This window comes from Ruegeria atlantica (assembly GCF_947495585.1).
Taxonomy (GTDB): Bacteria; Pseudomonadota; Alphaproteobacteria; order Rhodobacterales; family Rhodobacteraceae; genus Ruegeria; species Ruegeria atlantica_G.
The window spans coordinates 169,110-224,399 of the sequence record NZ_CANLZK010000002.1 but is presented as its reverse complement, the minus strand read 5'-3'; the positions used below and the strand labels follow the sequence as shown (position 1 = coordinate 224,399).

Sequence of the window (55,290 nt, the reverse complement as noted above, 5' to 3'; positions counted from 1 at the left end):
ACATTCCCGATTGATATGACCGTACAGGGCAACAGCGCCGCGCTTTATGCCGCGCTCACAGCCGGACAGCCCGTAGGTCACGGCGCCCTGATCCAGCAGGATGGGTTGCCCGATCTACTCAGCCGGTCTCCTGAGCTATTCTTTCGCACGAACGCGGACCGCGGGATCGAAACCCGCCCAATGAAGGGGACCCAACCCCGCAGCGAGGATATGGCTGAAGACGCCCGGCGTCGCGCGTTCCTGGCGATCGACGAAAAGAACCGGGCTGAAAACCTGATGATCGTCGATCTGTTGCGCAACGATATCAGCCGCGTCGCGATGCCCGGATCCGTTAAGGTGCCCGAACTGTTCAAGGTCGAAACCTATGCGACCGTGCATCAGATGATCTCGCTGGTGCAGGCGCAGCTGCATATGGGCGCCGAGCTGTCCGGTATCCTGACGGCTCTGTTTCCCTGCGGTTCCATCACCGGTGCCCCCAAAATTCGAGCCATGGAGATTCTGTCCGATCTCGAACCCTGGCCTCGCGATGTTTATTGCGGTGCGATCGGCTGGGCCGCGCCGGACGGGCGTTCAGAATTCAACGTGGCGATCCGGACGCTGATGGTCGAGGATGGCGCGGCCACCCTCAACGTCGGCGGTGGAGTGATCTGGGACAGCACGGCCCCATCGGAATATGAGGAAGCGCTATGGAAAGCTCGCTTTGCCCACCAGCTGACCCTGACTTCCGCCTGATCGAAACACTGGCCTTTCGACCCAGGCAAGGGTTCGTTCGCCGAGATCGGCATCTGGCCCGTATGGCTCGGTCAGCTGCGGCCATGGGCATTCCTTTCGAGGCGGGCGCCGCCATCCAGACACTGGACACTGTCGTAGGGCAATCACCTCTGCGTTGCCGGCTTACGCTGGCAGTTGATGGAACATACGATGTCACAACCGGGGTTCTGGCCGATAACCCACCATTATGGCGGGTCGCGGTCACCAAAATGCGGCTTTCCGCGTCGGATGTTTGGTTGCAGCACAAGACGACACAACGCTCTGTTTATGACACGGCCCGCGCATCGCTGCCGGACGGAATAGATGAATTTCTGTTCCTGAACGAACGTGACGAGCTGTGCGAAGGGACCATCACCAACCTGTTCCTGGACATGCCGGACAGCCGTCGTCTGACGCCAAAGCTGACCTGCGGATTGCTTCCGGGAATTCTGCGTGAAGAACTGATTGATAATAAACAGGTTACCGAAAGCGTCTTGTTATTGACCGATCTGAAAAACGCGGAAAAAGTTTTCGTAGGGAATTCCTTACGTGGCCTGATCCGGGCGGAGTTGGCGATTTTGTGAGCAAACAAAGCGATTGGGCCCATGACGGGGCGCTTCACCTACGTTTACGGCTGGAATTCGGTCTGTTCTTTGTCGCAGTACCAGTTCTGATCGCGGTCTTTTTCCCTCCGAATTGGATGTTTCCGTCGCTATTCACGTTCACGGCCATCGGTATCATCCTGCTCCATTGCACGCCCGGTTTTACGTGGGCCGAACTTCGGTACAACTGGCGCAATTGGACGTGGCGAGAAATCGCTCTTTTTGCTGTTGCCATGACGGCTTTTTGCTCGGCGGTCGTTATGGCGATGCGACCGGACCTTGCATTTCGCATGCTTCTCTACCGGCCCGAATTCCTGGTAGTGATCTGGCTGGCGTACCCGATCGCTTCGGCTCTGCCGCAAGAGCTTTTGTTCCGATCACTGTTTTTCCGCCGCTACCATGCGATCCTTCCAAACGGGAAGGCGGCTTACCTGCTGAACGCGTCCCTGTTTTCGCTGGCCCACCTGATGTACTGGAGCTGGATTGTCGCCATCATGACCTTTGGCGGAGGGCTGTTGTTCACTTGGGCCTACCGCCAACGCGGGTCGTTTTTCTACGCGGTCCTGCTGCACGCTATTGCGGGGAATGTTATCTTTGCGGCGGGTCTGGGCATCTATTTCTATTCCGGCAACGTGCAAAGGCCGTTTTGACGGCGCGACCTGCCTTGACTTTCCAAGCCTGACAGGGTGTACCGGCGCGACGAATTCTACGCCCGAAGGGATAAATCCATGCACGCCTACCGCAGCCACACCTGCGCCGCACTGACCGCCGCCAATGTCGGTGAAACCGTCCGCCTGTCCGGTTGGGTGCATCGGGTACGAGATCACGGCGGCGTGCTGTTCATCGATCTGCGCGATCATTTCGGTGTGACACAGGTTCTGTGTGATGGCGACAGTGCAGCTTTTGCCGAGCTTGAGAAAGTACGTTCGGAATGGTGTATCCGCATCGACGGCACCGTCAAAGCACGTGACCCGGAACTGGTGAACTCGAAACTGCCGACCGGTGAGATTGAAGTTTACGTCCGGGAGCTTGAGGTTCTGGGCGCGGCTGACGAACTGCCGCTGATGGTGTTCGGAGATCAGGAATACCCCGAAGAAACGCGTCTGCGCTACCGTTACCTGGACCTGCGCCGCGAGGCGATGCAGAACAACATGACCCTGCGCTCGGACGTTGTCGCCTCGATGCGCAAACGTATGTGGGATCAGGGTTTCCGCGAATATCAGACGCCGATTATCACCGCATCGTCGCCTGAAGGCGCGCGTGACTTCCTTGTGCCGTCGCGTTTGCACCCGGGCAAGTTCTACGCGCTGCCGCAGGCCCCACAGCAGTTCAAACAGCTGATCATGGTGTCGGGCTTCGACAAGTATTTTCAGATCGCGCCCTGCTTCCGTGACGAAGACCCACGTGCCGACCGCTCGCCCACTGATTTCTACCAGCTTGACCTTGAGATGTCATTTGTCGAACAGCAGGACGTGTTCGACACGATCGAGCCGGTTCTAACCGGTGTGTTCGAAGAGTTCGGCGGAGGGCGTAAGGTCGATCAGGAATGGCCGCAGATTTCCTACAAAGATGCGGCGCTGTGGTACGGCAGCGACAAGCCCGATCTGCGGAACCCTATCAAAATGCAAGTGGTCTCTGACCACTTCCGCGGGTCTGGCTTCGCGATTTTCGCGAAGCTGCTGGAGCAGGAAGGCACCGAAATCCGCGCCATCCCAGCGCCGACCGGCGGCAGCCGAAAATTCTGTGACCGCATGAACGCATTCGCTCAGAAAGAGGGTTTGCCCGGCATGGGTTACATCTTCTGGCGCGATCAGGGCGAAGGGATGGAGGCCGCAGGTCCGCTGGCCAAAAACATCGGCCCCGAACGCACCGAGGCCATCCGTCAGCAACTGGGGCTGGGCGTTGGTGATGCGGCGTTCTTCCTGGGTGGTAAGCCGAAAGCCTTTGAAAAAGTCGCTGGTAAAGCGCGTGATGTGATCGGTGAGGAACTGAACCTGACCGAGAAAGACCGCTTCGCCTTTGCCTGGATCGTGGATTTTCCGATCTACGAGCAGGACGAAGAATCCGGTGCCATCGACTTTGAACACAACCCGTTCTCGATGCCGCAGGGCGGAATGGAGGCTCTGGAAGGCAATCCTCTGGACGTGCGCGGCTATCAGTACGACCTCGCCTGTAACGGATATGAGCTGGTGTCGGGTGCGATCCGAAACCACAAGCCGGAAATCATGCTGAAAGCTTTTGAACTGGCTGGATACGGCGAAGAGGAAGTGAAAAGCCGTTTTGGGGCGCTGTTCAACGCCTTCCATTATGGTGCCCCGCCGCACGGTGGCTGCGCCGCTGGTATCGACCGTATCGTGATGCTGTTGGCCGATGAAGCCAACATCCGCGAGGTCATGATGTTCCCCATGAACCAACGTGCCGAGGACCTGATGATGGATGCGCCATCCGATCCGACATCGGATCAGATGATGGAGCTGGGCCTGCGGATCATCCCTCAGGACTGAGAATGACAAAACCCGCTGCTTACCCTGCAGCGGGTTTTCTCATGGCTTGCGCTTGTGCAAAGGTCATGGCAATGGACCGGTATTCATAGCTTGGTCACAGGTCTGCATAGCCCGTTTGTTGGCGACCTATTCCCATGGGTCCCTAAATGACTTCCGGCTGGAGCGAATATCACGGGCGGTGGCGCGGGTTTGCCAGTAGACCCAAAGGCACAGGATCGTTGCGGTTATAAAGTAAGCGGTCATCATCTCAAATCGCCTCACGTTGTTCCAAACGGGTCTGCACAATCCCGGCGACCTGAGCGGCCACGGCCGTTACTGGGGTCCCGTCTGCCCGGGACTCGGCTAGCCGCTGGGCCGCTTCTGATAGAACCGTATCGTCGGCATCGCGGGCGACCCCGCGCAGAAACTGTGCCGCGTAATCCAGCGTGCGCTGATCATTCGGACCGGCCAGAATGTCGGCGATATGGGCCATGTCATCCTGATAGGCCAACGGATCGGCGTTAATGATCTCATCCCGGACGGCATGCAGGCCGCTGGGGCGGCGATCTTCGGGCAAACGTTCCAAAACGGATGTCTGGAAATAGGCCAGCGATTTGAGGGGTTTTTCCAGAAACCCATCAGCACCGGCCCGCATTGCGGTGCGTTTCATGTGGTCATCCCCGGACATGCCAAGAATGGCCCCAATACGGGGCGCAGCCTCAGACAGATCGGCGATCAGATCCGCGCCGGACCCGTCCGGCAGACCCATGTCCACAATGATGACAGACGGGCGGTAGATCTGCAGGTGACGCCGTGCCGATTGCAGGCAATCCGCCCGCCTGATGCGCGCGCCGCTGTGCAGGCACATCAACCGGATGGCGTCGCAGGCATAGCGGCTGTCTTCCACAACCAGAATAGTTTGTCCCAGCAGGGGCCGCGTGGCCGTCGGCTGCGCGGGAGAGGCGAAGGGGCTCGAATCGTCCATGGCGGAACTCCTAATCAGCAGATACCTCACGCTAGGAACTTCTGGCTAACAGGGCGTTAACGGCAATTTGGCGCACTTGTTCTTTGTTCAATCTGCCCCCATAACCGCTGCAACGCAGAATAGAGGAGAGTTCCATGATTGGTCGACTGAACCACGTAGCCATTGCCGTACCCGATCTTGAGGCCGCCTCTGAGCAGTACCGCAACGCGCTGGGCGCGAAAGTCGGCGCGCCACAGGATGAGCCGGATCACGGCGTCACAGTTGTGTTCATCGAACTGCCCAATACCAAGATCGAACTGCTGTATCCGATGGGCGATGACAGCCCGATCAACGGGTTTCTGGAAAAGAACCCCGCTGGCGGCATCCACCATGTCTGCTATGAGGTCGAGGATATCATCGCTGCCCGCGATCACCTGAAGGAAACCGGCGCACGCGTGCTGGGTTCGGGTGAGCCCAAGATCGGTGCGCATGGTAAACCGGTGCTGTTCCTGCACCCCAAAGATTTTAACGGCTGCCTGGTCGAGCTGGAACAGGTGTAACCTAACCCCGGAGGGGATGAGATGTCGATTACTGGTGCGGCCGTTCTGTTCGCCGTGATCTGGTTCATGACCTTGCTGGTGGTGCTGCCAATCCGCATCAAGACGCAGGGCGATCTGGGTGATATCGTTCCGGGCACCCACGCGGGCGCACCGGAAGAGCATCACCTGAAGAAAAAGATGTGGATCACCACCGGTATCACGGTGGTGCTCTGGGCCATTGTAGCAGGCATCATCCTGTCCGGCGTGATTTCTGTGCGTGATTTCGACTGGTTGAACCAGCTGGAGCCGCGCGGCTGATCTTTAAGCCATAGGCCCTGATAGCTTGTGGTAGATATGGGTGAACGTTGCGACCCCAAGGATTGGGATCACAAGGTTCACCAGGGGCACGGATAGCGGGATCGCCATCAAAATGCCTGCCATCCATATGGTCGTTGCGTGTTTGGCGCGCAGCTTACGTGCACCTTCCCGACCCAACCTGCGCATGGCAGCCAACGTAAAGTATTCCCGTCCCAACAAGAAACCGTTCATGCCCCAGAAGATGAAGGGTGCGAGCGGAGTAAAGATCGCATAGAGGATCAGGGCCAGCAGATTGGCAACGACCAAAACGCCCATGAAGCTCAGCCCGTCGCGCAGGCTTTCGCTGAACGGAATGCCGGGAACAGTTGGCAAAGATGGGTAATGCTTGTCTTCGACAGCTTGCGCCACGTCTTCCAGAAACATCGACGTAATCGCCGAGGCCACTGGAACCATCAGAAATACGGGCAGGATCAGGACGACAAAGATGCCGGAATAGTTCAGCACGTCGTTCAGCCACGGCACGGCACCGATAAAGGGCAGAGAGATCTCGTTCCCCGACAGCCGGTTGATCAGCCAGATCGCCAATGCACAGGCGGCGATCAGCAAAACGATCGTCAGGCCAACGCCGCGCAACAGGACAGCCCGGAACTTTGGGTCGCCGATCTGTCCCAGCGCTGCAAAAAAGGCGTTGAGAATGGTCATTCCGAAACCCACTGCGTCAACCCATCCACGTCAGGGCGGGGTCTTTCGGGCGGTGCTTTGCCCTCGGTCGCGATATGGACCAGACCCGCGACGCGTTCGTTTTCTTGCAGCCCGAACGCCTTTTGGCAAAAGCCGCGGTCGTGGGTCTGCCAACCGGACAGCCAGTTTGCGCCCCAACCCGCAGCAAGCGCCGCGTTCAGCAAAGCCAGGCACACTGCGCCAGCGGAATAGGTCTGTTCGATTGCAGGGATTTTCGCGGAGGGTTTTTGAACCTCGATCACGGCGACCGCCAGATGGCCCATGTCGAACTGGTTGCGGGCCTTGGCTATGTCCTCAGCGGATTTACCCAGCGCCGAGCCACGTTCTTCGGTCAATTGCGCAAGGCGCGGCATGGCACTTTTCTCAAGCACGATAAAACGCCAGGGTTCCAGCTTGCCATGATCCGGGCTGCGTGCAGCGGCGGTCAGCAGGGGCAATAGCTGGTCCCGCGTGGGGGCGGGTTCAATCAGCGTTTTTGCAGGGCGCGACCGGCGCGATTGCAGAAACTCCAGAGCGGCCGGATTCTTCAAGGACATATGTTAACTTCCTTTACATAGGCGGTTGTGTATGTGGTTGAACATCTGGCGGGTTTCAAGGGCAAGTGGCTGGATGCAGGAGATCAATTTCACTCCCTGAGCGTTCGTGCAAGGGTGTTCAAGAAGAAGAGAGGGAAGATGGCTAAACTAAAGCTGCGAAATGTACCGGATCTGAGCGCGCGCGCCGTACCCGATGAAGGGATCGAGGTCCGGGTCACGCCGAAAGCTGCGAAGGATGGGATTTTGACCTATCAGGGAAACATTCGCATCTTCGTCACCGCGCCGCCCGAAAACGGCAAGGCAAACGAGGCGGTGCGTAACATATTGGCCGTGGCCATGGGGGTGGCACCGTCTACTCTGATCCTCAGGCGGGGGCAGGTGTCGCGTGACAAGGTATTTGTCTATTTACCCTGATCCGGTGTTTCCCGGATTTGGTACACGCCTTCCGGCAAGTCCAAAGCCGCCGCCAGATCGCGAACCTGTTCAGGAGACAACGTGATCCTCTGAATCTGATCCGTGCGCGGGTCCAATTGCTCAAGCGTCACACATTCGGCGAAGCTGTTGATGACGACATCCTCTTGCAAAGGCTTTGGGCCTTCGTCCACCAGAGTAATGACTGTCGAGTCGAATTCATGCTCAATCGAAAACATGAAAGCAGAGTGCAGGTCAGCCGAAGGCAATGCAACCCGTACCTTGCCAATCGGGCTGTGGTGATTGGCGCGGCTCCGCGCTATGGTCGTGAAAACGGGCCAACCGTTTCAAAGGATTATGAATGTATCGTCTGATCTGTTTGTTTCTCCCTCTTTTTCTGGCGGCCTGTAGTGCTGGCGAGATGCGGTTGCAGCCTGCGACCCAATGGTCGGGGACCTTGGGTGAGTATCAGGTAGAGGCGGCCGCGGTTCGTGATGTCAGCCGCTCCATTGGCAAGGAAGCCCGGGCAGAGTGTCTGAAGCGGGCCAAAGTCAAAAATTGCGAATTCACTGTTCTTGTTGATCTCAATCCACAAGCGGAAGCGAATGCGTTTCAGACATTGGATAACAAGGGACAGCCGGTGATCATAATGACCCGATCTATGATTCAGTCGGCGCAAAATCCAGATGAGCTGGCTTTTGTACTCGGGCACGAGACTGCTCATCATCTGCTGCGTCACATTCCGCGCCAGGCCGAAAACGCACAGGAAAGCGCAGTCATTTTCAACAATCTGGGCAAGCTCTTTGGAGAAGAGGGCGAAGACCTGGAGCGTACACAGAAAATTGGTGCGGAAGTGGGTGTGCAATTGAACGTTAAGGCCTTCGAGCTTGAGGCTGACCAGTTGGGCACAATCATTACCCACAATGCAGGATATAACCCGTTGATTGGTGCAAAGTATTTTGACCGCATCCCGGACCCGGAGGACAGTTTTCTGGCGTCACATCCGCCGAATGCGCAGCGTGTGCAGATGGTTCAGAACACGGCCCGAAAACTTGGGCTGACGCAATGACCCAAATAACAAGGCTGGGCGTAATCCTGACGGATCGTGGATCGAAATACGCGGTGTCGGGTGCTGCTGTGCAAACGCGCGAGGACGTGGATGCCGTGCTGCAAGACCTCAAGTCCGACAAAGCCTATGCCAAGGCGACGCACAATACCTGGGCGGCGATCTTGCCGACAGGGGCTCTCAAGGCTGACGACGGAGAAAGCGGTGCCGGAATGGTCATCCTGCGCATGCTCGAAAGGGCTGGACTGGGGGGCCACGTCATCATTGTCACTCGCTGGTACGGGGGCAAAAAATTAGGCGGTGACCGCTTTCGCAGGGTGCAGGACGCCACCCGCGCCTATCTGGACCATATCGGCTACCGGGTCTTGACCTGAGTCAAATGCCTGTTCGGGCCGGTGCGCTATCCTGTCAGAACTGTGCGACAGGGAGACAGGGCAATGCTTGGCAAAAATACTCTGAAACGACATGCGGAACTGGTCGACCAGATGGCAACCCACGTCGGGGTCGATCTGGAGGATGCGGCCATAGGCGGTGATGTCTCGATTGACCAGATCTCTGATGCGGTCCTGCGTTGCAGTGATTGTTCGAACCCGGATCATTGTGCGCAATTTCTGGCACAATCTGCCCAAGGCCAGAAAACCCCGGAATACTGCAGGAACACGTCCCTGTTTGACCGCCTCACTTCGCTATCGGAAAGCAAAATCGACGGCTAGGAATAATCATGCCCCGCCATCGCCGCGTTTGACGGCGCTTTGTGCAAACAAAAGGCAGATCTGCCAATGACCCGAGACAATCTGGGCGACGTGGAGAAACACTTTTGGCTAACCCGGTCGGTGGCCAGATGTATGGATGTTTCGTTGACCGAAGCGATGGCCGAGGGGCGGTTGACCACCAATGGTTATGCGGAGATCGTGACGCGCTGTCGTGCCTCTGGGTGCAGCGACCAATGCGAATTGTGGCTGTCGAAACAACAGGTCAAAGCCGATTCGGCCCCTGAATTCTGCGCGAATGCGGAAACGCTGAACGCTTTGAAGACTTAGTCAGAGCTTGGAATGCGAACCGTCGCACAGCGGCGGATTGGCCGTTTGTTTGCACCCGCAAAAGAACACCTTCTTGCTGGTCTCGGCAGTAAACTTCACCGGTTCAAACTGGGTTCCCTTGTGTGAACCATCGCAGAAGGGCTGACGCTCTGACTTGCCACAGGCACACCAGAAATAGGTTTTCCCTTCGGTCACTTCGACCGGGTAGGGGGCTTTTTGGGCAGGTTTCGGCTGATCTGACATGTGGCTGCTCCGCTTTTGGCTAATGTCGTGAAACAACTATAAGGCCTTCGCGCGGGGCGTGTAGAGCGCTTATGTTTCTTTATGTAAGCAGCATGGTTTTGCCGCTCTCACGAATCTGTGATTGATTTTGTTGCAATAATATCAACGAGGTCGTATTTTGAGACTGGCCCCAGATAATAGGGCAATATGAGAAAATTTTTAGAGGAATGACGGACATGAAACTTAAATTTGCTGCCGTTAGCGCAATTGCCCTGGTTCTAGCTGCATGCTCGCAGCAGGAAGAGCCGACGCCGGTTTACATCACGCCTGAATACGACAAGTTCGGCACACCGAGCTGCCCGGCTGGAACCGAGCTGGCCACGACCGAAGCGGGACAGACCATCTGTAACCCGGTCGCACAATAAGAATTCCGCGGGCGGTCTTGGTTGGGCCGCCCGCTTACTCAACACAGCCGACCGCCCTTGTTGGGCGGTTTTTTTATGTCCGCTTCATGCCGACGCGGGCTCGGATCTGAATGCACCGAAAATGGGCAATCATCGCCTCACCAGTCGTCAATATCCGTGTCCAAATGACTTGCGGTGATAGTGTTGACGCTTTGACCCGTACCGTGGGGCATAAAGGTAGCGATAGGATTTCTTTTTTAGCTTTTGCTGAACGTAGGGCGCGTTCTTAGGAACCGGTTTTGGGTGGTAGACTTTGGGTGTGTGGACTTTCGGAGAGTAATAGTGCCGGTGAATGCGGATATTATTGCGGCTATGAGCATTCTGCGAATTTGACCCAACAACAATTTGGCCGCTCGTTCCAACGGTGATGCTGCCTGCGGTAGCCGGGAAGGCAAAAAGTTGGGACGCAAGTATCGCGGCCATGCAATTGAAAGAGATTGCACGAAAGTATGCCATGAAAACCCTCCTTCTAGCGAGTTGAGGATTTCATTCATGGTCCGGGAAAATCCCGTCTCAAGCCAATAAACTTAAATCACGCTCTGCCTATCGAGGGTGAACGGCACATTAGGCTTAGGTGCGTGTGCCCCATAAATCGTATTCGCCGGCCTCATCGATCTCGACCGACACGATGTCACCAGGCTTCAGGTCATCAAAACCCTCATCGATGAACAGATTCCCGTCGATCTCGGGCGCGTCTGCCTTGGTGCGGCACGTGGCGGCTTCGTCATCAATCTCGTCCACGATTACATCGATGGTCTGGCCGACTTTGGCGGCCAGCTTAGCCTCGGAGATGGCCTGCGCTTTTTCCATAAAACGATCCCAGCGCTCTTGCTTGACCTCGGCAGGGACATGATCAGGTAGATCATTCGAACGTGCACCGTCGACGTTTTCGTATTGAAAACAGCCGACACGATCCAGCTGCGCCTCGTCCATCCAATCCAGAAGGGTCTGGAATTCAGCCTCAGTTTCACCCGGGTAACCGACGATAAAGGTCGACCGCAGGGTGATGTCTGGGCAGGTTGTGCGCCATGCGGCGATCTCGTCCAAAGTTTTGGCCGCCGCCGCCGGGCGCGCCATGCGTTTCAGAACGTCCGGATGGGCATGCTGGAACGGAATATCCAGATAGGGCAGGATGTTGCATCCGGCGTCGGCCATCAGGGGGATCAACTCGCGCACATGCGGGTAGGGGTAGACGTAATGGAGCCGAACCCAGGCATCCAACTGCCCCAGCTCACGCGCCAGATCAGTGATGTGGCTGCGCACCTCGCGGTCCTTCCACGGGTTCACGTCATACTTCCGGTCCAACCCATAGGCGGATGTATCCTGCGAGATCACCAGCAATTCACGCACGCCGTTGTCGACCAGTTTTTCTGCTTCGCGCAGTACAGCATGTGCCGGACGGCTGGCGAGTTTCCCACGCATGTCGGGGATGATGCAGAACTTGCATTTGTGGTTACAGCCCTCGGATATCTTGAGATAGCTGTAATGGCGGGGGGTCAACTGTACGCTTGCAGCGGGCAGCAGGTCCATAAACGGGTCAGGATCGGGCGGCACGGCCGCATGCACCGCATCCAGCACCTGCTCGTATTGGTGCGGGCCGGTGACGGCCATGATGCGCGGGTGATGTTCGCGAATATAATCCGGTTCCGCACCCAGACAGCCGGTCACAATGACTTTGCCATTCTCCACCAATGCCTCACCAATTGCGTCTAGCGACTCGGCCTTGGCACTGTCGAGAAACCCGCAGGTATTCACGATCACGGCATCCGCGCCTGAATAGTCGGGCGAGATGCCGTATCCTTCGGCACGCAGGCGCGTCAGAATGCGCTCACTATCGACCAGGGCCTTGGGGCAGCCCAAAGAGACCATACCGATGGTCGGCTGGTTCGAACGTGGCGTCTCGGGCATCCGGGCGGCAGGCGCCAGGTCGGGGCGGAGGTTTGGCGGGTTCGTTGTCATTGCGCGGCATATAGTGGGGAACGCTTCCCCTTGCAAATGCGGCGCAGGCTTTGGATGATCTTTTTAACGCATGAAAAAGGCGGAGAGCAGAATATGAAGTGGCTGTTGCGCATAGTTTTCCTGTTGGTGGCGGTTTTTGGCTTGGTCATCGGGGCCTTGCTGCTGATGCCCGGCGACAAGCTGGCCACCATATTGGCCGAGCAGGTCCGCACCCAGACCGGGCGTGACCTGAAGCTTACGGGTAATGTGAACCTGTCTTTCTGGCCCGTGCTGGGGCTGGAAACCGGTCCGGTGACTTTTGGAAATGCACAATGGGCCGGTCCTGAACCAATGCTGAGCGCCGAAAGCCTGGCCGTGGGGGTTGATGCTGCCGCGCTGATTTCTGGGGACCTGCGCATCAAACGGGTGATCGCCGATAATCCGGTTCTGCGGTTGGAACTTTCGGATGGGCGCGGGAATTGGGAGCTTTCGGCACCCGCAAACGCAGCCTCGGTAGGCGCCACAAGCGGCGCGGCACCGCAAGGACAGCAGGGCGAGGTGACGCTGGATCATCTGAAGCTGACGAACGCGCGCTTGGTCTACATCGAAAATGGCGCGACTAAGTTCGATTTTGCCAATGTCAATCTGACGGCCAGTTGGCCGAACGTTTCAGCGCCTCTGCAGGTTCAGGCTCAGATGGCGGTGCCCGGGGGGGCGGTCGATGTCGACCTCAAGATTCAAGATCTGCCAGCTTACGCGTCCGGCGCGGTAACGCCGCTGGATCTGACCATGACCGCGCCTGGGGGAGAGTTTGGGTTTGTCGGGCGGGTCAATCTGGCTGGTGAAATGGATGGCAGATTGCTGGCCAAAACGACGAACACGGAACGTATGCTGGCTGCTTTTGGTCAGGCCGGTGTTGGGGTGCCATTGGGACTGGGGCGCGAGGCCGATGTGGCCGGGCAAATGACCTATACCAGCGATGGTCGGATTTCGCTGCGCAACTTGGTGGCGTTGCTGGATAATAATCGCCTGACTGGTGAGGCAGATATCGTTATCTCGGACCCGCCGCAGATTACCGCACGGCTGGAAGGCGGTGACCTAGATCTTACTCAATTCAATGATACGCCTGGTGGCGCTGGCGGAGGGTCGGCGCCGTCGCCTGACCAAGGGTGGTCGACCACCCCGATTGATGCGTCTGCGCTGGCCTTGGCGAATGGCAAAATCCGCCTCAAAGCCAATTCCATTGCCGTACCGGGTCTGACGCTGGGACCCAGCGATCTGACGCTTAACCTTGATCGATCCAGAGCGGTTCTTCAGATGAACCCTGCCACATTGTTTTCAGGGCATCTGAACGGGCAAGTGGTTGCCAACAATCGGAACGGTTTGTCGGTCGGCGGCAATCTGACCGCGGATGGCATGGACGTACAGCAAGCTCTGTCCGCCCTTGGCGGGATCGAGCGGTTGTCCGGCACCGGATCAGGGTCGTTTGAGTTTCTGGGAGTTGGACAAACCGAGGATCAGATCATGCGCTCGCTCAGCGGCAAGGGCCGTGTGGACGTGGGCAAGGGCGTAATCTCGGGGTTTGACCTGGACCGCCTGATGGGCCGCAGCGGGGGCGAGCGCGGCACAACCGTGTTCAACAGCTTGTCTGCCAGCTTCACCATGGATCAAGGGGTGTTGTGGAACAACGACCTGTTGATGTCTCTGGATAACTTCCGGGCCGACGGTTCCGGTCGCGTCGGAATCGGCAACCGCGACATCGACTATCTTTTCACACCTGTTGCGCTGCGCGCGAATTCGGGTAACGGCATTGCAGTGCCAGTGAAAATCGTCGGGCCGTGGAGCAACCCGTCGATCAAGCCGGATCTAACCAAAGTCATCGAAGCTGTTGCTGAAGGAAAGGCCAAAGAGCTTGAAGATGAGGCCAAGCAAAAAGTTTTGGACAAGGTCGGGGACGAGCTGAATACGACGATTACGGACAGCGATCAGATCGAAGACGCGATCAAAAACAAACTGGAAGACGAAGTGAACAAGGGGCTGTTGAAGCTGTTTGGCGGCAACTAAAAAGCGCCAATACGCAAGGGCGCCGGGGCAGAAGGTGCCCCGAAACGCAGTAGCACTTAGATGGTCTGATCGTAGTCGCCCACACCGGGTTCCGTGCGAATGACCGCGTCGATATCGGCAAAGATTGCGCGCATTTCATCCTCGCTTTCGCTGCTTTCGCAGACCACGACAAGGTTCGGAGTGTTCGAGGATGCGCGCACCAGACCCCAGCTGCCATTGTCCAGAATGACACGGGCGCCGTTGACGGTGACGACCTCTTTAATCGCGCGACCGGCAAAACTGTCTCCGGTATCAGCTTTTGCAACCAGCTTGTCGACCAGCCGCTGAAGAATGTCATATTTCTCTGTATCGGCGGCATAGGGTGACATGGTCGGCGTAGACCAGGTTTTTGGCAGCGCCTTGCGCAAGTCCGACATTCTTTGATCCGGGTTGCGATCCATCAGCTTGCAGATCTCAACGGCGACGCGCATCCCGCAGTCGTAGCCGCGCCCGATAGGTTCAGCCAGAAAGTAATGACCAGACTTCTCAAAGCCGGCCAGCGCATTGATCTCTTTGACCCGACGCTTCATGTGGCTGTGCCCGGTCTTCCAATAATCCGCTTTGACACCAAGGGCCTGCAGTTCGGGGTCGCTGGCAAACAGACCAGTGGATTTCACATCTGCCACAAAGGTCGAGTTCGGATACAATTTGGCCAGATCACGGGCCATGATCACTCCGACCTTATCGGCGAAGATCTCTTCCCCCTCATCATCCACAACACCGCAGCGATCGCCGTCGCCGTCAAAGCCCAGAGCCAGATCGGCACCGCTGGCTTTCACAGAGGCGGACATGTCGTGCAACATCTCCATAGCCTCGGGGTTGGGGTTATAGTGGGGGAAAGTATAATCCAATTGGGTATGGCTGGGCACCATTTCGACGCCAATGCGCTCGAAAATCTCAGGCGCAAAGGCCGAAGCCGTTCCATTACCAGTTGCGCACACGACTTTCAGGGGGCGGGACATTTTGAAATCGCCGACCAGATCGTCGATGTAGGCTTCTTTTACACCATCAACGAATTCGTATGTTCCGCCTTCATGCGGGGTGCCTTCACCGTTCAGGACGATGTCGCGGAGCTCTGACATCTCGTCGGGGCCGTGTGTCAAAGGACGATCAAAGCCCATCTTGACGCCGGTCCAGCCGTTAGGGTTGTGGCTGGCTGTGACCATGGCCACGGCCGGCACATCCAGATGGAATTGCGCGAAATAGGCCATCGGGCTGAGCGCGGGGCCAATGTCCTTGACCTGAATGCCAGCCTGCATCAGACCCAGGATCAGCGCGTTTTTGATCGACAGCGAGTAGTCGCGGTAGTCGTTGCCCACCGCAATCACCGGTTCGATCCCACGTTTGCGCATCTGTGTGCCCAGACCCAAGCCAAGCGCGGTCATGCCGGGCAGGTTGATCTCTTCCGGGTATTTCCAGCGCGCGTCATATTCGCGAAAGCCGGTTGGCTTGATCATCGGATCGCGCAGAAAACTCCAGGTGTTCGGGGTCACCTCGGGGATGGGTTTGGTCATGCTATTGCTCTTACTCAAATCTGTATAGGATTGGCTTTGGCCAATGCATCAAAGCGCATCAAAGTGTCAATCAATTGAGGCATTTGGTCCAGATAGATCATGTTAGGCCCGTCTGACGGAGACTTGTCCGGGTCTTCGTGTGTTTCAATAAAAACAGCACCCACGCCGATGGCGGCAGCTGCGCGCGCCATCACCGGAGCAAATTCACGCTGACCGCCGGTCGAACCTCCAAGCCCTGCAGGCTGCTGAACCGAGTGGGTTGCGTCCATAACAACCGGATAGCCCGTCGCCGCCATCTGCGGGAGCGAGCGCATATCTGTCACCAAGGTGTTGTACCCAAACGAGGTGCCACGTTCTGTCAGCAGAATATTCGAGTTTCCAACACTCTCGATCTTGGCGACAATGTTCGCCATATCCCATGGTGCCAGAAATTGCCCTTTTTTGACATTGATCGCTGCGCCTGTTTGGGCTGCGGCCAACACCAAGTCGGTTTGACGGCACAAAAGTGCGGGAATCTGCAAAACATCACAAACACTGGCCGCGTCTGAGCATTGCTCTGGCGTATGTACGTCAGTCAGGACAGGCACCCCAATTTGTTTTTTTACACCTTCCAGAATGTCCAATCCTTTGGCAATTCCGGGTCCACGGACACCTGAAACTGAGGTGCGGTTTGCCTTGTCATACGAGGCCTTAAAAACATACTGCGCACCGGCGGCATCACAGGCTTCTTTCATTTTGCCTGCGATCATCTGCGCATGATCCGCGCTTTCAAGTTGGCAGGGGCCAGCAATGATCGTCAGAGGCAGATCATTGCCGACCGTGAGATCGGAGATTTTTACATGTTTCATGTGTCTTACGAGGATACCTGTTCACGAAGGACCGACGCGGTAAGCGAGATCAACAGGTAGATACCAGCAAACAACAGAAAAGCCAAAATCGTATTTTCGAACTTGCGCGGATAGGTGGGTTCCTGACTTGGCACCGGCCTCACGGACACTGTCAGATAACGCACTTTGCGGTTTGCTTCAGTCCGTGTGGTTTCCATTTGCTGCATAGCTGTCTGCAGTATCATATCCCTGGCAACAAGATCGGCCTGGGCCATCTGAATTCGTAAACTGAGCCGGGCAAGCGAGTTTTCGCCTGCAGACACATCCAGCATTTCCGCGTTAAGTTCTGCCAACACAGCCTCAAATCGCGCGATGTCCGCACGGGCACCATCCACCTTGGCCTGGTTCGGACGACGATTGTCCAGCAATGCGGCCAATTGTAGTTCTTTGTCCTGAATCTGCGTTTCCATGGCGTCGATGCGGCCACGCAAGCTGGCGATGACGTTCTGAGGGTCCAGCAGCGCTCCTTGAATCTGAAGTTCGATCAGATCTTCCTGCGCTTTTCTGCGTTCCTTCTGAGCCATTTCAAAACCATCCAGCGCATCGCGCATCTGGTCTTCACGCTTGAGTTCTGTAAGCCCGTTTATGGTTTCTTCGGCGTAGGACAGAAGACGGTCAGAGATGGCCACCGAAATCTGCGGATCAGGGGCCGCGACTTCCATCCGGATAATTCCGTCGCTCGGGTCGTATCCGATGGTGATCATGCGTCGGAAGAGCTTGTAGGCCTCTTCCAGCGTGGCATCCGGCGAAAGCCGTTGAATAGGATCGATCCACTCCTGCTTGAAAATTTCTTCAAAGCCCATGTCACGCTCAAGCCTCAGCAAGGCATCTTTGGACTCTAGAAATTCCTGTGTGGCGACAGAATCTTGCGCGGTGGCGTATTGTGTGCCCGCCAAAAACCCGCCAAACGATGCCCCGCCGCCATCCGCCTGAAGGATCGAGAAGGCCGAGTCGCTGGCGTACATGGGCGTCGCCACGCGGTAGAAATAGAACCCGACAATAAAGGTGGGCAGAAAGACGAAAACCGCCAGGCGGGCAAACAGGGCAAGCAGTTTGCGGCGGCGGCGGCGGGCGATGTCTTTCTGTATCTCGCCAATTTCAAACTCGCGCCGTTGCGTAGGGGACATCTCGGGCCCGGGCAGGGTCCTTCCACCTTCGCTGACCGTTTGCGGCAAATGAATTGTGACCTTGTCCTTGGTCTGATCCTCGGTCTGCGTCGTTTCACCCGCCATCCCCAGTAAATTGGCGCGATGAAACGGATCGATGCCATTTTGGCGCAGCAAACGCACCGCATCATAGTCCGAGGTCGCCTCCAGGCCGTTCTTTTGCGCCAGTCTGCGTGCCATCCGCAATTGGCGCCCGGTCAGCCCCTCACGTTTGATGGCGTCAATCTCGGTATTGGACTCTGAGTCATTGGCCGCAGCGGGTGGCCGCGTCGCGTTGCGAATGCGCGAAATGGCGTCAGCGCGGTCTTCTTGCGTTCCCGCATTGCTGCGTTTGCGGCGCCAGTTGTAGATGCTAGCCTTGGGTTTGGTAGTCATATAGCTGCTTTGCCTCTTCCAAGGTGTCGAACATATAAAGCTGGCCATCCATCAAAACGGCAGCCTCTTGTGCAAATTTCTCCAGCACGGCGGGACTGTGTGACACGATCACCAATGTTGTCGTGCGTAGTTTTTCCCGAAGGATGTCGCCGGCCTTCCTGTTAAATTCAACATCAGTCGACGCCGGCATCCCTTCGTCAATCAGGTACATGTCGAAATCCAGAGCTAACATCAAAGCAAACGTAAAGCGCCCCTTCATACCGCTGGAGTAAGTGGCCAGGGGTTGGTCGAAATACTCCCCCAATCCGCATAGCCATTTGCAGTAGGCTTCGACATAATCGGGGTCCATCCCGTAGATGTTGGCGACGTAGCGCGCATTTTCCAGGGCGGACAGTTTGTTTGCGACCCCTCCGGTGAAACCCATAGGAAAAGACACCCGGCAGGACTTTCGAATCACGCCTTCATCGGGCTTTTCCAGACCTGCCATCATATTGATCAAGGTGGTCTTGCCGGTTCCGTTAGGTGCAAGAATGCCAATCGAACGGCCCAGTTGGACCCGAAACGAGACACTGTCCAGGATCACCTTGCGGCGTGTCCCGGTCCAGAAGGACTTACTGACATTTTCAAACTCAAGCATTGAGGGCCTGCCGCTTGCACCATTCTAAAAGTACCGGATGTGCCGGTAATCGGGTTGTTATCCTACGTTTTATGTGGGCCATATTATGTCGAGTTTTAGTGGCAATGATCAATGCACCGGCACGTGTGCTGTTGGTAATGTGACTTTTCCATCGGTTGGACCCACGCATTGCGTTGACTATCTTTCAGGGTGACCGTCAACCAATTTGATGCAGGAAACCTTGCCATCTGATGAATTCGCTACAGAAAGAAATCTCGGCCTGCCGTATTTGCGCGGATAGATTTGCCGCGACAGAGACCGCGCATCAGCCGCGCCCAGTGGTCTGGTTTCAGCCGGGAACGCCGATTTTGGTTGCCGGTCAGGCCCCTGGCGCACGGGTGCATGAGTCGGGCCGACCGTTCACCGATCCGTCCGGAGATCGCTTACGGGACTGGCTTGGGGTGGATGAAGCCGTGTTCTACGATCGGTCACAGGTTTCGATCGTGCCGATGGCTTTTTGTTTTCCGGGGTATGATACGCGCAAGGCGGATTTGCCGCCGCCCCCCGTCTGCGGGCAAACCTGGCACAACAAAGTCATGCAAACCCTGGGGGAAATACCCCTGACTATTTTGGTGGGTGGGCACGCTCATAAATACCACCTGCATGTGCGCAGCTCGGTGACGGAAACGGTTCGCAACTGGCGGGACCATGCGCCGCGGGTCTTTGCCTTGCCTCATCCCTCGTGGCGGAATACGGCATGGATGAAGAAAAACCCGTGGTTCCAGACCGACCTTCTGCCGGTTCTGCGTGCACGGGTGCAAGAGGTTCTGAATGACTGAAACCACGGCTATGGACACTGCCTACGCCGCAATGACTGCCGCCCCACAAGATGATGCAGCGCGATTGCGGTTCTTCGAACGGCTTGCCGACAGCGAGCTGTTTCTGATGCTGACAGAAGAGGCGAAGGGCGAAAACATCTCACCCGAGTTGTTCGACGTCGCCGATGGGCGCTTTGTGCTGGCCTTTGACCGAGAGGACCGGTTGGCGCAGTTTGCCGAACGTCCTGTCCCTTATGTGGCGCTTTCGGGCCGGGTGTTGTCCTCCATGCTCGCGGGGCAAGGGATTGGGCTGGGCCTCAACCTCGAAGTTGCGCCGTCCTCTATGCTGATCCCGTCCGAGGCGCTGGGCTGGCTGGCGGAAACTCTGCAACATGAGCCAGAGGAGGTTCAGCAACGGTTGGCAGAGTTCTTGCCCCCTGCGGGCCTGCCCGACGATCTGTTGACCGCGCTAGACGCAAAACTTGCCACCGCAGTTGGGCTGGCGGAAGCTGCATATTTGGTGGGAACGAAGTCCGAAGGCGGCGGTTCCGGTCACCTGCTTGGGTTCATTGGTGCGGTAGAAGGGGCAGAGCCCGCACTGGCCAAGGCCGCGTCCGAGGCGCTGACGTTTTCCGGGATTGAGGCCGGGGCAATGGATGTCGGGTTCTTCGGTGCACACGATCAGGCTGCTGCCTCATTGGCGCGGATCGGTTTGCGGTTCGATCTGCCACAGCCAGAGGCGCGTGTTGTCGCGCAGACGACACCCGGCAGCAACCCGGATAAACCGCCTATTCTGAGGTAGGAAAAAAGCCCCGCGCACAACTGATCTGCGGGGCTTTTTGTGATTATTCCGCAGCTGCTTCCAGTTTGTCCTGGGTGCGGGTTTCGAAATCGCTGGCCTCGTGACGTTCGTGCAGCTGGGTATGTGGCTCACCGAACGGGCGGTTGACCATGCGGCCCCGCTGAACGGCAGGGCGTGCGTCGATGGCCTTGGCCCAACGCATGACGTTCTTGTAGGATTCCACGTCCAGGAATTCTGCGGCGCTGTAAAGGCGGCCCAGAACCAGCTGGCCATACCATGGCCAGATCGCCATATCCGCGATGGTGTAATCCTCGCCTGCGATATACGTCTTGTCTGCCAGTTCGCGATCCAGAACGTCCAGCTGGCGCTTGGTCTCCATCGTAAAGCGGTCAATTGGGTATTCGAACTTTTCCGGCGCATAGGCGTAGAAATGGCCAAACCCACCGCCCAGATAGGGTGCACTGCCCATCTGCCAGAAGACCCAATTCATGACTTCCGTACGTTCCGGTCCGGACGCGGGCAAAAACGCGCCAAACTTTTCGGCCAGATGAAACAGGATCGAAGCGCTTTCGAACACGCGTGTCGGCTTGTCGCCCGAGCGATCCCAAAGAGCGGGGATCTTAGAATTTGGGTTGGCCCCGACAAAGCCTGAGCTGAACTGATCGCCTTCGCCGATATTGACCAGCCAGGCGTTGTATTCGGCACCTTCGTGACCCAGCGCCAGCAGTTCCTCCAGCATCACGGTCACTTTCACGCCGTTCGGCGTGGCCAGTGAATAGAGCTGCAGGGGGTGCCGTCCAATCGGCAGATCCTTGTCGTGGGTGGCGCCAGCGATTGGGCGATTGATGTTGGCAAATTGGCCGCCATTCTGGCTGTCCCATGTCCAGACCTTTGGGGGCGTATAGGTCGGTTGCTCGCTCATTTCTTGCCTTTCTTCGCAAAGTGCAGGTGAATTGTCCGTCCATCACAACAGCTAATGTTGCAAAGCACCAAGTCCAACCCCCCAGAGCGCAGCGTTTTTGTAACAATCCTCACCCGACATCTCACGAATTCTCATTCAACGTCACAGCGACGCGAGGGGGACTTCGCAAGCGGTCTGAATCACCTATTGTATGTTCAGACCCGCAAGTTCGGGCAAATCAACAACCCCGAGGACAAAAGGACTTACCACCATGAAACGTTTTGCCCTGACTGTAGCTGCGGCTCTGACCCTTGCCGCTCCCGCCTTTGCTGGTGACCAGTATATTGACGGCACCGGGTTCGCCGTGTCTGGCTACGATGTCGTCGCATACCGTGGTCTAGATCAGGTTGCGGTTGGTCAATCTCAGCCCGCGCCTGTACGCGGCCGTGCAGACATCACCGCGGAATACAATGGTGCCACCTGGGCATTTTCGTCTGAAGAGAACCGCGACAAATTTCAGGAGAACCCAGCCTTCTACGCACCGCAATATGACGGACATTGCGCATACGGTGTTTCGAAGGGCGGCAAAGTCCCTGCGAACCCGAACCTTTGGCGCATCGTCGATGACAAGCTTTATTTGAACATCACCGATGTCGTTGTCGGTTTCTGGGAAGAAGACGTGCCCGGCAATATCAACCTCGCCGAAGGCAACTGGCCGGGGATCGAACCCGATGGCGCTTCCTCCAGCGTGATCCCGAAATTCACCTCGGAAGGCCCGATTTCAAACTAAATGGCCACTCACCAAGCCAAAGCCCGGCTCATTTCAGCCGGGCTTTTTTGTTAATGTGCAAACGAGAATTCGTCCCGCATCTGCTGATCGGCATCGAACCGAATGCGAACGCTTTTGGCGCCGGGGAACGTACGCGCAGTAATCGCTTCGGGCACAACGACCTCGCCACCGCCAGAGTCGTTGGACTGGAAATTCAGCACCTCGGTTTCCGTCTGGCGTGAGCTCGCCAAAACCGACGTGGGCAACGCCACGCGGTTTGCACCTTCATAGACCGGCGTTGAGACAAAGAATGTCAAATGGCGGCCAAAGAACCCGACCGCATCGGGCACATGGTCCGACTTGCACATCAGCTCGGAATCCGGTGTTTTAACCTCGTCTGATCGATCCGGCAACGCGTTGTTTAGCAGGGCGCGGCATGCGTTGATATCGGCGGTTTCCAGTGTCAGAATACGACGGCGCAGTTTCGGGCGCCGGGGTTTTCCCGATCCAACACCCTTGCCCGCCAGCCCTTCTTTACGCAAAAAATCATATGCATCCTTGGCGCGGGTAAATCCGGAACTATCGCCCTCGACTTGGTCGGGATGACCATGGAACGCAATGTCCCGCCAGGCGCTTCTGATGTCGTCCGAACTGGCGTTTTGATCCAACCCCAGAGCATGCAGTGCTTCTGTGCGGGCTTTGATCTTTTCAACAGTTTCCATAACCCAATTTACTCATTACAAAACAAAAAAACGTCACTGCCTTAGTTTGAGTAAGGCGGTGAACTTGTCAAATTTCACGCAAAATTGAAGTGCTTACAGGAACAATTGCAGCGCGTCGCGGCAATTGTTCTTAGTTTCTTTCCCGGCAGTTGGGGTGCTGTTTATCAGGCGGGCCCAATTCAGGCCACGTTTTGCAGATCAGCCTTCGGCGTTATGCCAAGGGCAAAACACACATCACGCGTCAATTCCGGCCGGTTCAGCGTGTAGAAATGCAGCTTGTCCACGCCCCCGTCGATCAGGTCCGAGCACAGCTCGGTACACAATGCTGTAGCCAGCAAGTCCTCACGATCGTCCCGCACGGCCTTTTCAAATGCCTGCTCGACCCATTGGGGAATGCGCGTGCCGCATCGTTTGGCGAAATTGCGTGCACCCTTCCAGTTCTCGATCGGCAGGATGCCAGGCACGATAGGCTTGTCGATGCCTGCTTTTTCGCAGGCATCACGGAACCGGAAAAACGTCTCGGCCTCAAAAAAGAACTGGGTCAGGGCCTCATCTGCGCCTGCATCCAGTTTGGCCTTGAGCCAATCAATATCGGTGCGGGCGTTTTGTGCCTCGGGGTGAATGTCGGGGTAGGCGCCAACCCGAATGTTGAACATCTCGGTTTCTGCCAGAGCCGAGATCAGTTCGACCGAGTTGGCAAACCCGTCGGGGTGCGGTTGAAATCGGTCCTGACCAGCAGGTGGATCGCCGCGCAGCGCCACGATGTCCTGAACACCAGCCCGCGCGAAGGTATCCGCAATTTCCAGCGTTTCCTGGCGCGAGGCATCCACGCATGTCAAATGCGCCGCTACCGGCAGACCTGAGGATTTGTGCAGGGTCGACACCGCGTCGCGTGTCAGTTCCCGAGTAGTGCCACCCGCACCATAGGTGACCGAGACAAAGCGAGGCTCTAACGGGGCCAGAGTCTGGACCGTGTCCCAAAGACGAAACGAGGCTTCGAGCGTCTTGGGCGGAAAGAACTCGAATGAAATTTCTGGCTTGGTCATCTCGGCCTCATTTGATTGGTACACGGACCTTGTGCCAGTTAGGGCAATGTGAGACAAACTCATATTATTCAAGAACAACATGAGTATCACTGCAATGCACATCGAATTCCGCCACCTGCGTACGATCAAGGCGATCCATGAATGTGGTGGTTTGGCCCGTGCGGCGGATCAATTGAACATCACCCAATCGGCGCTGAGCCACCAAATCAAAGGGTTAGAGGATCAGGCGGGGGTTGAACTGTTCCTGCGCCGGTCCAAGCCGATGAAACTGTCTGCGGCCGGGCTGCGCCTGTTGCGTTTAGCCGAACAGATATTGCCGCAAGTTCAGGCCACACAACAGGAATTCTCGTCGCTTCGGGATGGGCGCGCTGGGCGGATGCATATCGCGATCGAATGTCACGCGTGTTTCGAATGGTTATTCCCGGTGCTTGAATCTTTCCGGAAATCCTGGGGTGATGTGGACGTTGATATCCGCCCAGGTTTGGCATTTGACGCCTTGCCTGCGCTGCAAAAAGAAGAGGTGGATCTGGTCGTTTCGTCCGACCCCGAGGACCTGCCAGGCATCGAATTCATCGAACTGTTTGACTATGACGCTGTTTTTGTCGCTGCATCATCCCATCCATTGGCGCAGAAGGATTTCATCGAGGCCGAGGATTTTCGTGGTCAAACCCTGATTACCTATCCGGTGGAGCGCACCCGGCTGGATGTGTTTAGCCAGTTGCTGATACCCGCGCGGGTCGAACCGGCCGCGATCCGCCAGGTTGAATTGACTGCAGTGATCCTTTTGCTGGTCGCGTCGAACCGCGGTATTTCGGTGCTGCCTGACTGGGTTGTGCGCGAAGTGAAGTACAATTCCGACTACGTCACTCGCCCCCTGACCAAGGGCGGCATCACCCGCAGGCTTTACGCGGCAGTGCGCAGCGAGGACCTAGAAAAACCTTTCGTACAAGAGCTGATCAAGCTGGCCGAAACCGAGGCGCGCAAGCTGCAAGAGCAATAGGCAAAAAACGCGGGTCTGCTATGCGCATCATTCCTCTTGGCAAGGGCGCTTTGCATCAGTATACGCGCGGTTTGACCGGACAGGAGCCTTTGGACAATGGTTGGCAGTGCAAACCTCAACATCATGATCAAAGCCGCGCGTAAGGCGGGGCGTTCTTTGGTCAAGGATTTCCGTGAAGTCGAGAATCTTCAGGTTTCGATGAAAGGCGCAGGCGACTTTGTGTCCAAAGCTGACATTGCTGCCGAGGCGATCCTGAAAGAGGAACTGCTGGGCGCACGCCCGACCTACGGCTGGCTGGCCGAAGAGGGTGGCGTGATTGAGGGCGAAGACCCGACCCGCCGCTGGATCGTTGATCCGCTGGATGGTACTACGAACTTCCTGCACGGTCTGCCGCACTGGGCAATCTCGATCGCGTTGGAACACAAGGGCAAGATCGTGGCTGGCGTAATCTATGACGCCGCCAAGGATGAGATGTTCTTTGCCGAAAAAGGCGAGGGCGCTTGGATGAACGACATGCGTATCCGCGTGTCAGGCCGTCATCGGATGATCGAGTCGATTTTCTCGACCGGCCTGCCTTTTGGTGGCCGTTCGGACCTGCCTGCGACCCTGCAGGATCTGGCGCGTCTGATGCCCGCTTGTGCTGGCGTGCGCCGTTGGGGTGCCGCTGCGCTGGACATGGCCTATGTCGCAGCGGGACGTTACGAAGGCTTTTGGGAGCGTCGCCTGAATGCATGGGATGTGGCCGCCGGGATCATCATCGTCCAAGAAGCGGGCGGATTTGTTCAGGCGCTAAACCCTGAAGGCAACGTTTTGGAAGACGGTGAAGTGATCTGTTCGAACGAGCCGATTTTCGATCAGTTTTCCAAGGTGATCCGAGGCTAACCAGCCTTTTAGAAATTCCGTAAGCGCGCCCCGATTGAGGCGCGCTTTTTTTGTTTTCAGAGGGTCGCGCGTTGTGCCAGACCTGCTTCGTCCGCCAACTGTGCGGCGACGGATGCAACAGCGAGGTCCTGCAGACCCACGCCAGTTCCGTCGAACAGGGTGATTTCGTCAGCACTGCTCCGCCCGGGATGATCGCCGTTGATGACCGCACCAATTGGGGTGATCTGTGTTTCGGTCAAAGTGCCGCTTCCCATGGCGTGCTGTGCCTCGCCAATCGTCGCGGATTGAGCGACCTCGTCGGTGAAAACGGTGGCCGAGGCGACCAGCGCCGGGTCGACCTCCATCTTGCCCTTCGTGTCTGTGCCCATACAGGCCAGATGCGTGCCGGGTTTGATCCAGTCTTTCATCAATAGCGGCTCGAACGCCGAGGTGATGGTGATGATGACATCCGATTGGGCACCCAGCTCTTGTTGACTGACGGCTTCGAATTCCAGTCCGATTTCCTCGGCGACAGCCGCCAAACGGGGCAGCATGTCGGGGTGCGGATTCCAGGCGACAACCTTTTCAAAGTCCCGCTGTTCAGCGGCGGCGCGTAGCTGGAAGGCCGACTGATGTCCGGCGCCAACCATGCCCAGCACTTTGGCGTCTTTTCGGGCAAGATGTGCGATGGAAACCGCTGATGAAGCTGCTGTTCGCACGGCCGTTAGGTAGTTGCCACCCACCAATGCCGAAAGCCGCCCCGTGTCGGGATCGAACAGAAACACCGTGGATTGGTGATTGGTCAATCCTTGTTCGGCATTGCCCGGCCAATAGCCGCCGGACTTAACGCCCAAAACCTGTCCATCCCGATAAAAACCGGATTTGAACCCATACAGTGCATCGGCATAACCCAGTGCCTCGCGAACGACAGGAAAGTTCCGTGCCCCGCCGTTGGCCATCGCACCAAACACGGATTGGACCGCGTCAAAGGCCTGTTGGCGGCCCACCAGATGTTCGCACAGGTCTTCGCCCACAATCAGCAGGCCATCTTGCGTGGTCATAGCATCCCTCATCAATAAGCCTTTCCGCGGGCCGACACGGGCCACAGAGCCTCGACCTTGCCGTCGCGCACGCCGACATACCAATCGTGGACGTTGCAGGTGGGATCACAATGTCCGGGCACAAGCCGAAGCTTGTCGTTCACCTTCAAAACGCCGTCGGGGTCGCCGATGACACCGTGCTCGTCCGAGCATTTGAGGTATTCCACATCGTCGCGCCCAAAGATGAAGGGCAGGCCGCTATCGACCGATTGCGCCTTGAGGCCGGCGTCGCAGATGGCCTTGTCAGTCTTGGCATGGCTCATCACGCTGGTCAGAATGAACAGCGCGTTTTCCCATTCGCCCTGATCGATCCGCTTGCCGTTCTCGTCCAGAATGCGCCCATAATCCGCATCCATGAAGGCGTAGGATCCGCACTGCAACTCGTTGTAAACGCCTGAATTGCTCTCGAAGTAGTACGACCCTGTGCCACCACCCGAAACCAACTCGCAGTCGATGCCTTCGGTTTTCAAACCGTCAACCGCGTCTTTGACCATGGCGATGGCTGTATCCAGCTTCTCTTTGCGCGCATCATAGGTGTCGAGGTGCTGCATCGCGCCTTGATAGGCCTGAATGCCGGTAAATTTCAGGTTGGGCGCTTCGTTGACTGCCTTTGCTATATCGACAACAGCTTGGGTCGTGGTCACACCGCACCGACCTGCGCCACAGTCAATTTCCACAAAGACTTCAAGTTCCGTGCCGTGATCGACAGCAGCTTTGGACAAGTCGGCGACATTGTCGATGTCGTCTACGCACACAATAGTGCGCGCGCCCAATTTGGGCAGTTGCGCCAATCGGTCGATCTTTGCCGGGTCGCGGACCTGGTTCGACACGAGGACATCCTTGATGCCGCCCCGCGCGAATACCTCAGCCTCAGATACCTTTTGACAGCAGACGCCAACCGCACCGCCGAGTTGTTCTTGTAGCTTGGCGACGTCGACGGATTTGTGCATCTTGCCGTGTACGCGGTGGCGCATCCCGTGAGCCTTGGCATAATCGCCCATTTTCTTGATGTTCCGCTCCAGCGCATCGAGATCCAGGATCAGGCAAGGGGTCTGGATTTCGCTTTCATCCATGCCGATGGCAGCGGGGATGTCGAACCCGACTTCCAGTTCTTTGATGTTCACAGGTTTGTTCATGTCGTTCCTCCTTACCCTTTCAGCCAGGGCAGTTTGTCCAGATCCACGTTGCCGCCGGTCACGATCACACCAACGCGCCTGCCGCGGAATACGTCCGGGTTCTTGAGTATGGTTGCCAGAGGCACGGCCGATGACGGCTCCATCACGACGCGCAGGTATTTCCAAGTCAGTTTCATCGCTTCGATGATTTCGGCATCAGAGGCGGTGAAAATGTCGGTCACGTTTCGAGACACGAAGTGCCACGTGTTCTCTTTCAACGGCACCAGCAGCCCGTCGGCGATCGTTTTTGGCGCATCGTCGGCGATGATGTGACCTGCTTTGAAGGACCGGTATGCGTCGTCCGCCTGTTCTGGCTCGGCGGCATAGATCGCGGTGTCGGGGGCCAGGTTCGAAACAGTCAGGCACGTGCCCGAGACCATGCCCCCGCCTCCGATCGGGGCGATGACCGCATCCACTCCGTCTGTCTGCTCCAACATTTCGGCCGAGCAAGTGGCCTGACCCGCAATGACGCGCGGGTCGTTATAAGGGTGCACGAACTCTCCGCCCGTTCTGGCCTGCACTTCGGCAAAGGTCGCCTCGCGGGATGAGGTTGACGGCTCGCACTCCGTGATTGTCCCGCCATAGCGACGCACGGCGTCCTTCTTGGCTTGCGGCGCAGTGCGCGGCATCACCACGTTGCAGGGAATACCCCGCCGTCCGGCGGCATAAGACAGGGACAAAGCGTGGTTGCCACTGGAGTGTGTGCAAACGCCCTTGGTCGCCATATCATCACTCAGGCCGAAAACCGCGTTGCTCGCACCGCGTACTTTGAACGCACCAGCCTCTTGGAAGTTCTCGCATTTAAAGAACAGCCGCGCTCCGGTCAGGTCGTTCAAATAATCCGACTCCATGATCGGCGTGCGCCGGATGAAGGGTTTGATCCGTTCATGCGCGGCGCGCATTTCGTCGATCGTCAGATCCGCTGCGGGGATGTGATCCAGCATTTCCATCCTCCTCAGGCTGCGGCCTGGGCGCGGTCAGATGGGCCGGTGCGATAGAAATCCTGCGCCGCCGCGACCCCGCTGCCCAAAGTGATCGGATAGTTCAGATCGGCCATCGCCATCTCGATTGTGCTGAGGCCGGACAGAACCATCACATCCGTCAGACTGCCCAGATGGCCGATGCGGAACGCCTTACCATTCAGTTGACCCAGTCCAATACCAAAGGACACGCCATAAGCGTTGAACGCGTGGTCAGTAAGTGTGTTGCTATCATACCCGTCTGGCACGTAGATCGCGCTGACAGTGTCAGAATACAGATCGGGCGATTGCGCGACCAGTTTCAGCCCCCATGCGTCAACGGCGCGGCGCACACCTTCGGCCAGTCGGAAATGCCGGGCATAAACGTTCTCAAGCCCTTCTTCGAACAGCATCTTGAGGCTTTCGCGCATGCCGTAGATCAATTGCAGCGGCGGCGTATAGGGAAACCCGCCCGATGCATTGGCTGCCATCATATCGTCGAAGTCAAAGAAAGTGCGCGGCAGCTTCGCGCTTTTCATCGCGTCCTTTGCCTTTGGGCTAACGCACAGAATTGCCATGCCGGTCGCCAGCATGAACCCCTTTTGCGACCCGGATACGGCGATATCTACACCCCAAGCGTCAAATTCGAACGGCATCGAGGCCAAAGAGCTGACGCAATCGACAAACAGCATCGCGGGATGGTTTTCCGAATCCATCGCTTGGCGAACCGCGGCGATGTCCGAACGTACACCAGTCGCCGTTTCGTTGTGGGTCACCAGAACGGCGCGGATTTCATGCGCGGTGTCATCGGCCAAAGCGGCCTGGAACTGATCAGCGGGTGCGCCGGTGCCCCAAGGGCACTCGACAATCTGAACGTCCAGCCCATGCCGCTCGCACAGGTCGATCCAGCGATGGCTGAACACGCCATAGCGTGCAACCAGAACCTTGTCGCCGGGGCTGAGTGTGTTGGTTACGGCTGCTTCCCACCCACCTGTGCCACTGGATGGAAAGGTCACGATCTGACCAGTCGTGGTACCGAACACCTTTTTCGTGTCCTCAAGGACAGGTGCAAAGGTTTCGACAAAATCCGGCGCGCGGTGATCCTGCGTTTGGACCTGCATGGCAAGACGCAACCGGTCTGGAATGTTGGTTGGGCCGGGTATGAAAACCGGGTTTTGGTTGGACATCTGTTATTCCTCCGCTTTGGATGTAAGTGTCCGGGAAAACCTCACGGCGTGCAATTTTCTTGAAAAATATTTTCATTTTTGCGATTAAATATTTAACTCACTGTAATTATGCAGTTTATCGTTTTTCAATTTTTGACCTCAAAAATGAACGGTTCAGAAATATTCTGGCGTTGTGCAAGGGAGTAGGGTGATGGACAATCAGAAAAGACCGCGCGGCAGGCCCAAATCCCTGTTCAAGGAAAGCTCGGCCGGGACCATGCAATCGCTGGATCGGGCGCTGGGCGTTTTGACAACGGTGGCCCGGTTGGAACGCGCAGCGCTCAGCGATCTGGCACGCGAGATCGATGTGCCGACGGCCACGACGCACCGCATTCTGGTGACCTTGCAGAAACACGGCTTTGTGGCCTTTGACGACGAACGTCAGGAATGGATGATCGGGATCGAGGCATACCGGACCGGCGCTTCGTTCCTGCGCCGTAACAGTGTGCTTGAAATCGGGCGGCCAATCCTCAGACGTCTTATGCAGGACAGCGGTGAGACCGCCAACCTGGCGGTGCCGGATGGGTCCGAGGTGGTCTTCGTCGGGCAGGTCGAAACTCCGAACCCCATTCGCGCCTTTTTCCCGCCCGGGGCACGAACGCCGATGTATGCCTCTGGCACTGGCAAGGCGATCCTTGCCGCGATGACCGAAACGGCGTTGGCGAAAACGCTGGGGGCGATTGATCCGGTGGAATTCACCGCGAACACGCAGATACCGGGCGACGGATTACAACAAGATCTTGCCAAGACCCGTGCACGCGGCTGGTCGCATGACCGGGAAGAAAGATATCAGGGCATGTCCTGTATCGGCTCGGCGATTTTCAATGACCGGGGGGAGCCATGCGCAGGGATCTCGGTATCGGGTCCGACCGCTCGGTTTGGCGCGGATCGTGCGCATGCGTTGGGTGAATTGGTTCTGGCCGCAGCGCGGGAAATCACCCACCTAAGCGGCGGCCAGGTACCGAAACCCTGAAGCCCTGCTACTTGCGTGGTACGCGGGGAATACGGGACTGAGTTAGCCTGTACTTGTGTTCAGGATGCGGCGGATGGCCGTGGGTGCGGCCCCAAAAATCAGTACCGCCACGCCGCAGCCAAATTGGGATGCACAAGATCAGGCCCACAAAAAAACCACCCGTATGCGCCCAATAGGCCACCCCGCCTTCATCCGGGTTGCTGGCCAGACTGCCAAAGAACTGCATAGCCAGCCAGACCCCCAGCATGACAAAGGCAGGTATTGTGAATATGCGAAAATACACGATGAGAATAAGCAGGATATCCACGCGGGCCTTTGGGAATAGCAGCAGGTAACCACCCATGACACCCGCAATCGCACCGGATGCGCCAATGGTCGGCACGACCGAGCCCGGCGCTGTGAAAACATGGATCAGACCCGCCCCGATTCCGGCTGCAGTATAGAACAGCAGAAAGGGCAGGTGGCCCATTTCATCTTCGAGGTTGTCGCCGAAAATCCACAGGAACAGCATGTTTCCGGCCAGATGCATCCAACCTCCGTGCAGAAACATCGAGGTCACCAGCGTCTCAAACGCAAAGCCGTCCGTGATCCGCGCCGGGATAATCGCATAGTCGTAGTATAGCTGATTGATCAGCCGAGCATCGTTCATGATACCCACATAGCTGAGGAATATCAGGATATTGGCCGCCATCAGCAGATAGACGACATAGGGTGTTCGCCCCGAAGGGTTATGGTCGCGGATTGGAAACATGAGGGGACGCTGGGCTTTTCCCGGCCCAGCGTCAAGGCATGCTTACGCCGCACCCCCAAGCAATGCGGCGTTGCCGCCCGCGGCTGTTGTATCAACGCACAGGTGGCGCTCGGCCAGAACGCGTGCGCGGTCCGGAAGGCCGGGGATCAGCGGCAGGATCGGACCGTCCCGGCGGGCGAGGTGACGTTCGATCTCACGCGCTGTATCGTCATCGCCCCACCAAAGAACGCCCGATATCCCGGTCACGTTCTCCAACCGATGCAAGTCTAGCGAACCGGTCGCCTGAATGACCGTTCCCCCCAGCGCCTGAACAGCGTCGGCTTGCGCGCGCGCGGCCTCGGCTCCGGGGCCCATGCACAGCAACGGCGCGCGTGCGAATTCGCTCAACCGATTGGATTCGCCTGTCGGGCCGGGCAGGGATTGGGTCTGCACCGGTGCGGGCGTACCTTGAACATCCGGAAGCTCGCTCATCGGGCTATCCCATTGCTTGTCGGATTGCTGCTGGTCCGGGGCGCAGAACCGCGTCATGTAATTTGGCCCACCCGCCTTGGGGCCTGTGCCCGAAAGCCCCTCACCGCCAAATGGCTGAGATCCTACGATGGCACCAATCTGATTTCGGTTGACGTAGATGTTTCCGGCGTGCACTGCCTCGGTGATGTGCTGTACGCGGTCGTCGATCCGAGTATGCAGGCCAAAGGTCAGCCCGTACCCGGTTGCGTTAATGTCGGCGATCACCTGATCAATCTCAGATGCCTTGAAGCGAACGACATGCAGGACAGGGCCAAAAATCTCACGCTTCAGCGCGGAAATGCCGGGTATCTCGATAAGCGTCGGGGCGATGAACGTCCCTTCGGGCGGTATGGGCGTGTCCTTTAAAACGCAGCCTGCGGCGCGGGCATTGGCAACGTGATCTGCAATGCCCTGGCGCGCGGTCTCGTCAATAACCGGTCCGCAATCGGTTGAGATCAACCAAGGATCTCCGACCTGGAGAGCCTGCATTGCACCGGTTAGCATTGTCAGCAAATCGTCGGCGATATCTTCCTGGACATAGAGACACCGCAAGGCGGAACATCGCTGTCCGGCAGATTGAAACGCGCTTTCGATGATAGACTGAACGGCCTGTTCAGGAAGGGCGGTACTGTCCACGATCATCGCGTTCAACCCGCCGGTCTCGGCGATCAGAGGCGTGCCGGGGCGCAGGTTGTCAGCCATGGCTGCGCGTATTTTCAACGCGGTCGCCGTCGATCCGGTAAACGCCACGCCGGATACGCGCGGGTCAGAAGTCAACGCCGCGCCAACGGACGGGCCGCCGGGCAATAATTGCAGCACATCGCGGGGAACGCCGGCCTCGTGCAGCATTTGAACGGCCCGATGTGAGATCAGTGGCGTTTGCGGTGCGGGCTTGGCCAGAACTGCGTTGCCTGTGGCCAAGGCCGCTGAAATCTGGCCTGTGAAGATAGCGAGCGGGAAGTTCCAAGGGCTAATGCAGGTGAAAACGCCTGCCGGTTCCGCATCGGGAATGTTCGCAGCGTAGTAGCGCAGGAAATCGACCGCCTCACGTAGTTCGGCAACGGCATCGGGCAGGGACTTACCTGCCTCGCGCGCGAGCAAGGCGAAAAGCTCGCCAAAATGAGCCTCATATAGATCGGCAGCAGTATTCAAGATACGCGACCGTTCTGCTGGTGGTGCCTGCCACGGTGCCGCGGAATTCAGGGCAAGCTCGACATCCTCGGCGCTGGCAGGGGCGATTGCTCCGGGGCGATCCTGTGGTTGGGCCGGATTGGTGACCGGTTGGTCCTGTTCCGGGCTTGCATCGCCGGACAGCAGCGGCTGGGCATACCAATGGTGCGCTCGGAAAGCATCCCGCGCGGCGTCGATCTTGTCCAATGTCGGGGTGTGGTGAAGGTCGAAACCCTTCGAATTGACGCGTTCCGGTTGGAACAGGTCCGGCCCGGTTGGCAGCGGTCGTACCTGATCCACAATGGTCAGGAACGGATCAGCGGCGACCTCTTCCGGTGGAACGTTCTCGTCTACAATTTGGTTTACGAATGATGAGTTTGCACCGTTCTCCAGCAGACGCCGCACCAGATAGGCCAGCAGGTCCCGATGCGCCCCGACCGGCGCATAGATCCGGCAACGTGTGTTGTTTTGGTCTTTGACAAGCTGGTGCAGGGTTTCGCCCATTCCATGCAGGCGCTGGAACTCGAATGGCTGGTCATCGGCCATGTGAAGGATCGCACTGACCGTATGGGCGTTGTGGGTGGCAAATTGCGGGTAAATTCGATCGGTCATACCCAGCAGCTTGCGCGCATTCGAGATGTAAGAAATGTCCGTGGCCGCCTTGCGGGTGAACACGGGAAAGCCATCGATGCCTTCAACCTGAGCTCGTTTGACCTCGGTATCCCAGTAGGCCCCTTTGACCAAACGAACCATCAGCTTTCGATCGTGACGCCCAGCCATGTCATACAGTGTGTCCAGCACGATCCCGGCACGCGGGCCATAAGCCTGAACGACGATACCCAGGCCGTCCCAACCATCCAGGGCCGGTTCGGCCATCACCGCCTCGATCACCTGCAAAGACAAGGACAGGCGATCTGCTTCTTCAGCGTCCACATTTAAGCCCATACCTGCCGCCTTGGCCAAAAGGGCCAACGCCCGCAACCGGGGCACCAGTTCTTCCATGACTTCTGCTTCTTGCGCCAACTCATAGCGTGGATGGAGCGCCGACAGCTTGACGGAAATCCCCGGATTGGCCCGGATATCGTCGTGAATGCAGGCTTCGGCGATTGCAGCAATCGCCCGTGAGTAGGACAGGTGATAGCGGGCGGCATCGGCTTCGGTTCGCGCGGCTTCGCCCAGCATGTCATAGGAATAGGTGTAGCCCTTAGCCTCCATCCCGCTGGCGCGGTCCAAGGCGGATTGGATGGTCTCGCCTAAGACAAACTGGCGACCCATTTCCTTCATCGCGCGCCCTACGGCCGTTCGGATCACGGGTTCGCCCAGCCGTTTGATCGCGCCGCGCAAGACACCGACCGGAGAGGTCTTGTCTTCATCCAGCACCTTGCCTGTCAGCATCAGGGCCCATGTGGACGCATTGACCAGAGATGATGAGGATTGACCCAGATGCTTGCCCCAATCCGACGGGGCGATCTTGTCCTCGATCAGCGCGTCGATGGTGTCGGCATCGGGTACGCGCAGCAGCGCCTCGGCCAGACACATCAACGCGATGCCTTCGTCGGTGGACAGGCCGTATTCGGCCAGGAACACTTCCATCATACCGGGTGAGGTGCTGGACCTGATATCAAGCACCAATTGCGCCGCAGCCGCGCAGATCGCGGCGCGGTCGGCTTCGCTCAGATCAGCATTTGCGATCAACGCGTCAAGAATTCTCGACGGATCGGCATAGGTTTTGGCATCAATGCGGGCGCGCAGGCTGTGTGACATGTGTCCTCCGGTCTTTTGAGTAATATAGTGTCGATTTTTCGGGACGATTGCCTTAGTTTTGTCTTTCGTCAGGCGATCAGCCTGTTTTTTGAGGTTTGGGCGATGCAAAAAGACTTTCCGGGGCTGGATCGGTTTGACACATCAATTTTGGCGATTCTGGCCGAGGACGGCCGGATCCCCATCGCCGATCTCGCGCGGCGTATCGGGCTTTCGAAATCCCCAACTCAAGCACGTGTGAAGAGACTTGAGGCTGATGGCATCATTACCGGATATCGTGCCTTGCTGGACCCCATTCGCCTTGGTTTGGACCACGTAGCCTTTGTCGAAGTCCGATTGACTGACACGCGCGAGAGAGCTTTAGCCGATTTCAACGCGGCCGTTCGTAAAGTGCCTGAGATCGAACAAGCCCATATGATTGCGTCGAATTTTGACTATCTTCTGAAAATTCGCACCGGGTCTATGTCGGAATACCGCGCGGTTCTGGCCGAAAAGATCTCATCATTGCCGCATGTCGCCAGCACTTCAACCTTTGTCGCGATGGAGGCTGTGAAAGAGACCGGGATGTCTGGGGCCTTGGATGCGATGGGTTGACGAACACGTTGCACGCGTCACCATTGGCGCATGAAACGCTTTGCTTACGCCTCAATTTTCTATGCTGCGACCGTTTTTGCGGCCAATGCGCAAGACTGCCCTGTCGCGCCAGACCATTCCGCAGATGTATCGGCGGTTCTGGAACAGATACAAAGCGCTGAAACCGAACAGTCCGCTCGTGCACTGTCCGGTCAGTTATGGGAGTTCTGGACCGATGCCCCGGACGAAAGCGCGCAGGCTGTTCTGGATCGAGGCATGACACGCCGAAATGCGTGGGACCTGCTGGGCGCGATTGAAGACTTTGACAAGCTGGTCGCGTACTGCCCGTCCTACGCGGAAGGGTACAACCAACGCGCATTCGCCCACTACCTGCGCCAGGATTTTCAATCCGCGCTGCCTGACTTGGACAAGGCAATCGAGCTGTCTCCCAACCACGTCGCCGCGATCAGTGGCCGTGCGCTGACCCTGATGGGACTACAGCGCATGGACGAGGCGCGAGAAGCGTTGTCTCAGGCGTTGGAGCTGAACCCGTGGCTTTCAGAGCGCCATCTCATGGCACCGGGTGGGCCACTTGCCATACCGGGTGAGGACATTTGAAACAAAACGCCCCCGAAACCGCAAGGTCGGGGGCGTATAGGTTTTGTGGGGATTAGCCGACCAGACCGTTATCGGTACGTTTGATTGCTATAACCGACGACCGTGGCGTGCCGCCGTCCGGCCAATTGCTGCCGGGGTGCTGAATGCCGACAAACATGGTGCGCAGATCGCTGGACCAGGCGAGACCGGTAACCTCACAGCCGTTCGGGCCGGTCATGAAACGCGCGATCTCGCCGGTGATCGGGTCACCAACCAGCATCTGGTTGTTGCCGTTGCCTGCGAAGTCTCCTTCATTGTCGTCATTGCCGTCCGTCTGGATCCAGATCAACCCGGTCGAGTCTATCACCATGCCATCGGGCGAGTTGAACAGGTTCCCTTCATTCACGTTTGCCGAGCCGGCGCGATCGTCCGAGTGAACCGTCGGATTGCCCGCCATCACGTACAGGTCCCAATCGAACCCTTCGGCGGCGTGGTCGTCATTTGCGGGGCGCCAGCGCACGATCTGACCGTACTTGTTGGCCTCGCGCGGGTTGGGGGCGTTGACCGAGGTGTCATCTCCACCGGCGTTAGCCTTCACGCCGCGGTTCTTGTTGTTGGTCAAACAGCAATACGCTTCTACCGCAACAGGGCTGGATGCGACCCATTCAGGGCGGTCCATGGTCGTGCCGCCGGCCTTGGACGCGGCCATACGGGTAAAGACTGCGATATCGGCTTCGTCCATCCCGGTGGTTTCCGGTGTCAGAGCCAGCCATTCGCCCTTCATGTCGTCGTTGAACTTGGCGACGTAGAGCGTGCCGTCGTTCAGCAGGCCCTCGGTTTCACCTCCCGGTTGGTAGGTGCCGTTCGAAACAAACTTGTACAGGTACTCGCCCCGCTCATCGTCGCCCATGTAGACAACAACACGACCATCTGCGGCCAGAGTGACCTCGGCATTCTCGTGCTTGAAACGGCCCAGACCGGTGTGCTTGACCGGCGTGCTGTCGGGCTTGGTCGGGTCGATTTCGACGATCCAGCCCGCGCGGTGCGGCTCGTTCGGGTTTTTCGACGTATCGAAACGAGCATCGAACAGTTCATAGCCGTTCCAGCTTTCGGCCTTCACACCATAGCGCTTGAAGCCATCTGCAACCTTTTGGTCGTAAGTGGCGTTTTCATCGCTAGACCCGAAGTAGCCGTTAAAGTTCTCTTCGCAGGTCAGGTAGGTACCCCACGGAGTTTTACCCGCACCACAGTTGTTCATCGTACCTAGCGACGTGGTTCCGGTCGGATCAGCTTCAGTTTTCAGCAGGTCGTGACCTACGGCCGGGCCAACGATCTTCATCGGCGTATTGTGGTGGATACGACGGTTGAAAGGGCTGTCCTTGACGACCGACCAGCCATCGGGGCCTTCGGTGATTTCCATCACGGTCACGCCCTGAATGTTCTGCAGTTTCAAAACGTCCTCGGCGCTGGCCGGAACACCTTCCTGAGCGGCGGGCATGTTGATCTTGCGGTTCGGATATTCGTGGTTGATCGCGATCAGCTCGTGACCCTGGAACGAGAAGGTCTCCATCCCGTCGGTGTTTTCGCCGAAGATGCGATCCGATTTCTCAATCGGGCCACCATCGGTGATGTCATAGCCGTCGGCATCGGAAAACAGCGGGTCGCCCCAGCGCGTCATAACCTTCCACTCATAGCCTTCAGGTACGTGAACAGTGCCGTCAGTCTGTGCGGCAATCGGAGTAAAGGCAAAGCGCGAGGCCGTAACAGCGTGTGCTGCAGTTGAGCCCAGCAGGCCCGTGCCCATTGCGCCGGCACCCGAGCCAAAGGCCACTACGCCAGCCAGAAACCCACGGCGCGAGATGGCGTTTTCGACGACGCGATCAAAATCGTTTTCTTCGGGGCGGGGGAAATGCAGCTCGTCCCAATCGTCGGCGGACAGGGTGGTGTTATCAACGTCTTTCATGAATGGCTCCTGGCTGTCTTAGAGTAGTCGATGAAAGGCATGTAGGGCGACTTTGTGACATGTTCTTAACAACATTATTAATGACTTCATTTGGCCCTCAAGAAAAAGCAATCGGCTGGCGAAAGCATACCAAAGCTTTCTGCCAGCCGCGCTTGCTATCTTGGTAAAATGTTGTTGTGACGATCAGGTTGCGTGATCCCAGCGAAATGCAGGTTTAAGCCAGCCGCTGCCCTGCTTCGTTAAAGCGATAGGCCTTCTCGGATGCATATCCGAATCGCAATTCTTGACCTTCTGCGATGGCATGTTGGCCAAACAAACGGGCTGTGACGTCGTGGTCCTGAACTTTGGCTATCACATTGGTGTCTCCGCCCAACTTTTCCACATGGCTGACACGCGCGGCAAGCGGGCCGTCATCTGACAGGAACAGGTCCTCGGGGCGAATTCCGATCGTGTTCTGACCGCTTTCTTGAACTAACGCTTCAGGCAGGAAGTTCATAGAAGGTGAGCCCAGGAACCCGGCGACGAACTGATTTGCGGGGTTGTTGTACAGTTCCATCGGGCTACCGATCTGCTCAACCCGACCATCGCGCAGAACAACGATCTTGTCGGCCAGCGTCATCGCTTCGGTCTGATCATGGGTCACATAGATCATTGATGCATCCAGTGCCCGGTGCAGATTGGCGATCTCGATCCGTGTGTTCATCCGCAGGGCGGCGTCCAGATTGGACAGCGGCTCATCAAACAGGAACAGTTTAGGTTCACGCACAATGGCGCGCCCAATGGCGACACGCTGGCGCTGGCCGCCTGACAACTCGGACGGGTAGCGGTCCAGATAGGGTTCAAGGTTCAGCATCCGGCTGGCCTTGGCGACGCGGCCTTCGATTTCCGATTTGGGCTGCTTTTCCTGTTTCAGTGCAAGGGTCATATTGCCCCGAACGCTGAGGTGGGGATAGAGCGCATAGCTTTGGAACACCATCGCGATCCCGCGCTTGGATGGCGGCACCAGATTGACCTGCTGCCCGCCAATGTTGATCTCACCGGATGATGCATCCTCTAGCCCCGCAATCACCCGCAGCAGGGTGGACTTGCCACAGCCCGACGGTCCGACAAAGACGACGAATTCGCCTTCTTCAACCTCCAGCGTGATGTCTTTCAGGACATGCACGTTGCCAAAGGACTTGTTCACATTGTTCAGCGTCAGGGCGGTCATGATGCGGGCTCCTCAAGGGAAACGGGCTGGCCGGTTCGGATGCTTTGATCCGCAGCCAGACAAATGGCGAGCGATTGGACGGCGTCATTCATATGACGGGTCAGGTCGATATCTTCGGCGATGGCGCGCAGCATATAAGCCTGCTCAGCATCACAAAGGTCTTGATGGCCGGGTTCGTCCGGCATCTCGATCGTGTGGTCGCCTTGCGGTGTATGGACCAGCAAGCCGCCGACTTTGGTATGGCTGTCGATGTCGGCAGACGCACCCTTGTTCCCATCGGTAATCGAGACCGACCCGTTGGGCGAAACGATATCTTTCACGAAGAACGCGGTTTCAGACATCATCGGCCCCCATCCGGCCTCATACCAGCCGACCGAGCCGTCGTCGAAGACCACCTGAAACTGGCCGTAATTATACATATCCGGCGCGATTTCATCCGACAGGCGCAGGCCCATACCATGCACCCGGACGGGCTGCGCGTCGGTGATCTGGCACATCACGTCGACATAGTGCACGCCGCAATCGACAATGGGCGAAGTCGTCTGCATCAGTGCCTTATGCGTTTCCCATTCCGCGCCTGACGACTGCTGGTTCAGGTTCAACCGGAACACGTAGGGCCCGCCAAGATTGCGCGCCTCGTCAATCAGCCGCATCCAAGAGGGGTGATGGCGCAGGATATATCCAACCACCAGCTTACGATTCAGCCGCGTTGCTGTTTCGACCACACGCCGGGCGTCGGCGACATTAGTGGCCAGCGGTTTTTCAACAAACACATGTGCGCCAGCCTCCATCGCCGCGCAGGCGAAATCCGCGTGGCTATCAGAGTAGGTGGCGACCACGACCAGATCGGGTTTCGTTTCAGCCAGCGCCGTGTCGAAATCGGAATAGGCCGGGTAATCGATGAGATCCGGGTGATCCACACGGCCGGACCGGTTCACCAAACCAACGATCTGCGCGTCGGGATGGTGATGGTGCGCCAGCGCGTGGCTCAAACCCATGTTACCAAGGCCTGCAATCAGTACGCGGGTCATTTGACTGCTCCGGATGTGATGCCGCGGATCAGCTGGCGCGAGAAGATGACGTACAGGACAAGCACCGGCAGAATGGCCATCGACAAGGCCGACAGGACCGCGTTCCAATCGGTCACGAACTGGCCGATGAACACTTGGCTTCCCAGCGTCAGGGTCTTGGTTTCTTCCGCTGGGGCCAGGATCAACGGGAACCAAAGGTCGTTCCAGATCGGGATCATGTTGAACACGGCCACGGTCGCCATCGCGGGCCGGACCAGAGGCAGAACAAGGCGGAAGAATATCGTGTATTCGGATAATCCGTCGATGCGCCCGGCATTCTTCAGGTCATCGCTGACTTGTCGCATGAATTCGGACAGGATGAATACGGCCAATGGTAATCCCTGGGCCGTGTATACAAGGATCAGCGCCCAGAGCGAGTTTACCAGCCCGGTCGCCACCATCATCTCAAGGATCGCCACGGTGCCGATGCGGATGGGGATCATGATCCCCAGCGCCAGATACAGCCCCATGATCAGGTTGCCCTTGAACTGGTATTCCGACAACGCATAGGCGGCCATCGCGCCAAACAACAGAATGAAGGACAGCGATGCCACGGTGACAATCATCGAGTTCTGGAAATACAGGAAGAAATCTCCCTGCTTCATCACCGTCTCATAGCCGATCATCGAGAAGCTGTCGGCATTGGGCAGGGCCAGTGGTTCGCGAAAGATCGCGCGGCGGGATTTGAAGCTGTTGATCAGGATAACAAAGACCGGAAACAGCGCGATCAGTGTGTACAGGATCAGCGCGCCGTGCATCGCGACCATGTTGAGGGGGTTATGACGTGCTTTGTTCATCGCGTGGCCCTCACAATTGATACCGGCGCATCCGGGTCTGGATGCCGAACAGGTAGATACAGACACCCACAAGGATGATGGCGAACATCGCCCCGGCGATTGCCGAACCCATATGCGGGTCACCCAGTTGCAGCTGGAAGCCAAAGAATGTGCGGTACATGAAGGTCCCAAGAATATCGGTCGAGAAGTCCGGTCCCGCCAGCGCGCCTTGTGACGCGTAGATCAGATCGAATGCGTTGAAATTCCCCACGAAGGTCAGGATCGAGATGATCCCGATCGAAGGCAGGATCAGCGGCAGTTTGATCTTCCAGAAGGCCGCGGTTCCGGTGATACCGTCAATCTCTCCAGCCTCAAGAATTTCTTCTGGGATGGTCAGCAAGGCGGCGTAGATCAACATCATCGGGATGCCGACAAACTGCCAGACCGAAATTAGCGCCAGTGTGGTCAGTGCATATTCCTCTTTTCCCAGCCACGGGGCGAACAGCGACTTGAGCCCGACGGCATCCAGCATAGACGGCGCAATGCCCCAGATCGGCGAGAGGATCAGCTTCCAGGCAAACCCGACAATCACAAAGCTCAGGATGGTGGGAATGAAGATCGCCGACCGATACAAGGCCGCAAACCGCAGGCGCGGGTGGCTGAGCAGGGCGGCTAAGGCGATCCCGATCGGGTTTTGAACCAGCATGTGGATCAGGAAGAACCAGAAGTTATTGCCCAATGCGTTCCAGAACTGTTCGGACCAGATCGGATCAAAGAACAGAGTTTGAAAGTTCTGCAATCCAACAAACACACGGCTTTGGTCAATCTCGGTATAGAGCGCCAGACGCAGCGTGTTGAACAGCGGGAAGATCATCACCGCCGTGTAAACAAGAACGGCCGGTGCAAGAAACACAAGGATATGCCAGCGGAAGCGGGGGCGGTTCATGGGACTGCTTTCAATGGGGTGTCGGGGATACCCGGGCGATCACTACCGCCCGGGTATGTGTCAGATCACGGTTTACTGGTGCGGAGCGTACCAGGTGGACAGGCCTTTTTGCAGGTCTGCGCCCAGTTCTTCGGGGCTGTTGGCGCCCTTGATGGCGGCAACGGATGCGCCCCAGGTCTCGTTCTCAAGGTTCGGCGTGCCGCGCGACAGGATCTGATATGTCGAACGGATGGTCGATTCACATTCATCACGCCAACCGACGAACTCTTTGGCCAGCGGATCTGCTAGCTCGACCGGAGTGTTAGACAGCGGGAAGAAGCCCGGCACGGCGTTGCCAAAGATTTCGGCAAACTCGGGGCTTGCGACCCACGCGAGGAAGGTCTCAGCAGCCTCGGGGTGCTCGGAAGCAGCATTCATGCCGATGCCGATATCCGTGTGGTCAGAAATATAGCAGGTGTCGCCCGCGTTTTGGACCGGCGGCTTGAACGCGCCCATCTCAAAGTCGGCCTGTGTGTTGAAGCCAGCGATTTCCCACGACCCGGCTGGGTAGATTGCAGCCCGGCCCAGGGTGAAGATGTTCTGGCTGTCGGGATAGGTCTGCGCCTCATACCCGTCGCCCAGATACTGACCCCAGCGCGCCAGTGTGGCGTAAGGCGCGGTCCAGGCTTCGTCCGTTAGTTTCTGTTCGCCCGCGATCAGGGCCTGACGACCTTCTTCGCCCTTCCAATAGTTTGGGCCGATGTTGTTGTAGCCCATTGTGGCGGCTTCCCACTGATCGTTGGTGCCCATCGCCATCGGAATGTAGGTGCCGTCTTCCTTGATCTTGTCGAGTGCAGCAAAGAACTCGTCTTCGGTGGTCGGCACGTCGATGCCCAGCTCGGCAAACGCATCCTTGTTGTAGATGAAACCGTGGATCACCGACGCCATGGGAACACAGAAGCTAGCCGAGCCGTCATCCGTCTGCCATGCCGATTTGGCCACGTCCGAGAAGTTGCTCATCGCTTCGACCGAAGACAGATCGCTCAGGTGCCCCGCCTCAAACAGTGCGAGTGAGGCGTCGAACGGGCGGCACGTGATAAGGTCACCGGCCGAACCCGCATCCAGTTTCGAGTTCAGCACAGCGTTGTATTCCGCCGGAGCTGACGGGGTGAATTGCAGCTTGATCCCCGGATGTTTGGCTTCGAACGCCGGGATGATCTGTTCCTGCCAAAGCGTCAGGTCGTCATTGCGCCAGCTTTCGATGATCAGCGTGACGTCCTCGGCATAGGCGCTTGAAGCCATCAGGGTCGTGCCCAGTAAGGCCAGTTTCAGGCTATTGCGTTTCATTCGTGTTCTCCCAGTTGGTTAGCAGTCAATTATCTTGTTCCAGCGCGGATATCAGAACTCCGTCGCTTGCATCCAGAACGGTCGAGGCATCCTTGGGTGACATGCCGCGCGCCGCGATCAAAACCGCCGGCTTCACGTCCCCGTTTGCGGCGTCCAGCGCGCGCCTTGCTGTTTCGGTATCAACTTTGGCGGTCCGCGCGACGATCCCAGTTGCCCGCGCGCGCAGCTTGTCGTTATCGGCGCGTAGGTTGACCATCATGCCGCCGTGAACGTGGCCGAGTTGCAATGCCATGAGCGATGACAGCATGTTCAGGGCGATTTTCTGGGCCGTTCCTGCGCCCATGCGCGTCGAGCCCGAGATCAATTCCGGCGGCGTTGCCAAAAGAATCGGAATATCCGCGCATTCCAGCAAAGGGCTTCCTGCGTTATTGGCAATTCCGATAACAGTTGCGCCCTGTGACTGTGCGATATTGCTGGCGGTCAAGGTGTATGGCGTTGATCCGCTTGCGGACACCGCGATGATCGTATCCGACGGTTGCAGGGTCGAAAGCGCGTCCGCTAGTCCGTCGGCTTCGTCTTCTGCGCCTCCGGGCATTTCGACACCGGTAGGCAGGCCGCCTGCCATATGTATACGGAGTTGGTTCGCAGGGATTGAGAAGGTGCCGCCCAGCTCTTGCGCGTCGGCAGCGGCCATCAATCCGGACGAGCCTGCGGCCACATAGTGCAGCACGCCGCCGGCGCGGATGGTCTGCGCCATGGCGTTGCCGCCTCGCGCGATCGCGTCCAATGCGCCACGCGCTGAGGTCGCGGCTGCAATCTGCCCCTCAACCAGCGCCCGAGCAGAGGCGACGGGGTCTTGTGGGTCCAGCTTGTTGGCGTCTGGATGCAGTTGTTCGGTCGGCGGCAGCGTCAAAAGAATCCCCCTTTGCGGTTCTCAATACAATACCTATTCAATACCACTTGTCCATAAATTTATTTTTCCAGTGGAAATCAACGTATTCTGTATCATAACAGAGAAAAGCTGCGGAAATCGGCCTATTTTGGCCTTCCTAAATTCAAATAGGTATTATAATGGTATTGTCATGACTGAGTCTCTGAGCAATGCTGTACTGGCCATAGATGGTGGCGGAACCCGATGCCGGGTTGCATGTGAAGTCGCTGGTATTGTCCATTCTGTTGAAACCGGGGCCGCCAATGTCTCGACAGATTTCGATGCGTCCGTTCTGCAGATGAAATCGGGGATCACCCAAATTGCGCAAATGCTTGCTGTAGCTGTTCAGGACCTGACACAGTTGCCCGCCTTTGTCGGATTGGCTGGCGTCACAGATGACCATATTGCCCGTCGCGTGCAGAGCGCGCTGGGCCTAACGCGGGCGTGCGTTTCCGATGATCGACCAGCCGCGCTGCGGGGTGCGCTCGCGTCTCAGAACGGCTTGATCGCCCATTGTGGCACTGGGTCCTTTGTTGCTTCGCAGAAGGATCGGGTGATGCGGTTTGCCGGGGGGTGGGGGCCAGTATTGGGGGATGAAGCGTCCGCGCAATGGGTTGGTCGTTTTGCATTGGCAGAAGCATTGAATTCCGTGGATGGAATTCAGGTCACTAGCGATCTTACGCAGAAATTGCTGGATGATTTTGGCGGTAGTGCAGGGATCGTCGAATTTGCCGGGCGGGCGACGCCGACAGAGTTCGGCGCGTTGGCCCCGATGGTTACCACTGCAGCAGTTTCCGGAGACGACGTCGCCAAAAAAATTATGCAGGCCGGTGCTACTTACATCGCCGATATGGCGGCACGTCTCGGATGGCAGCCAGAAGTCGCGATCTGCCTGACCGGCGGTATCTCTCCGCATTATGCGCACTATCTGCCTGCTGCCATGCAGTCAGAGATACGCCCTCCATCGGGTGAGCCGTTGACCGGGGCACTGGCTTTGGCGAAGGAGGTCCCGCATGAGCATTGCTGAATTCCTACGCTCTGATCTTTGGCTGACCTCGGAAAATGGTCCCCGCTACGTGCAGTTGCGGCGCAGGTTGCAAGAGGGGATCGATACGGGCGTCCTTGCGCCGAACTCATCGCTGCCATCCGAACGGGAACTGGTGGAAATTACTGAGTTGTCCCGCGTAACCGTGCGCAAGGCGATTCAGGAGTTGGTGCAGGAAGGCGTAATCGAGCAGCGTCAGGGGTCAGGGTCCTTCATTCGGGAACGTGTTCAAAGGGTTGAACAATCGCTGAAACACCTGACCTCGTTCACCGAAGATATGTCGAGCCGGGGGATGGAGACGACGTCAAAATGGTTGGAGCGCGGAGTATTTGCGCCAACCCCGGAAGAGGTCACTGCGCTGAATCTGTCAGAGGGTGAGCAGATATCCCGCATTTACCGCCTGCGTGAGGCGGACGGGCGTCCTTTGGCGCTGGAACGTGCTGCGCTGCCTCTGGATATTCTACCGAATCCGATCGAAGTCACGACGTCTCTGTACGAAGTGCTTGATGGTCTGGGCTGCCGCCCGGTGCGCGCCGTCCAAAAGATCTCAGCCCTCAATCTTGCTGCGCGAGAGGCCGAACTGCTGGAGGTGCCCGAAGGTGCGGCGGGGCTGAACATCGAGCGTATCTCATTTCTGAAAAACGGGCGGGTCGCGGAACTGACGCGGTCGCTCTACCGCGGCGACGCTTATGACTTTGTCGCTGAATTGCGCCTATAACCGGAAGGACCGGGATCAAATGTCCGAAAAGAACTCGAAAATGCGTCAGGAAATTCTGGAGATCCCTGATGCCGTCGACAGATTGCTCAGCTCGGGGGCAGACAATATTCGAGTAGCTGCGCAAAGCGTAAGGGATACGGATCCACGTTTTTTGATCTCGGTCGCCCGGGGATCATCCGACCATGCCTGCAGCTATCTGAAATATGCCAGTGAACTGCTTCTTGGATTACCGGTTGCCTCAGTAGGGCCGTCCGTCAGTTCGATTTACGGGGTGGATCTGAGGTCAAAAGGATCTGTCTGCCTGTCCATCTCGCAATCAGGCCAAAGCCCGGATATCGTTGGCCTCACAGGGTCTTTGCGAAACTCTGGCGCACTGACAATTGCGGTGACCAACAACTCTGGATCGCGCCTGGCCGACGTGGCGGATGCGGTTCTACCACTGCACGCGGGACCAGAGCTGAGCGTCGCAGCAACCAAGACATTTGTGACCTCGCTGGTGTCCGGTCTATGGCTGCTGGCCGAGGTCAAAGAGGATGCTGAATTGATCGCGGCGATCCAATCTTTGCCCGAATACCTGGCGCGGGCGGCACATTGCGATTGGTCGGCTGCAGCCGAAAAAATTACCGGGCGCTCGTTGTTTACGCTTGGTCGCGGTCCTTCTTATGCGATCTCTGACGAAGCTGCATTGAAGATCAAAGAGACCTGCCAAATTCACGCCGAAAGCTATTCAGCGGCCGAAGTGCTGCATGGTCCGGTTTCGATTGTCGAAGAAGGATTTCCTGTGATTTGCTTCGCAGCCAATGATGCAGCCGAACGGGCGACTGCCGATGCGGCTGATGCCTTGGCGGAAAAAGGGGCAGCGGTCTTTGCGACGACCACCAAAGTATCGCGCGCGCAGGCTCTGCCAGTGGTTCGAACGGATCATTGGATCACCGACCCAATAACGGCGATTACGTCTTTTTACAGCATGGTAGAGGCTGTCGCCAGTGCGCGGGGGATCGACCCGGACGCACCGCGGCACCTTAAGAAAGTGACCGAGACGGTATGACAGAGCGCAAGGTGATCTTTCGAAACGGGCCAATCTTTGACGGCAGCCGATTGTTGCACGACCACGCGATTATTTTTCGCGAGGGGCGCGTGGGTGAAGTTTTCCCCGACGCTGAGGTGACCCAGGAAAAGGACGTTGTAGATCTGAACGGCGATATCCTCAGCCCCGGTTTTGTGGATCTGCAGGTCAATGGCGGCGATGGCGTTATGTTCAACGATGATCCGTCGGTCGAAACGATCCGCAGAATTGCCGGTGCCCATCGCCGATTGGGGGTGATTTCGCTGCTGCCCACTCTGATCACCGACGAACCCGCCAAAACCCGCGCAGCAATAGATGCGACGATCGAGGCAGTGCGAGCACAAGTGCCGGGCGTCGCAGGGCTGCATTTGGAAGGGCCGCATTTGTCGGTCGCGCGGAAAGGGGCGCACGACGGTAATTTGATACGGCCGATGGCAGCAGCAGATTTGAACACGCTGATAGAAGCCGCAAATGCACTTCCCTGCCTGAAGGTAACTGTCGCCCCCGAGGCAGTGTCCGAGCAGCAGGTCCGCGCCATGAGCGACGCTGGTATCCTTGTTTCGCTCGGGCACAGCGATGCGGATTTTGCGACTTGCCAGCGGTATGCTGCCGCCGGTGCGCGTTGCGTAACCCATCTGTTCAACGCGATGAGCCAGCTGGGCAATCGTGAACCCGGTCTCGTCGGCGCAGCGCTGGCCAGCGGAACGCTGTCTGCAGGCATGATTGCCGATGGTGTCCATGTGCACCCCGCCGCGATGCGCGCTGCTTGGGCTGCGAAAACTGCGCCGGGTCAAATCTTTCTGGTCAGCGATGCGATGGCTGTGGCGGGAACCGATCAAACCGAATTCACCCTTGAAGGTCGCAAAATCACGCGAACCGACGGCAGGTTGACACTGGCGGAAGGAACGCTGGCCGGCGCAGATTTGGACCTGACGACCGCCGTTGGCGTGCTGGTCAAACAAGTCGGCGTGCCGTTGCAGGACGCACTGGCGGCGGCCACTTCTTATCCGGCTCAGCTGATCGGGTTGGCCCCGCCAACGGTCTTTGAATACGGTTCGGTGATCCGGATATCTGCCGATTTCAGCCGTTGCGAATGGCTGCCCGCGCAATCTTGAGTTTGTCTTTAACTGCCAGAACGACTGTCTGCGGGATGGGGTATACCGCCTGTCAATTTTTTGTCGACGAATTTGAAATCTGGCTTCGAACGGCGCTTGACGACATCTGACGCATCGCTTAAACCGACCAGCGCTGAGCGGGCGTCGTATACTGGCTATTACCTCAGCCTTCCAAGCTGATGAAGCGGGTTCGATTCCCGCCGCCCGCTCCAAATCAGCCCTAAAATTCTGCGTCAAATAGCCCTTTTATGTTGGGTCATATATTGTGGTTCTTGACCCGGCTTGCCGTGGCCGCCAAGAAGCGAACACTTAAGTGCGAAAAAGACGTAAGGGCCAATTATGGCAAACTCTGCCTCAGCCACGCCTAAGGGCAAACCTGCACCCGGTGCCACGGAAGAGCGTGCTGGATCGCGGAAGATAGGCGTTTTGTCGTCTCTTTGGCCATTTATGAAGCCGTATCGGGCCCTGATGACGGGTGCGGTTCTGGCACTGGTGTTGACAGCCAGCATGACGCTAACCCTGCCGCTTGCGGTACGCCGAGTAGTCGACAATTTCCGAATTGAAGATGGTGAGCTGCTGGATTGGTACTTTCTGGCGGCACTGGGCATTGCCGCGATATTGGCGGTGGGAACAGGTATCCGCTATGCGCTGGTGACCCGGTTGGGTGAGCGCGTCGTGGCCGATATCCGCAAGGCCGTGTTTAACCGCGTTATTGGGATGAGTCCCGAGTTCTACGAACGGGTCATGACCGGCGAGGTTCTCAGCCGTATCACCACGGACACGACCTTGATTCAGTCTGTGCTGGGATCGTCCGTATCCATTGCCTTGCGCAATATGCTTTTGTTCGCAGGCGGTTTGGTTCTAATGCTGCTGACCTCGGCCAAGCTAACGGGTTTGGTGCTTTTGCTGATCCCGGTTGTGGTGGTGCCGATACTTGTTCTGGGGCGTCGTTTGCGGGTCCTCAGCCGCGAAAATCAGGACTGGATCGCGGCCTCGTCGGGTAACGCAGGCGAGGCACTGAGCGCGGTTCAAACCGTTCAGGCCTTTACGCATGAAAAAGCCAGCCGGCAGCAGTTCGGCAATATGACCGAAACCTCTTATGCGGTTTCTCTTCGGCGTATTCAGACGCGCGCCGTGATGACGGTAATCGTTATCTTCCTTGTATTTTCGGGCATCGTCGGCGTGCTGTGGATGGGGGCAAACGACGTTCGTAACGGCGTGATGACCGAAGGTGTTCTGATCCAGTTCGTGATCTATTCAATCATCATGGCCGGCTCTGTCGCTGCCCTCTCTGAGATTTGGAGCGAGCTGCAACGTGCAGCCGGCGCGACCGAGCGTCTGGTGGAATTGCTGAATGCGCAGGATACCGTGATCGATCCGGATAAGGCAGCATCGCTGCCTACACCTGTTCGGGGCGAGATCCGTTTTGAGGATGTGATCTTCCACTATCCGGCCCGTCCGGATGTTGTGGCACTGGACCATCTGACCCTGTCGATCCAACCGGGTGAAACCGTGGCTTTCGTTGGTCCATCGGGTGCAGGCAAAACCACAGTGATTCAAATGATCCAGCGGTTCTACGATCCGGATGCAGGTCATGTCAGTCTGGACGGCGTTGACCTGCGTGACCTCGATCGATCCGATTTCCGGCAGCACATGGCATTGGTGCCCCAGGACCCGATCATCTTTGCAGCCTCGGCCCGCGAGAATATTCGGTTCGGGCGTCTGAACGCCTCGGATGCCGAGGTTGAGGCCGCCGCGCGTGCAGCTGCGGCACATGAGTTCATCTCGAAACTGCCCGAAGGCTATGACAGCTTTGTCGGGGAACGCGGCGTAATGCTGTCGGGCGGTCAGAAACAACGCATCGCCATTGCTCGCGCCATCCTGCGTGATGCACCGGTTCTGCTACTTGACGAGGCGACCTCGGCCCTTGATGCCGAAAGCGAACGCGCGGTTCAGGGCGCGGTTGACCAGATGCGCGCCGGGCGCACCACACTGATCGTGGCCCACCGTCTGGCGACGGTCAAAAAGGCGGATCGGATCGTTGTGATGGAAGCCGGTCAGATCGTGGCCCAAGGCACGCACGAGGATCTGGTCGTTCAGGATGGCTTGTATGCCCGTCTGGCGCGCCTGCAATTCACCGACGGAGTTGCGGCAGAATAGCCTGACGTCAGGGAAGTCAGTTTTACGCCGCTGCGTAATTCTACAAATTTGGGCGTGGCCCCTCTAACCCGTCGCTTGCACCTGCGGGGTTTTGCTTCCATCTTGTTTTGGAAAAAACCGCGCAAGACGCGGGAGAAAAACAGGGAGGAGTCACATGGCCTTTGTGGGTTTGGAAGACAAGGCGAGAATGGAGCAGGAAATGTCGTGGGAGGATCGGGATGTTCCGGTCACTTTCCACCAGTTGCTGTCACGCACAGCAGGCAAATTTCCGAACAGTGATGCGGTCAGCTTTCAGCTCATGTCTGGCCCGACAGACAAGGCCGAGACGCTGACGTGGTCGCAACTGTTGGGCAAAGTCAATCAGGCGGCAAACTTGTTCCGGTCTTTGGGCGTCGGAGAGAAAGACGTGGTGGCCTATGTGCTGCCCAACTGTAACGAAACGCTGGTCACCCTGATGGGCGGCGCGGTCGCAGGGATCGTGAACCCGATCAACCCGTTACTTGAGCCCGAACAGATCGCAGCAATTCTGCGCGAAACCGGCGCCAAAGTGGTCGTGACGCTGAAGTCCTTCCCCAAGACTGATGTGGCGCAAAAGGTCGAAGAGGCGGTGCGCCATGCGCCCAACGTCAAAACCATTCTCGAGATTGACCTCAACCGCTATTTGACGCCGCCAAAATCCTGGCTGGTGCCCTTCCTGCGCCCCAAAATGGGCGACAAGGAAAAACTGGCGCATGCGGACTATAAGAACTTCAATAAAGAACTGGCCAAGCAACCGACGACGCTGACTTTCGAAGACAGCAAGGAAGATCGCGTTGCCTGCTATTTCCACACCGGCGGCACGACCGGTATGCCGAAGGTGGCGCAGCACAAATACTCAGGCCTGATCTACAACGGCTGGCTTGGGAGCACGCTGCTGTTTTCCGAAGAAGACGTGATCATGTGCCCGCTGCCGATGTTCCACGTTTTTGCCGTGCACGTGATCATGATGGCCGCTGTGTCGTCAGGCGCCCATGTGGTATTCCCAACGCCTGCGGGATATCGCGGCGACGGCGTGTTCGACAATTTCTGGAAATTGATCGAGCGCTGGAAAGTAACGTTCATCATCACCGTACCCACAGCGATTGCTGCCAAGATGCAGCGACCCGTAGATGCGGACATCTCAAGCGTGAAGACCGCGTTCTCAGGTTCAGCGCCTTTGCCCGTCGAACTGTTCCGCCGGTTCGAAGAAGCGACCGGCGTGACCATCGTGGAAGGCTACGGTCTGACCGAAGCCACCTGTCTGGTGTCCTGTAACCCGGTGGATGGGGAAAAGAAGATCGGCTCGATCGGTATTCCGTTCCCTTATACGGATGTGAAAATCCTGCAGGATGGTCCGGATGGGCCAAAGGAATGCGCCGCAGATGAAATCGGTGAGATTTGTATCTCGAACCCCGGTGTCTTTGCGGGCAATACCTATACCGAGGCGGACAAGAACGTAGGTCTGTACCACTTCGACAAATACTTGCGCACAGGCGATCTGGGACGCTTTGACGGGGATGGCTACCTTTGGATCACAGGTCGTGCCAAGGACCTGATCATTCGCGGCGGTCACAACATTGACCCGGCCGAGATCGAAGAAGCCCTGTTGGGGCACGATGCTGTCGCGTTTGCCGGTGCCATCGGGCAGCCTGACGCCTATTCGGGCGAGGTGCCTTGCGCCTTTGTCGAACTGGTCGATGGGGCCTCGGTGACCGAGAAAGAGCTGATGGACTATTGCAATGTGCATGTCCACGAACGTGCGGCGCAACCCAAGCACATGACCATTCTGGATGAGCTGCCCAAAACTGCCGTGGGGAAGGTCTTTAAACCCGAACTTCGCAAACAGGCGATCACGCGTATCTATAACGGCGCGTTGGAAGAGGCTGGTCTTGAGGCGCGCGTTGTGTCCGTTACCGACGATAAGAAGCGTGGACTCGTTGCGCAGCTTGACGCGAAGGGTTCCTCAGAGGACGATGTCAGCAAAGTGCTGGGATCGTTCACCCGGCCGTGGGAGTGGGCTGCCTGACCGGGAGGAAACATGGATTATGAACGTCTGATTGATGAAGAGACTTGGGCGTTCATAAAACGAACGGCTGAAAGCTATCCGGATGACGCGGTCGACCTGTCGATCGATGATCAACGCCGGGTCTACGACACGATGTGTCGCGACTTTCGCCAACCCCGCCCACAAGGGGTCGAAACACAGGACAGGCAGGCCGATGGTGTGCCTGTCCGCGTTTACAATGCAGGTCAGCCGACACGAACCGTCATCTATTTTCATGGTGGCGGTTTTGTTGTTGGCGGATTGGACAGCCACGATGATGTATGCGCCGAGATTTGCGCGCAGACCGGGTATCGGGTTGTGGCCGTGGACTATCGCCTGTGCCCCGAACACGTACATCCTGCGCAGTTTCAGGACAGCTGGACCGCTACGAACTGGGCCGTGCAGGAGTTTGGCGATCCTATTGTCCTGGCCGGTGACAGTGCCGGTGGCAATCTGGCGGCAGCGGTCGCCCAATATGGGCGAGGGCGGTTGCAGAATGTGCTGGGGCAGGTGCTGATCTACCCAGGCTTGGGCGGCGACAGCGCGAACGGGTCGTATATCGAACACGCCCACGCGCCGCTATTGACGCTGGATGAGATCGTTTTCTACGAAAAGGTACGTTGCGGTGGCACTGTCCCGCAAAACGACCCGACATTTGCGCCGCTTCACGACACGGATTTCTCGGGCCTGCCGCCAACTGTGGTGGTGACCGCAGATTGCGATCCGCTGCGAGATGACGGTTCCGCCTATTGCGACAAGATTTCCGCTGCCGGAGGGCAGGCGCATTGGATCAACGAGCCGGGCCTCGTTCACGGCTATCTGCGCGCGCGTACCAGTGTTAAGCGCGCGGCAGACAGTTTTGAGAGGATTTCGGTCGCGATCGAGGCGTTGGGTCAGCAAATCTGGCCCTACGATTGATCTTTCACTTCAGGAACGGTTTCGCCTTCATCGTTGCGGCAATGGGCGCGCCCATGCGATTCAGGATCGTAGGCGCCAGCTGTAGCTGGTCGATTACCGTGTCGACCTCGGGGCCTTCCGCGTCGCCAAAGTAGTACAGTGCCGTTTCCTGTTGCAGCGGGCTGCGCCCGCCGTGGTGCCCCCGCTCATCCTGTCCGTGATCAGCGGTCACAATCACGTCGTACCCCAGTTGCCGCCAACGCGGGATGAAAGGGGCCAGCATCTCGTCTGCGACGAAACAGGCGTGGTCCATCTCTTCGCAATCATGGTAGAAACGGTGCCCCATACTGTCCAATGTGCAGGCATGCAGCAGGCCGTAATCCAGCCCATGACGCAGGCAAAGGGTGGTCAGAGTGGCATAGAGATCTACGTCAGACGGGGTCATCTGATTGGCTTTTCCATAGCCGGTCATCGTGTGAAAGCGGCCGTGGTTGATCGTTTTGCTCTCAGGCTCATCATATTCGATGTCGCGGACGTAATCGAACGGGTGGCGGTTGAAGAACTGCGACCAATAGCTGTGGGTGACAGCTCCGGTTACGCCGCCAGCTTCACGGACCTGGCTGAAGACGTCCTTATGGCCTAAGCGAAAGACATTACCGTTGCCGGTACAGCCATGCTCCTGTGGTGTGACACCAGTGTGGATCGAGGCATAGCAGCTGGCGGATGTGGACGGCAGAACAGCACGCAGTTTCCACACGCGCGCCTCACCGCTGTCGACCCAACCTTCAAGGTTACCGAACAACCGTCGGAAATTGCGCCACGGAACACCGTCCAGGATGATAAGGAGTAGTTTCCGGTCCATGTCTTTGGCCTTTTGACTAAATATTTCTGGCGACCCTAGGGGATTCGCGATCAGGGGTCTGCCCGTTCACGCCTCCAATAGCAAAATCCCGACACCTGTCATCGAACAAGGCGCCGGGATTTCAATTTTTCACTTACCTGTCACGGAAAGGGCAGGGGTCAGTTCCCGGCGCTTTCCATTTTGCGGTGGGCAACGACCTCTTCCAGCCAACCCAGATGCATCTCGGGGACGGAACTGAGCAGCAGGTCAGTATAGTCGTCGAACGGCGGGCTCAGCACCTCGCTTTTCGACCCATAGCGAACCACGCGACCCTGATACATCACCGCGATACTATCGCTGATCGCGCGCACCGTCGCCAGATCGTGGGTGATGAACAGGTACGCCACATCCTCGATCTTCTGAAGGTCCAGCAGCAGTTTCAGGATGCCGTCCGCAACCAGTGGATCAAGTGCCGAGGTGACTTCGTCACAGATGATCATCTTGGGCTTGGCCGCCAGTGACCGCGCGATACAGACACGCTGTTTCTGACCACCTGACAGTTCCGCCGGATAGCGGTCCATGTACTTTTCGCCCAGTTCGATCTCATCCAACAGCTCGATGATCCGCTTGCGTTTTTCGGCACCGCGCATGTTGAAGTAAAACTCCAGCGGGCGTCCGATGATCGTACCAACCGTCTGGCGTGGGTTCATTGCCA

Annotated in this window: 56 protein-coding genes and 1 tRNA gene (2 of these 57 running past the window's edge); 29 read left to right on the top strand and 28 right to left on the bottom strand. The window is 57.6% G+C overall.

Annotation, left to right across the window (positions count from 1 at the left end; translation table 11 throughout):
- The 4 genes from QMP16_RS06875 to aspS form a co-directional block, all read left to right on the top strand.
- Positions 1-732 carry the 3' portion of an aminodeoxychorismate synthase component I gene (locus QMP16_RS06875; protein ID WP_282151898.1) on the top strand. Its footprint begins 396 nt before the window's first position, so only the last 732 of its 1,128 coding nucleotides appear in the window; the start codon falls outside the window, past its left edge; its stop codon occupies positions 730-732.
- A complete protein-coding gene (locus tag QMP16_RS06870; protein WP_282151752.1) occupies positions 687-1,334 on the top strand; it encodes an aminotransferase class IV family protein in 648 nt (215 codons plus the stop codon). The genes QMP16_RS06875 and QMP16_RS06870 overlap by 46 nt, the downstream gene beginning before the upstream one ends.
- Complete coding sequence (locus QMP16_RS06865; RefSeq protein ID WP_282151751.1) at positions 1,331-2,002, top strand: CPBP family intramembrane glutamic endopeptidase; 672 nt, start codon at positions 1,331-1,333, stop codon at positions 2,000-2,002. Before QMP16_RS06870 ends, QMP16_RS06865 begins: the two co-directional genes overlap by 4 nt.
- Positions 2,003-2,080: 78 nt before the next feature.
- Positions 2,081-3,856, top strand: coding sequence for an aspartate--tRNA ligase (gene aspS / locus QMP16_RS06860; RefSeq protein ID WP_282151750.1), 1,776 nt, complete (start codon positions 2,081-2,083; stop codon positions 3,854-3,856).
- Between the two features lie 247 nt (positions 3,857-4,103).
- On the opposite strand, the gene QMP16_RS06855 is transcribed toward aspS, so the two are convergent.
- Positions 4,104-4,820, bottom strand: a complete 717-nt coding sequence (locus tag QMP16_RS06855) for a response regulator (RefSeq protein WP_282151749.1) — start codon at positions 4,818-4,820, stop codon at positions 4,104-4,106.
- Positions 4,821-4,954: 134 nt separating this feature from the next.
- Between QMP16_RS06855 and mce the strand changes: the two genes are divergently transcribed.
- Together mce and QMP16_RS06845 are read left to right on the top strand one after the other, a co-directional pair.
- Positions 4,955-5,359, top strand: coding sequence for a methylmalonyl-CoA epimerase (mce, locus tag QMP16_RS06850; RefSeq protein WP_058275955.1), 405 nt, complete (start codon positions 4,955-4,957; stop codon positions 5,357-5,359).
- 21 nt (positions 5,360-5,380) lie between these two features.
- Positions 5,381-5,656 (top strand): DUF1467 family protein, encoded by a 276-nt coding sequence (locus QMP16_RS06845; RefSeq protein WP_282151748.1) that lies wholly within the window; start codon positions 5,381-5,383, stop codon positions 5,654-5,656.
- Between the two features lie 3 nt (positions 5,657-5,659).
- Here QMP16_RS06845 and QMP16_RS06840 read toward each other — a convergent pair whose 3' ends face one another.
- A complete protein-coding gene (locus QMP16_RS06840; protein WP_282119006.1) occupies positions 5,660-6,358 on the bottom strand; it encodes an EI24 domain-containing protein in 699 nt (232 codons plus the stop codon).
- Positions 6,355-6,933, bottom strand: coding sequence for a nitroreductase family protein (locus QMP16_RS06835; RefSeq protein ID WP_282151747.1), 579 nt, complete (start codon positions 6,931-6,933; stop codon positions 6,355-6,357). The genes QMP16_RS06840 and QMP16_RS06835 overlap by 4 nt, the downstream gene beginning before the upstream one ends.
- 138 nt (positions 6,934-7,071) lie before the next feature.
- Here QMP16_RS06835 and QMP16_RS06830 point away from each other — a divergent pair, with 138 nt between their 5' ends.
- Positions 7,072-7,347, top strand: coding sequence for a DUF167 domain-containing protein (locus QMP16_RS06830; protein WP_282151746.1), 276 nt, complete (start codon positions 7,072-7,074; stop codon positions 7,345-7,347).
- On the opposite strand, the gene QMP16_RS06825 is transcribed toward QMP16_RS06830, so the two are convergent.
- Positions 7,335-7,583, bottom strand: coding sequence for a hypothetical protein (locus QMP16_RS06825; protein ID WP_058275565.1), 249 nt, complete (start codon positions 7,581-7,583; stop codon positions 7,335-7,337). The genes QMP16_RS06830 and QMP16_RS06825 overlap by 13 nt on opposite strands.
- 122 nt (positions 7,584-7,705) lie before the next feature.
- On the opposite strand from QMP16_RS06825, the gene QMP16_RS06820 reads away from it, so the two are divergent.
- The 4 genes from QMP16_RS06820 (at position 7,706) to QMP16_RS06805 (ending at position 9,450) form a co-directional block, all read left to right on the top strand.
- On the top strand, positions 7,706-8,413 hold the full coding sequence (locus QMP16_RS06820) for a M48 family metallopeptidase (RefSeq protein WP_282151745.1): 708 nt from the start codon (positions 7,706-7,708) through the stop codon (positions 8,411-8,413).
- Positions 8,410-8,784, top strand: coding sequence for a YigZ family protein (locus QMP16_RS06815; protein ID WP_282151744.1), 375 nt, complete (start codon positions 8,410-8,412; stop codon positions 8,782-8,784). Before QMP16_RS06820 ends, QMP16_RS06815 begins: the two co-directional genes overlap by 4 nt.
- A gap of 63 nt (positions 8,785-8,847) precedes the next feature.
- Positions 8,848-9,123: a DUF6455 family protein gene (locus tag QMP16_RS06810; protein ID WP_282151743.1), complete on the top strand. Its 276-nt coding sequence runs from the start codon at positions 8,848-8,850 to the stop codon at positions 9,121-9,123.
- 66 nt (positions 9,124-9,189) lie between these two features.
- Entirely contained in the window at positions 9,190-9,450 is a 261-nt protein-coding gene (locus QMP16_RS06805) for a DUF6455 family protein (protein ID WP_058275569.1), read from the top strand.
- On the opposite strand, the gene QMP16_RS06800 is transcribed toward QMP16_RS06805, so the two are convergent.
- A complete protein-coding gene (locus tag QMP16_RS06800; protein ID WP_058275570.1) occupies positions 9,451-9,693 on the bottom strand; it encodes a CDGSH iron-sulfur domain-containing protein in 243 nt (80 codons plus the stop codon).
- Between the two features lie 215 nt (positions 9,694-9,908).
- Between QMP16_RS06800 and QMP16_RS06795 the strand changes: the two genes are divergently transcribed.
- Positions 9,909-10,097 (top strand): hypothetical protein, encoded by a 189-nt coding sequence (locus QMP16_RS06795; protein WP_058275732.1) that lies wholly within the window; start codon positions 9,909-9,911, stop codon positions 10,095-10,097.
- A gap of 609 nt (positions 10,098-10,706) precedes the next feature.
- Here the strand turns inward: QMP16_RS06795 and rimO are convergent.
- Positions 10,707-12,095: a 30S ribosomal protein S12 methylthiotransferase RimO gene (gene rimO / locus QMP16_RS06790; protein WP_282151742.1), complete on the bottom strand. Its 1,389-nt coding sequence runs from the start codon at positions 12,093-12,095 to the stop codon at positions 10,707-10,709.
- A 93-nt stretch (positions 12,096-12,188) separates the two neighbouring features.
- Here rimO and QMP16_RS06785 point away from each other — a divergent pair, with 93 nt between their 5' ends.
- Positions 12,189-14,138, top strand: coding sequence for an AsmA family protein (locus tag QMP16_RS06785; RefSeq protein WP_282151741.1), 1,950 nt, complete (start codon positions 12,189-12,191; stop codon positions 14,136-14,138).
- Between the two features lie 56 nt (positions 14,139-14,194).
- On the opposite strand, the gene QMP16_RS06780 is transcribed toward QMP16_RS06785, so the two are convergent.
- From QMP16_RS06780 to QMP16_RS06765, 4 genes are read right to left on the bottom strand one after another with little or no spacing between them, the layout of a single operon-like run.
- Complete coding sequence (locus QMP16_RS06780; RefSeq protein WP_282151740.1) at positions 14,195-15,691, bottom strand: phosphomannomutase/phosphoglucomutase; 1,497 nt, start codon at positions 15,689-15,691, stop codon at positions 14,195-14,197.
- 14 nt (positions 15,692-15,705) lie between these two features.
- Entirely contained in the window at positions 15,706-16,539 is an 834-nt protein-coding gene (gene kdsA / locus QMP16_RS06775; RefSeq protein ID WP_282151739.1) for a 3-deoxy-8-phosphooctulonate synthase, read from the bottom strand.
- A gap of 5 nt (positions 16,540-16,544) precedes the next feature.
- Positions 16,545-18,119 (bottom strand): capsule biosynthesis protein, encoded by a 1,575-nt coding sequence (locus tag QMP16_RS06770; protein WP_282151738.1) that lies wholly within the window; start codon positions 18,117-18,119, stop codon positions 16,545-16,547.
- Complete coding sequence (locus QMP16_RS06765; RefSeq protein WP_282151737.1) at positions 18,097-18,756, bottom strand: ABC transporter ATP-binding protein; 660 nt, start codon at positions 18,754-18,756, stop codon at positions 18,097-18,099. Before QMP16_RS06765 ends, QMP16_RS06770 begins: the two co-directional genes overlap by 23 nt.
- Before the next feature lie 230 nt (positions 18,757-18,986).
- On the opposite strand from QMP16_RS06765, the gene QMP16_RS06760 reads away from it, so the two are divergent.
- Both QMP16_RS06760 and QMP16_RS06755 read left to right on the top strand, forming a co-directional pair.
- The gene (locus QMP16_RS06760; RefSeq protein ID WP_282151736.1) at positions 18,987-19,574 is read left to right on the top strand and encodes a uracil-DNA glycosylase family protein; all 588 of its coding nucleotides are present in this window, start codon (positions 18,987-18,989) and stop codon (positions 19,572-19,574) included.
- Positions 19,567-20,355, top strand: coding sequence for an SseB family protein (locus QMP16_RS06755; RefSeq protein ID WP_282151735.1), 789 nt, complete (start codon positions 19,567-19,569; stop codon positions 20,353-20,355). The genes QMP16_RS06760 and QMP16_RS06755 overlap by 8 nt, the downstream gene beginning before the upstream one ends.
- A 43-nt stretch (positions 20,356-20,398) precedes the next feature.
- Here QMP16_RS06755 and yghU read toward each other — a convergent pair whose 3' ends face one another.
- Positions 20,399-21,277 (bottom strand): glutathione-dependent disulfide-bond oxidoreductase, encoded by an 879-nt coding sequence (gene yghU, locus QMP16_RS06750; protein ID WP_282151734.1) that lies wholly within the window; start codon positions 21,275-21,277, stop codon positions 20,399-20,401.
- A gap of 250 nt (positions 21,278-21,527) precedes the next feature.
- On the opposite strand from yghU, the gene QMP16_RS06745 reads away from it, so the two are divergent.
- On the top strand, positions 21,528-22,046 hold the full coding sequence (locus QMP16_RS06745; protein WP_058275938.1) for a YHS domain-containing (seleno)protein: 519 nt from the start codon (positions 21,528-21,530) through the stop codon (positions 22,044-22,046).
- Positions 22,047-22,096: 50 nt separating this feature from the next.
- Here the strand turns inward: QMP16_RS06745 and QMP16_RS06740 are convergent, their stop codons facing one another.
- Both QMP16_RS06740 and metF read right to left on the bottom strand, forming a co-directional pair.
- On the bottom strand, positions 22,097-22,747 hold the full coding sequence (locus QMP16_RS06740; RefSeq protein WP_282151733.1) for a J domain-containing protein: 651 nt from the start codon (positions 22,745-22,747) through the stop codon (positions 22,097-22,099).
- Positions 22,748-22,926: 179 nt separating this feature from the next.
- Positions 22,927-23,793: a methylenetetrahydrofolate reductase [NAD(P)H] gene (metF, locus tag QMP16_RS06735; RefSeq protein WP_282151732.1), complete on the bottom strand. Its 867-nt coding sequence runs from the start codon at positions 23,791-23,793 to the stop codon at positions 22,927-22,929.
- Positions 23,794-23,887: 94 nt separating this feature from the next.
- Between metF and QMP16_RS06730 the strand changes: the two genes are divergently transcribed.
- On the top strand, positions 23,888-24,793 hold the full coding sequence (locus QMP16_RS06730; RefSeq protein ID WP_282151897.1) for a LysR family transcriptional regulator: 906 nt from the start codon (positions 23,888-23,890) through the stop codon (positions 24,791-24,793).
- A 96-nt stretch (positions 24,794-24,889) separates the two neighbouring features.
- Positions 24,890-25,675 (top strand): inositol monophosphatase family protein, encoded by a 786-nt coding sequence (locus QMP16_RS06725; RefSeq protein WP_282119024.1) that lies wholly within the window; start codon positions 24,890-24,892, stop codon positions 25,673-25,675.
- A 56-nt stretch (positions 25,676-25,731) separates the two neighbouring features.
- Here QMP16_RS06725 and bhcD read toward each other — a convergent pair whose 3' ends face one another.
- Genes bhcD through bhcA form a run of 4 tightly spaced genes read right to left on the bottom strand, consistent with a single transcriptional unit; the run spans position 25,732 to position 30,075 of the window.
- Positions 25,732-26,715: an iminosuccinate reductase BhcD gene (bhcD, locus tag QMP16_RS06720; protein WP_282151731.1), complete on the bottom strand. Its 984-nt coding sequence runs from the start codon at positions 26,713-26,715 to the stop codon at positions 25,732-25,734.
- An 11-nt stretch (positions 26,716-26,726) separates the two neighbouring features.
- Positions 26,727-27,890 (bottom strand): 3-hydroxy-D-aspartate aldolase BhcC, encoded by a 1,164-nt coding sequence (bhcC, locus tag QMP16_RS06715; protein ID WP_282151730.1) that lies wholly within the window; start codon positions 27,888-27,890, stop codon positions 26,727-26,729.
- Between the two features lie 11 nt (positions 27,891-27,901).
- Positions 27,902-28,873 (bottom strand): beta-hydroxyaspartate dehydratase BhcB, encoded by a 972-nt coding sequence (gene bhcB, locus QMP16_RS06710; protein WP_282151729.1) that lies wholly within the window; start codon positions 28,871-28,873, stop codon positions 27,902-27,904.
- An 11-nt stretch (positions 28,874-28,884) separates the two neighbouring features.
- The gene (gene bhcA, locus QMP16_RS06705) at positions 28,885-30,075 is read right to left on the bottom strand and encodes an L-aspartate--glyoxylate aminotransferase BhcA (protein ID WP_282151728.1); all 1,191 of its coding nucleotides are present in this window, start codon (positions 30,073-30,075) and stop codon (positions 28,885-28,887) included.
- A 190-nt stretch (positions 30,076-30,265) separates the two neighbouring features.
- Here bhcA and QMP16_RS06700 point away from each other — a divergent pair, with 190 nt between their 5' ends.
- Complete coding sequence (locus QMP16_RS06700) at positions 30,266-31,087, top strand: IclR family transcriptional regulator (protein ID WP_282151727.1); 822 nt, start codon at positions 30,266-30,268, stop codon at positions 31,085-31,087.
- A gap of 7 nt (positions 31,088-31,094) precedes the next feature.
- Here the strand turns inward: QMP16_RS06700 and QMP16_RS06695 are convergent, their stop codons facing one another.
- Entirely contained in the window at positions 31,095-31,838 is a 744-nt protein-coding gene (locus QMP16_RS06695) for a rhomboid family intramembrane serine protease (protein WP_282151726.1), read from the bottom strand.
- Positions 31,839-31,880: 42 nt separating this feature from the next.
- Entirely contained in the window at positions 31,881-35,282 is a 3,402-nt protein-coding gene (putA, locus tag QMP16_RS06690; protein WP_282151725.1) for a bifunctional proline dehydrogenase/L-glutamate gamma-semialdehyde dehydrogenase PutA, read from the bottom strand.
- A gap of 102 nt (positions 35,283-35,384) precedes the next feature.
- Here putA and QMP16_RS06685 point away from each other — a divergent pair, with 102 nt between their 5' ends.
- Together QMP16_RS06685 and QMP16_RS06680 are read left to right on the top strand one after the other, a co-directional pair.
- The gene (locus tag QMP16_RS06685; RefSeq protein ID WP_058275736.1) at positions 35,385-35,873 is read left to right on the top strand and encodes an Lrp/AsnC family transcriptional regulator; all 489 of its coding nucleotides are present in this window, start codon (positions 35,385-35,387) and stop codon (positions 35,871-35,873) included.
- A gap of 30 nt (positions 35,874-35,903) precedes the next feature.
- Complete coding sequence (locus QMP16_RS06680) at positions 35,904-36,470, top strand: tetratricopeptide repeat protein (RefSeq protein WP_282151724.1); 567 nt, start codon at positions 35,904-35,906, stop codon at positions 36,468-36,470.
- Between the two features lie 52 nt (positions 36,471-36,522).
- On the opposite strand, the gene QMP16_RS06675 is transcribed toward QMP16_RS06680, so the two are convergent.
- The 7 genes from QMP16_RS06675 to QMP16_RS06645 all read right to left on the bottom strand — a co-directional run bounded on the left by QMP16_RS06675 (position 36,523) and on the right by QMP16_RS06645 (position 44,653).
- Positions 36,523-38,412, bottom strand: coding sequence for a PhoX family protein (locus QMP16_RS06675; protein WP_282151723.1), 1,890 nt, complete (start codon positions 38,410-38,412; stop codon positions 36,523-36,525).
- A gap of 214 nt (positions 38,413-38,626) precedes the next feature.
- Positions 38,627-39,622, bottom strand: coding sequence for an ABC transporter ATP-binding protein (locus QMP16_RS06670; RefSeq protein WP_282151722.1), 996 nt, complete (start codon positions 39,620-39,622; stop codon positions 38,627-38,629).
- Positions 39,619-40,653, bottom strand: coding sequence for a Gfo/Idh/MocA family protein (locus tag QMP16_RS06665; protein ID WP_282151721.1), 1,035 nt, complete (start codon positions 40,651-40,653; stop codon positions 39,619-39,621). Before QMP16_RS06665 ends, QMP16_RS06670 begins: the two co-directional genes overlap by 4 nt.
- A complete protein-coding gene (locus QMP16_RS06660; protein ID WP_058275926.1) occupies positions 40,650-41,489 on the bottom strand; it encodes a carbohydrate ABC transporter permease in 840 nt (279 codons plus the stop codon). Before QMP16_RS06660 ends, QMP16_RS06665 begins: the two co-directional genes overlap by 4 nt.
- 10 nt (positions 41,490-41,499) lie before the next feature.
- Complete coding sequence (locus QMP16_RS06655) at positions 41,500-42,414, bottom strand: carbohydrate ABC transporter permease (RefSeq protein ID WP_058275594.1); 915 nt, start codon at positions 42,412-42,414, stop codon at positions 41,500-41,502.
- A 72-nt stretch (positions 42,415-42,486) separates the two neighbouring features.
- A complete protein-coding gene (locus QMP16_RS06650; protein ID WP_282151720.1) occupies positions 42,487-43,740 on the bottom strand; it encodes an ABC transporter substrate-binding protein in 1,254 nt (417 codons plus the stop codon).
- A gap of 25 nt (positions 43,741-43,765) precedes the next feature.
- The gene (locus QMP16_RS06645; RefSeq protein ID WP_282151719.1) at positions 43,766-44,653 is read right to left on the bottom strand and encodes an N-acetylmuramic acid 6-phosphate etherase; all 888 of its coding nucleotides are present in this window, start codon (positions 44,651-44,653) and stop codon (positions 43,766-43,768) included.
- Positions 44,654-44,822: 169 nt separating this feature from the next.
- On the opposite strand from QMP16_RS06645, the gene QMP16_RS06640 reads away from it, so the two are divergent.
- From QMP16_RS06640 to QMP16_RS06605, 8 genes are all read left to right on the top strand, one after another.
- Positions 44,823-45,698: a BadF/BadG/BcrA/BcrD ATPase family protein gene (locus QMP16_RS06640; RefSeq protein ID WP_282151718.1), complete on the top strand. Its 876-nt coding sequence runs from the start codon at positions 44,823-44,825 to the stop codon at positions 45,696-45,698.
- Positions 45,685-46,434: a GntR family transcriptional regulator gene (locus QMP16_RS06635; RefSeq protein ID WP_282151717.1), complete on the top strand. Its 750-nt coding sequence runs from the start codon at positions 45,685-45,687 to the stop codon at positions 46,432-46,434. Before QMP16_RS06640 ends, QMP16_RS06635 begins: the two co-directional genes overlap by 14 nt.
- 19 nt (positions 46,435-46,453) lie before the next feature.
- Positions 46,454-47,482 (top strand): SIS domain-containing protein, encoded by a 1,029-nt coding sequence (locus QMP16_RS06630; RefSeq protein WP_282151896.1) that lies wholly within the window; start codon positions 46,454-46,456, stop codon positions 47,480-47,482.
- Positions 47,479-48,615 (top strand): N-acetylglucosamine-6-phosphate deacetylase, encoded by a 1,137-nt coding sequence (gene nagA / locus QMP16_RS06625; protein ID WP_282151716.1) that lies wholly within the window; start codon positions 47,479-47,481, stop codon positions 48,613-48,615. Before QMP16_RS06630 ends, nagA begins: the two co-directional genes overlap by 4 nt.
- A 137-nt stretch (positions 48,616-48,752) precedes the next feature.
- Positions 48,753-48,827, top strand: a tRNA-Gly gene (locus QMP16_RS06620).
- A 127-nt stretch (positions 48,828-48,954) separates the two neighbouring features.
- Complete coding sequence (locus QMP16_RS06615) at positions 48,955-50,775, top strand: ABC transporter transmembrane domain-containing protein (RefSeq protein WP_282151715.1); 1,821 nt, start codon at positions 48,955-48,957, stop codon at positions 50,773-50,775.
- A 154-nt stretch (positions 50,776-50,929) separates the two neighbouring features.
- Positions 50,930-52,819: an acyl-CoA synthetase gene (locus QMP16_RS06610; RefSeq protein ID WP_282151714.1), complete on the top strand. Its 1,890-nt coding sequence runs from the start codon at positions 50,930-50,932 to the stop codon at positions 52,817-52,819.
- 12 nt (positions 52,820-52,831) lie between these two features.
- A complete protein-coding gene (locus tag QMP16_RS06605) occupies positions 52,832-53,755 on the top strand; it encodes an alpha/beta hydrolase (protein WP_282151713.1) in 924 nt (307 codons plus the stop codon).
- A gap of 4 nt (positions 53,756-53,759) precedes the next feature.
- Here the strand turns inward: QMP16_RS06605 and QMP16_RS06600 are convergent, their stop codons facing one another.
- Together QMP16_RS06600 and QMP16_RS06595 are read right to left on the bottom strand one after the other, a co-directional pair.
- On the bottom strand, positions 53,760-54,596 hold the full coding sequence (locus QMP16_RS06600) for an alkaline phosphatase family protein (protein ID WP_282151712.1): 837 nt from the start codon (positions 54,594-54,596) through the stop codon (positions 53,760-53,762).
- A 158-nt stretch (positions 54,597-54,754) separates the two neighbouring features.
- A protein-coding gene (locus QMP16_RS06595; protein ID WP_282151711.1) for an ABC transporter ATP-binding protein crosses the window boundary here: on the bottom strand, positions 54,755-55,290 show its 3' end. Its footprint extends 1,102 nt past the window's final position; the window shows 536 of its 1,638 coding nt (coding positions 1,103-1,638); the start codon falls outside the window, past its right edge — the gene reads right to left on this strand; it ends in the stop codon at positions 54,755-54,757.

What these genes read in the sequence shown, in the direction of transcription:
- QMP16_RS06870 (WP_282151752.1), top strand. Translation starts at nt 687, where the DNA reads ATGGAAAGCTCGCTTTGCCCACCAGCTGACCCTGACTTCCGCCTGATC.
- aspS (WP_282151750.1), top strand. Translation starts at nt 2,081, where the DNA reads ATGCACGCCTACCGCAGCCACACCTGCGCCGCACTGACCGCCGCCAAT.
- QMP16_RS06855 (WP_282151749.1), bottom strand. Translation starts at nt 4,820, where the DNA reads ATGGACGATTCGAGCCCCTTCGCCTCTCCCGCGCAGCCGACGGCCACG.
- mce (WP_058275955.1), top strand. Translation starts at nt 4,955, where the DNA reads ATGATTGGTCGACTGAACCACGTAGCCATTGCCGTACCCGATCTTGAG.
- QMP16_RS06845 (WP_282151748.1), top strand. Translation starts at nt 5,381, where the DNA reads ATGTCGATTACTGGTGCGGCCGTTCTGTTCGCCGTGATCTGGTTCATG.
- QMP16_RS06840 (WP_282119006.1), bottom strand. Translation starts at nt 6,358, where the DNA reads ATGACCATTCTCAACGCCTTTTTTGCAGCGCTGGGACAGATCGGCGAC.
- QMP16_RS06835 (WP_282151747.1), bottom strand. Translation starts at nt 6,933, where the DNA reads ATGTCCTTGAAGAATCCGGCCGCTCTGGAGTTTCTGCAATCGCGCCGG.
- QMP16_RS06830 (WP_282151746.1), top strand. Translation starts at nt 7,072, where the DNA reads ATGGCTAAACTAAAGCTGCGAAATGTACCGGATCTGAGCGCGCGCGCC.
- QMP16_RS06825 (WP_058275565.1), bottom strand. Translation starts at nt 7,583, where the DNA reads ATGTTTTCGATTGAGCATGAATTCGACTCGACAGTCATTACTCTGGTG.
- QMP16_RS06820 (WP_282151745.1), top strand. Translation starts at nt 7,706, where the DNA reads ATGTATCGTCTGATCTGTTTGTTTCTCCCTCTTTTTCTGGCGGCCTGT.
- QMP16_RS06815 (WP_282151744.1), top strand. Translation starts at nt 8,410, where the DNA reads ATGACCCAAATAACAAGGCTGGGCGTAATCCTGACGGATCGTGGATCG.
- QMP16_RS06810 (WP_282151743.1), top strand. Translation starts at nt 8,848, where the DNA reads ATGCTTGGCAAAAATACTCTGAAACGACATGCGGAACTGGTCGACCAG.
- QMP16_RS06805 (WP_058275569.1), top strand. Translation starts at nt 9,190, where the DNA reads ATGACCCGAGACAATCTGGGCGACGTGGAGAAACACTTTTGGCTAACC.
- QMP16_RS06800 (WP_058275570.1), bottom strand. Translation starts at nt 9,693, where the DNA reads ATGTCAGATCAGCCGAAACCTGCCCAAAAAGCCCCCTACCCGGTCGAA.
- QMP16_RS06795 (WP_058275732.1), top strand. Translation starts at nt 9,909, where the DNA reads ATGAAACTTAAATTTGCTGCCGTTAGCGCAATTGCCCTGGTTCTAGCT.
- rimO (WP_282151742.1), bottom strand. Translation starts at nt 12,095, where the DNA reads ATGACAACGAACCCGCCAAACCTCCGCCCCGACCTGGCGCCTGCCGCC.
- QMP16_RS06785 (WP_282151741.1), top strand. Translation starts at nt 12,189, where the DNA reads ATGAAGTGGCTGTTGCGCATAGTTTTCCTGTTGGTGGCGGTTTTTGGC.
- QMP16_RS06780 (WP_282151740.1), bottom strand. Translation starts at nt 15,691, where the DNA reads ATGACCAAACCCATCCCCGAGGTGACCCCGAACACCTGGAGTTTTCTG.
- kdsA (WP_282151739.1), bottom strand. Translation starts at nt 16,539, where the DNA reads ATGAAACATGTAAAAATCTCCGATCTCACGGTCGGCAATGATCTGCCT.
- QMP16_RS06770 (WP_282151738.1), bottom strand. Translation starts at nt 18,119, where the DNA reads ATGACTACCAAACCCAAGGCTAGCATCTACAACTGGCGCCGCAAACGC.
- QMP16_RS06765 (WP_282151737.1), bottom strand. Translation starts at nt 18,756, where the DNA reads ATGCTTGAGTTTGAAAATGTCAGTAAGTCCTTCTGGACCGGGACACGC.
- QMP16_RS06760 (WP_282151736.1), top strand. Translation starts at nt 18,987, where the DNA reads ATGAATTCGCTACAGAAAGAAATCTCGGCCTGCCGTATTTGCGCGGAT.
- QMP16_RS06755 (WP_282151735.1), top strand. Translation starts at nt 19,567, where the DNA reads ATGACTGAAACCACGGCTATGGACACTGCCTACGCCGCAATGACTGCC.
- yghU (WP_282151734.1), bottom strand. Translation starts at nt 21,277, where the DNA reads ATGAGCGAGCAACCGACCTATACGCCCCCAAAGGTCTGGACATGGGAC.
- QMP16_RS06745 (WP_058275938.1), top strand. Translation starts at nt 21,528, where the DNA reads ATGAAACGTTTTGCCCTGACTGTAGCTGCGGCTCTGACCCTTGCCGCT.
- QMP16_RS06740 (WP_282151733.1), bottom strand. Translation starts at nt 22,747, where the DNA reads ATGGAAACTGTTGAAAAGATCAAAGCCCGCACAGAAGCACTGCATGCT.
- metF (WP_282151732.1), bottom strand. Translation starts at nt 23,793, where the DNA reads ATGACCAAGCCAGAAATTTCATTCGAGTTCTTTCCGCCCAAGACGCTC.
- QMP16_RS06730 (WP_282151897.1), top strand. Translation starts at nt 23,888, where the DNA reads ATGCACATCGAATTCCGCCACCTGCGTACGATCAAGGCGATCCATGAA.
- QMP16_RS06725 (WP_282119024.1), top strand. Translation starts at nt 24,890, where the DNA reads ATGGTTGGCAGTGCAAACCTCAACATCATGATCAAAGCCGCGCGTAAG.
- bhcD (WP_282151731.1), bottom strand. Translation starts at nt 26,715, where the DNA reads ATGACCACGCAAGATGGCCTGCTGATTGTGGGCGAAGACCTGTGCGAA.
- bhcC (WP_282151730.1), bottom strand. Translation starts at nt 27,890, where the DNA reads ATGAACAAACCTGTGAACATCAAAGAACTGGAAGTCGGGTTCGACATC.
- bhcB (WP_282151729.1), bottom strand. Translation starts at nt 28,873, where the DNA reads ATGCTGGATCACATCCCCGCAGCGGATCTGACGATCGACGAAATGCGC.
- bhcA (WP_282151728.1), bottom strand. Translation starts at nt 30,075, where the DNA reads ATGTCCAACCAAAACCCGGTTTTCATACCCGGCCCAACCAACATTCCA.
- QMP16_RS06700 (WP_282151727.1), top strand. Translation starts at nt 30,266, where the DNA reads ATGGACAATCAGAAAAGACCGCGCGGCAGGCCCAAATCCCTGTTCAAG.
- QMP16_RS06695 (WP_282151726.1), bottom strand. Translation starts at nt 31,838, where the DNA reads ATGTTTCCAATCCGCGACCATAACCCTTCGGGGCGAACACCCTATGTC.
- putA (WP_282151725.1), bottom strand. Translation starts at nt 35,282, where the DNA reads ATGTCACACAGCCTGCGCGCCCGCATTGATGCCAAAACCTATGCCGAT.
- QMP16_RS06685 (WP_058275736.1), top strand. Translation starts at nt 35,385, where the DNA reads ATGCAAAAAGACTTTCCGGGGCTGGATCGGTTTGACACATCAATTTTG.
- QMP16_RS06680 (WP_282151724.1), top strand. Translation starts at nt 35,904, where the DNA reads ATGAAACGCTTTGCTTACGCCTCAATTTTCTATGCTGCGACCGTTTTT.
- QMP16_RS06675 (WP_282151723.1), bottom strand. Translation starts at nt 38,412, where the DNA reads ATGAAAGACGTTGATAACACCACCCTGTCCGCCGACGATTGGGACGAG.
- QMP16_RS06670 (WP_282151722.1), bottom strand. Translation starts at nt 39,622, where the DNA reads ATGACCGCCCTGACGCTGAACAATGTGAACAAGTCCTTTGGCAACGTG.
- QMP16_RS06665 (WP_282151721.1), bottom strand. Translation starts at nt 40,653, where the DNA reads ATGACCCGCGTACTGATTGCAGGCCTTGGTAACATGGGTTTGAGCCAC.
- QMP16_RS06660 (WP_058275926.1), bottom strand. Translation starts at nt 41,489, where the DNA reads ATGAACAAAGCACGTCATAACCCCCTCAACATGGTCGCGATGCACGGC.
- QMP16_RS06655 (WP_058275594.1), bottom strand. Translation starts at nt 42,414, where the DNA reads ATGAACCGCCCCCGCTTCCGCTGGCATATCCTTGTGTTTCTTGCACCG.
- QMP16_RS06650 (WP_282151720.1), bottom strand. Translation starts at nt 43,740, where the DNA reads ATGAAACGCAATAGCCTGAAACTGGCCTTACTGGGCACGACCCTGATG.
- QMP16_RS06640 (WP_282151718.1), top strand. Translation starts at nt 44,823, where the DNA reads ATGACTGAGTCTCTGAGCAATGCTGTACTGGCCATAGATGGTGGCGGA.
- QMP16_RS06635 (WP_282151717.1), top strand. Translation starts at nt 45,685, where the DNA reads ATGAGCATTGCTGAATTCCTACGCTCTGATCTTTGGCTGACCTCGGAA.
- QMP16_RS06630 (WP_282151896.1), top strand. Translation starts at nt 46,454, where the DNA reads ATGTCCGAAAAGAACTCGAAAATGCGTCAGGAAATTCTGGAGATCCCT.
- nagA (WP_282151716.1), top strand. Translation starts at nt 47,479, where the DNA reads ATGACAGAGCGCAAGGTGATCTTTCGAAACGGGCCAATCTTTGACGGC.
- QMP16_RS06615 (WP_282151715.1), top strand. Translation starts at nt 48,955, where the DNA reads ATGGCAAACTCTGCCTCAGCCACGCCTAAGGGCAAACCTGCACCCGGT.
- QMP16_RS06610 (WP_282151714.1), top strand. Translation starts at nt 50,930, where the DNA reads ATGGCCTTTGTGGGTTTGGAAGACAAGGCGAGAATGGAGCAGGAAATG.
- QMP16_RS06605 (WP_282151713.1), top strand. Translation starts at nt 52,832, where the DNA reads ATGGATTATGAACGTCTGATTGATGAAGAGACTTGGGCGTTCATAAAA.
- QMP16_RS06600 (WP_282151712.1), bottom strand. Translation starts at nt 54,596, where the DNA reads ATGGACCGGAAACTACTCCTTATCATCCTGGACGGTGTTCCGTGGCGC.